A 57,671-nucleotide genomic window follows, 5' to 3' on the forward strand; every position below is an offset into this window, starting at 1 on the left:
CGTCAGGAACGCGTCACGGGCGGCCCGAACAGCGAAGGCGAATGCCGAAGGAACCGCGTCAGCGGCACGGTTTAGCCACTAGCCTGAGGTCAAGGAGAGGCGGCGTTTGAGCCTATCCTTGTCGTGCGTGCGATGAAATGGCAAAGAAACTACGCCGTTTATCCCGCACGAAACGATTCACTGACCAGACAAAATTCACCGTTCGCAAAAAAACATGGTGGTTTGTCAACCGTCGCTGGGCTGTCATCGACAGCCCGATTTTCTACCCGCGACTCAGCGAATTTCCCGCTTTCCTTAGCCAAAAATCGGCTATCAATCCGCTTTTTTAGCATTTACTTATCACATTTTTCGGCTGTTAAGATGCGGTGGATATAAAAAACATTATCGATATAACAATTCGTACGCCATTGGCGTTATCAGGGAAAAACACATGCGTTATCAATGGGATTTTTCCGCCCTGCCGCACTGGTGGCCGTTGCTGCTGGAAGGGCTATGGGGAACGGTCCGCATCGGGTTTACCAGCATTCTGATCGGGATGCTGGCCGGCGCGCTGCTGGCCGCCATGAAACTGTCGTCCACCCGGCTGTTGCGCCTGCCTGCTCACCTGTTCATCGGCTTTTACCGCAACACGCCCGCCATCGTGCATTTCTTCTGGATTTACTACGCGCTGCCGGTCGTCAGCCCGCTGACCCTGTCGCCGTTCGCCGCCGCGGTGACGGCCCTGTCGGCGCAGTCGGCTGCGTTTTACGCCGAGGTTTACCGCGGCGGCATCCTGTCGATTGCCGATGGTCAGTGGGAAGGCGCCAAAGCGCTCGGCATGTCGCGCCCGCTGGCGCTGCGCCGCGTGATCCTGCCGCAGGCGCTACGGCGCATGATCCCGCCGTTGATCGAGCGCTCGTTCGAGCTAATCAAATCCACCTCGCTGGCGTCGTCGCTGGCCTACGGCGAGCTGTTGTATCAGGCGATGCAGATTAACAGTCAGAGCTTCCGTCCGCTGGAAGTCTACAGTCTGGCGGCGCTGCTCTACTTCACGCTGCTGTTTATCCTTAGCCTGCTGAGCCAGTACGTCGAGCGGCGGCTGTCTTACGCCCGTGTACAGTGAGGTTGCCGATGCATTATCAATGGAACTTTGGCTTTATCTGGCAACAGTTGCCCGTGCTGCTGCGCGGGCTAGGCGTCACGCTGGAGCTGTGGTTGCTGGCGGGCATCGGCGGCACCCTGCTTGGGCTGGCGCTGGGTATCGCCCGCACCGCGCGTCGCCGCGCCGTGCGTCTGCCGGTGATGGCGTTCGTCGAGCTGTTTCGCAATACGCCGGTGCTGATCCAACTGATCTGGTTTTACTACGCTCTGCCGGTGCTGGCGGGCATCCAGTTCAGCACCTTTGGCGCGGCGACGCTGGCGCTGACGCTCTACACCGCCGCCTACAGCACCGAAATCTTCCGTGCCGGTCTGCAATCGATGGAGCAAGGCCAGTGGGAAGGCGCCAAAGCGCTCGGCATGTCTTACCCGCTGGCGCTGCGCCGCGTGATCCTGCCGCAGGTGTTGCAACGCATGTTGCCCGCGCTGACCAACCGCCTGATCGAACTGGCCAAGGTCACCTCGCTGGCGTCGATGCTGGCGGTCAATGAACTGATGTATCAGGGCCGACTGCTGAGCAGCGATACCTATCGGCCGCTGGAAATCCTCACCGTGGTGGCGTTGTTCTATTTCGTGCTGATCTGGCCCGGCAGCTATCTGGCCGCGCGGCTGGAGCGGCGCTGGCGCTCGCCTTTATCAACCCGATAACCTTTATCAACCCGGTAACCCTTTATGACTGATTCGCAGGATATCGTTTTACGGCTGCGCGGACTGACCAAAGCATTTCACGGTCAGCCGGTGCTGAAAGGCATCGACCTTGATGTGCGGCGCGGGGAGAAAATCGCCATTATCGGCGGCAGCGGTTCCGGCAAAAGCACCCTGCTGCGCTGCCTGAACTTCATGGAGGTGCCGAGCGGCGGCACCATCGAGCTGGACGGCGAGGTGCTGGGTCAACCATTGCCGGACGGCGCGCGACGCTATGCGGAAAAGCAATTGTGCGCGGTGCGCCAGCGTGTCGGCATGGTGTTTCAGCAGTTCAATCTGTTTCCGCACCTGACGGTGCTGCAAAACGTGCAGGAAGCGCTACTGTCGGTGAAAAAACTACCGCGCGCCGACGCCGCGGTCATTGCCCGCCGGCAACTGGAGAAAGTCGGGCTGGCGGACAAACTCCACGCCCGCCCCGGCAATCTGTCCGGCGGCCAGCAACAGCGGGTGGCGATTGCCCGCGCGCTGGCGATGGAGCCGGAAATCATGTTGTTCGACGAGCCCACCTCGTCGCTTGACCCGGAACTGGTGGGCGAAGTGCTGCACACCATTCGCGCGCTGGCGGACGACGGGCGCACCCTGTTGCTGGTGACCCATGAGCTGGGCTTCGCCTGGCACTTCGCCGACCGGGTTATTTTCATCGCCGATGGCGTTATTCACGAAATGGGCAGCGCCGAACAGGTGCTGCGTCATCCCCAACAACCCCGCACGCAGGCGTTTCTGGCCCGCTTCGCCGAACGCGCGTTTTAAGGAGTCGTCATGAGCGCTTCATCCCCTTCCGCCGTTAGCAGTCAGGCTTACCGGCAGGATCCCCGCAACGACGACGTGCTGGTGTACGTCAACGGTGAATTCGTGCATCGCTCGCAGGCGGTGGTATCGGTGTTTGATTCGGGTTACGTCTGCGGCGACGGCGTCTGGGAAGGCCTGCGGCTGGTCAACGGCCGCCTGATTTCCCTCGACGCCCATCTGGACAGGTTGTTGGCCGGCGCGGCCGCCATCCGGCTGGATATCGGTCACAACCGTGCAGAACTGATCGACATTTTGCAGCGCACGCTGGCTATTAATGGCATGACCGACGGCGCGCACCTGCGGCTGATGATCACCCGCGGGCGCAAAAGCACGCCTAATCAGGATCCGCGCTTTATCCTTGGCGGCGCGACGGTGGTGTGCGTGGCGGAATACAAAGTGGTGGATGAAACGGCCAAACAACGCGGACTGGCGCTGTTCACCTCCAGCTACCGCACCAGCACGCCGGACGTGTTCGACCTGCGGCTCAATTCCCACAGCCGCCTGAATCTGATTCAGGCGCTGCTGCAGGCGATCGAGGCCGGCGCTGACGAGGCGCTGATGCTGGACCCGCACGGTTTCGTCGCCAGTTGCAACTCCACCAACTTTTTTATCGTGCGGCGCGGCGAACTCTGGACTTCCAGCGGCCGCTACTGCTTTAACGGCATCACCCGCCAGACGGTGATCGAGCTGGCTCACGCCCACGGCCTGACGGTACGGGCGGACGATTTCACGCTGGCGGAGGCGCTGACCGCCGACGAAGCCTTCGTTACCGGCACGCTGGCGGGCATCACCCCGGTGCGTAAGCTCGATGGACGGGAATTTTCCCCGGCGAATCGCGCAATCACCGATCGACTCAGGCAGTGGTATCGGGAGTTTATTGAAAGCTAACAACGCGTGGTGGTTAGCACGGACTACCACTCCACTCGACCGTTGCTTCCCGACCACTACGCTGGATTTATGCTCTGTCCGGCTGCAAGTTCAGCAGCCGGATGATGGTGTGCATCACCGCGTCTTCGTCGTTGGAGCCGGTAATAAAGCGGGCGGCGGCCTTGGTTTCCTCAAACGCATTACGCATGGCGAAGCTGTAGTCGCCGCAACGCATCAGCTCAATGTCGTTTAACCCGTCGCCGAAGACCGCGGTTTCTTCCGGCGTTACCTGCAACATGTCCTGCAATCGGGCCACCGTGCTGCCTTTGTGCACCCCGACATCGGCGATATCAATCCAGGCCGCTTCGGACACCACGATATAAGCGCGTTCGTCATAGGGCGCCAGATGGGTGCGAGTCTGATGGCAACGCCCTTTCTCATCGAACAGGGAGATTTTGACGAAATCATCCCGCACGGCGTTGAAATCCGGCACCAGTCGGACGGTGGCGTAGGATTTTTTCACTTTCTCGATCATCGCCGGCGCCAGCGAATCCTTCAGCACCGCGCCGTCAGGGGTGCAGGCGATGATCACATGGTCCTGATTCACCGTGTCCAGCGTAGCGATCATCTGCCGGCCGAGCGCATTGTCGATCAGCGACTGGTAGACGTACTCGCCCCGGTGCCGGATGCGGGTGGCGCTGTCGCCCAGAATCCAGAAATCCGCCGCCGGTGCGCCGAACAGTTCTTCGACCCGGTCGCACTGTTTGCCGGTACAGGGCGCAAACTGTACCTGCTTGCGCTGCATTAGCGCCCTGACCTCGGCAAACAGCGCCTGATTGAACTCGCCGTGGCGGTTGAGAAACGTGCCGTCCAGATCGGTAATAATCAGCTTAATCATCACTCTTCTCCGTCATGTGTCCGAACGATTAGACCTTCACTGCTTTGGCGCTCAGCCCAACCAGCGCCAGCAACGCCGCCACCACCAGAAACGCGGCCGACAGGCTGCTGTGATGCGCGATAAACCCGATACTCGCCGGTCCGGCCAACACCCCGAGATAGCCCAGCGTCGTCACCGCCGGCACCGCGACCGCCTGAGGCATACTGGTCTGGCGGCCAATCGCGGAGAACATGATCGGCACGATATTGGAACACCCCAGCCCGATCAGCGCATACCCCAGCAACGCCACCGGCCAGAGCGGCACCCACACCGCCAGCATCAGACCGGCGACCGCCATCGACGCCCCCAGCATCACCACGGGTTGCGGCCCCAGTGTCGTCACCACCCGGTCCCCGGTCAGGCGACCGAGCGTCATGGCGGCGGCAAAACACGCAAAACCGAGCGCCCCTTGCGTGTCCGGCATCCCGCGATGTTCGGTCAGGAAGACCGCGCTCCAGTCCAGCACCGTGCCTTCGGCCAGGAATACGGCAAAGCAGATGAGGCCCAGCACCAGCACCGCGCCGCGGGGAATGGCGAACGCCGGGCCTTCCGGCGGGTTGGCGTACGTCAGCAGGCCGGACAGGTGCGTCAGCAATAACAAGACCGCCGCCAGTACGCTAAGCAGGCTGGCCGCCAGCGGCGACAGCCCCAGCGACATCATGCCGCTCATCGCCCCGGCGCCAACGATGCCACCAATGCTGTAAAACCCGTGAAACCCCGACATCATGGCTTTGCCCGCCGCCTTTTCGACCAGAATCGCCTGCACGTTCATGGCGCAGTCGGTAGTGCCGACCCCGATGCCGAACACCAGCAGCGCGATCGCCAGCAACAGGGTATCCGGGATCACCGCCAGCCACGGCAGCATCAGGCTGAACAGCAGCACCGCCAGCGCGATGACCTTACGGCAGCCAAAACGGGTGGTCAGCATCCCCGTAACCGGCATCGCCACCAGCGCGCCGCCGCCCAGACACAGCAACAACAGGCCGAGCGTACCGTCATCGACAGCGGTATTCAGCTTGGCGAAGGGCACCAGCGCCGCCCAGACGGCGGTGGCGAAACCGGCCAGAAAAAACATGACGCGCGTCGCCCGTTGTTCACGCCGTCCGGGTTCGTCGATGACGCGGCCCGACATAGGGGAATTTTTCAGGGAATCCGTTAACTGTGGCATAAACGATACTGTCTCGTGTGAAAGATCTCGTGTGAAAGGTATTGACCAATAACCGCCGCGGCGCGCGCCGCATATCAACTATCGATTAAGCTAGTCAGTAAACTATCCATTAAGGACTTGCAGCACCTGTTCATGCAAACGCGGGCACCCCGTCGCCAGAATTTGCCCGCCGGCTTCCGGCCGTTCGCCCTGTAACGTGGTCACCATGCCGCCCGCCTGCTCCACAATCGGGATAAAAGCCGCAATGTCATAAGGTTGCAGCGAATACTCCAGGCAGATGTCGATGTGCCCGGCGGCCAGCATCGCCATCGCGTAGCATTCGCCGCCGTAACGGGTCATCAGCGTGCGCTCAGTCAGTTCGGCGAAGCGAATCTGTGGATGACGTTCAATCGGCTCCGGCGACGTGGTATGCAGAATAGCCTGATCAAGCGGTACATTTTTGCGGGTCTCGATTCGCCCTTCCCCCTGCGGGCCGCGATACCAGGCATACCGTCCATCAGCCCAGAACGCCTCGCCGGTGAACGGCTGGCTCATCATGCCCATCACGGCACGGCCCTGATATAACAGCCCGATCAGCGTGCCCCATACCGGCAGCCCGCACAAAAACGGCCGGGTGCCGTCGACCGGGTCCAGAATCCACTGAATGTCGCCGCTGCCGGTCGCACCGAATTCTTCGCCCAAAATCGCGTGTTCCGGATAGTGTTCGCTAATCAACGCCCGAATCGCCCGCTCCGCTTCCCGATCGGCATCCGTCACCGGATCGAAGCGAAATCCCTCTTTGGGTTTGCTGCCGACATGCAGATTCTGGTGTGAGCGAAAACGTGGCAGGGTTTGCTGGCTGGCCGCGTCGGCCAAAGTATGAAAAAACGCCATATCCGGCAGTGGCTGACTCATGGTATTCACCTCTTGCGATAGAATGCGCATCAACAATATTGGATTGACAAATCGTATCATGATGCTTGATTCTGCTCGTTGTGATCGATTTTTTTATAAATAAGGATTGATTATGCTCGATTATGCATCTTTTCCTGAGCAACGACAATCCCTGATCCGGGATCGTCTGCGCAATGAAGGTCGGGTCGTCTGTACATTGTTGTCGCAGGAATTGCGGGTATCGGAACACACCATACGGCGCGACCTGCAGGAACTGGCGCGCGAAGGCGTGTGTAAACGGGTCTATGGCGGCGCCGTCAGCCTGGCTCCCGCTGACGGTCATTTCATCACCCGCGCCGCTGCCGACAGCGAGGCCAAAGATCGGCTGGGTCAGTCCTGCGCGACGCTGGTTCAGGCGGGTCAGTGCGTGTTTATCGATTCCGGATCCACCAATCTGGCTATCGCCCGGGCGATTCCGGCCTCGTTATCCGTGACCGTGGTGACCAACTCCCCCGCTATCGCGCTGGAAATGATGAAATCATCCCATGCGGAGGTGATCATGCTCGGCGGACGAGTGCAACCGCGCACCGGCGGCGCGCTTGGCATCACACCGCAAAAACAGCTGGAGAATATCTATTTCGACCTCTGTTTTCTGGGCGGCTGCGCGCTGGACGCCGCCGAAGGGCTGACCGTGTTTGACTACGAAGACGCGGAATTCAAGCAGGCGGCGGCGCGCAAGAGCAACGAGATCGTGGTGGCGATGACGTCGGACAAGCTCCCGGCTATCGCCCGCTACCATGTCATCCCCTGCGAAGATATCACCACCCTGGTGGTGGAACCGGCGATCCCGGCGGATAAACTCGCGCCTTTTATCGACAAACAGCTGCCGATCCGTTTTGCCGAGGCGCAATAAATCAGCCCTTATGCCGCATGTGTTACCCGCTCCGGCGCGCGGGCGGGTAACGCGGGGTTAACCACCTCGCCATCCCAGCCTGTGACACCGTCTGTTTCACGTAAGCCTCTTCGCTTTACCTTATCTCTACATTCGTACACATCAGGTTACGAATTCTTTCTCTGACAGTATTAACGTTATTGATTATGATAATGATTGTCATTTTCTTTTGTTTTTAATTAAAAATAGTCAGGGAAATCGTAATGATAACAATACAAGGCGCAGGCTTCGGCCAGGTCTCCCCTTCGCATGCCCACAAACGCGCGCTGGCGCTGCTGATTTCCGCCGCCCTGGCGGGTACGGCATCGGTAACGGCCTACGCGGACGACACCATCAACGTTGACGCCTCAACGGCGGCCGCGCCGGAAAATGCGTGGGGCGCCGCACCGACGATTGCCGCCAAACGCAGCGCCACCGGCACCAAAACCGACACATCGATTGAAAAAAATCCGCAGTCGGTATCCGTCGTGACCAGTGAAGAGATGCAAACGCGTCAGGTGGTCAGCGTCAAAGACGCGCTGAACTATACGCCGGGGGTTTTTGCCGGCAACCGCGGCAGCTCAAACACCTATGACGTGGTTAACCTGCGTGGTTTCACCGCGGTCAACACCAACCAGTACCTCGACGGCCTGAAATTGCAGGGCGACAACTATTCGGAAGCGTCGTTGGATCCTTACATGCTGGAGCGGGTGGAAGTGCTGCGCGGACCGGTGTCGGTCTTGTACGGCAAAAGCAGCCCGGGCGGCCTGGTGGCGCTGGTCAGCAAGCGGCCGACGGCTGAAACCATCCGTGAAGTCCAGTTCAAGATGGGAACCGATAACCTGTTTCAGACCGGCTTCGACTTCGGCGGCGCGATCGATGATCAAGGCGTGTACACCTATCGCCTGACCGGCGTGGCGAAAAGCAGCGATACCCAGCAGGATTTCGCTAAAGAGAAACGTTATGCCATCGCCCCATCATTCAGTTGGCAGCCGGATGAAAATACCCGCTTTACGCTGCTGACCAATTTCCAGAACGACCCGTATGCCGGTTTCTACGGCTGGCTGCCGCGTCAGGGCACGGTTAATCCGTTCCTCGACAGCAACGGCAATCAGCATAAGCTGTCCACGTCGTTTAACGATGGCGAAGCCAGCAACAAGATGGCGCGTAACCAGAAGATGGTGGGATACAGCGCCGAACATGCGTTTAACGACACCTGGACCGTGCGGCAGAACCTGCGTTATATGCAGTTGGAAACGCAGTACAGCGGCATCTATGGGTCGGGCATTTCCGCATCGCTGCCGTATGTCATGGATCGCGCATCCGTTATCTCTCACGAACGCCTGAACAGCTTTACTGTCGATAATCAGGCGCAGGCGACGTTTTCCACCGCCGATGTCAGTCATACGATGCTGTTTGGCGTGGATTACATGCGGATGCGCAACGATATCGACGAGTACTTTGGCTCGGCATCATCGCTGAACCTGCTGAATCCGGCTTACGGCGACGATAGCATTCCAGCGGATTCGCTGTCGCCCTGGAACTACCTGAATCGTCAGGAGCAGACCGGGGTTTATGTGCAGGATCAGGCACAGTGGAATCAGTGGCTGGTGACGCTGGGCGGGCGTTACGACCGGGCGAAAACCTCGGCGCAGAATCGCACCGCCGGGACCACCGACTCGAACAGTCAGGGACAATTTACCTGGCGAGGCGGGGTGAACTACCTGTTTGACAACGGCATCACGCCATATTTCAGTTACAGCGAATCCTTTGAACCGACATCGGGCGCCAGCGCCAGCGGCCAGACCTTCAAACCGTCGCTCGGCAAGCAGTATGAAGCCGGGGTGAAATACGTACCGAAGGATCGCCCGCTGGTGCTGACGGCGGCGGTCTATTCGCTGACCAAGAGCAACAACCTGACTACCGATCCCGACAACACCAACTTTAGTGTTCAGAGCGGTGAAATCACGGTGCGTGGGCTGGAGCTGGAAGCCAAGAGCGCGCTGACGCAGAACATCAACGTGACGGCGGCGTATTCGCATGTTAATGCCAAATATACCCACGACACCGATCTGCAAGGTAAACGCCCGTATCAGATTCCCAACAATCAGGCCTCGCTGTGGGCGGATTACACCTTTAACCGTTCCACGCTCAGCGGGCTGACCATCGGTTCCGGCGTGCGCTACGTCGGCAGTTCCTACGGCGATGCGAACAATACCTTTAAGGTGGCGCCTTACGGATTGCTGGATGCGATGGTGAAATACGATCTGGCGGCGTTCGGTATGCCCGGCTCCAGCCTGGCCGTCAATGTCGATAACCTGCTGAATCGCCAGTACGTGGCCAGCTGTTATACCGATTACGCCTGCTACTGGGGCAGCGAACGTCGCGTTACCGCGACCGCCACGTTCCGGTTCTGATTAGGCGGCATTTCAGGGATAGTCGCGGCCCAGGCCGCGACTATCCAATGCCAATACCTTTCAACCGTGCGTTATATCAGGCAGCAACCCGGCAGGTAATGGCATTACTTTTTCGCCACTGCGTCTTTAACGTTTTTCATTTCATTCAGCAACGCGGTTAAGACGGCGGTATCCGTTGACTGGCTATTCTTTTCGGTAACAACCGACACGCCACACTGAGAATGGGTGGTCACTTTCCCTTTCACCGGTAAAGCCACCGCCTGCAAATATCTTGGGTCATTCACTCTGACATAAACAGTCTCTTCAACTGCCCCTGCCTTTTTTACCTTAATGACACCATCTCTGCAGGAAGCATAGATAAAGTGGTGCTTAATTTTATCCAGATTCTCCGGCAATGATGGCACAACCCAGTCGGCAGAAATGGCATCGACGGGCACACTCCCCAATGCTATTTCCGCACTATAACCATCAGATAAATCAATGGATTTTCCATTCTCATTTAATATCTTGTCGTCAATGTCTACTGTTTTGGTTTCGACGATTTTAGTTTCGACTATTTTAGTCTGAACGGTTTTATTATTATTCGTAGAAGAGAGAGGTATTGGTATAAATTTAGTCACTGCAATCGCCAATGCACCAAACTCTTTAACAGCCTTTTCTCTGTTATCCTCTGTATCAACTCCAATGTCTTTCACTCTGTCTGTATTTTCAATTTTGGACATACTAATGTTTGTTTTGGTGAACAGACTTTCTTTAGGAGAAATACCCACTTTGAATTTCTTGTAATCATGATTTAATACAGTGACCTTATATTTTAAAGCGCCATTTTCGCCATTGGATTTTTTTTCATATTCAGGCTCAAAAATCACCGAGGATGATGCCAGATAAAAGCTATCGGATATCTTTTTATCCAGCAGTTTTTCGCCGACGGGTTTGTCACCCTGAATTATTTGATACGATACTTCCGGTTTTACTGCACAGCCCGACAGCACCATCATTGATACGATAATGTACTTTTTCATATTAACCCTCGCCCAGACATGATTGGTTTTATAAAAACAACAAATCCGTTTTTCAAGGAATGAAAAATAAAGCACAAAAAATATCGCCATCATGGCGCATTATAAAATTATGGAAAACACAGAGAGTTCTTTAAGAATGACGTAATAAATCAACAATGCAAGCCGCCTGCATTCACAATTGCGTTAAAAACATTAATTGCATGATTTTTATTGTTATTATTTTTAATAACAGCAGGATTAATATCCAAAGGAATAAATATTCAACAGAGGGAAAATTACCGGATGGATTATTTTGCGCCGCATTGAATCAGAAACAACGCCAGTAGATTAATGCAATCGCACCGCCGCTATAACAAACAACAACGCCCCTGCCAATTCCGGCAAGGGCGCTTAATAGACATGGCTACTGACATCAACCCACCGCCGGAATCAACGCCCGCCGCGCAGTTTCTCCGCACGACGGCGTAGCACCTCCATCACCACCAGCAACACCAGCGCGGCGGCCACCATCATGGTCGCGGCGGCGGCGATGGTCGGATCGAGGTTTTCGCGGATCCCGGCGAACATCTGCAACGGCAGCGTGCGCTGGCGCGGACTGGCGAGGAACAGCGTGACGATCACTTCATCAAACGAGGTGGCGAACGCGAACAGCGCCCCGGAGAATACGCCGGGGGCGATCAACGGCAGCGTCACCTTACGAAACGCCAGCAACGGCGGCGCGCCCAGACTGGCGGCGGCGCGGGTCAGGTTCTGATCGTAATTTTTCAGCACCGCGGTCACGGTGATCACCACAAACGGCACGCCCAGCACCGCATGGGCCAGCACCAGGCCAATATAGCTGTTCAGCAATGACAGCTTGGCGAAAAAGAAGAACATCCCTACCGCCACGATCACCACCGGCGCGATCATCGGCGAAATCAACACCGCCATCACCAGCGACTTGCCGCGAAACTCGCCGCGCACCAGCCCCACCGACGCCAGCACGCCCAGTACCGTTGCCAGCACCGTCGCCAGCGGCGCAATCAGCAGGCTATTGCCGAGCGCGCTGAGCCATTCGCTAGAGTGGAAGAATTCCCGGTACCAGCGCAGGGAAAAGCCCGCCAGCGGGTAGCTGAGGAACGACCCGGCGTTGAACGACAGCGGCACAATCACCAACACCGGCACGATCAGAAACAGCAGCATCGCCGCGCCGTAAAAATTGAAGAAGCCATTCCACACCCGCAGCAACTGCGAACCCTGTTGCCTCATTTCCTTCATCGGTTTCATCGCTTGCTCCTTCGGTTAACGCGCCGCCGCGTCGGCGTCGGTGCGGGTGACACGGATATACACCACATACAGCAGCACCACGATCACCAGCAGTTGTGTCCCCAGCGCCGCCGCCATCCCCCAGTTCATGGTGGTGTTGGTGAAAAACGCGACAAAATAGCTGAGCATCTGGTCGCCCGGCCCGCCCAGCAGCGCCGGCGTAATGTAGTAGCCAATCGCCATCATGAACACCAGCAACGCGCCGGCGGTCACCCCGGCGTAGGTCTGCGGCACATACACCCGCCAGAACGCCAGAAACGGATGCGCGCCCAGCGAAATCGCCGCCCGCACATAGTTGGGCGAAATGCCTTTCATCACCGCATACAGCGGCAACACGAAGAACGGCAACAGAATGTGGGTCATGGAGATGTAGACGCCGATACGGTTAAACACCAGCACCAGCGGCTCATCAATGATGCCCAGCCCCATCAGCGAACGGTTGATTAACCCGCCGGACTGCAGTAACACGATCCAACTGGCGGTGCGCACAATCAGTGAGGTCCAGAATGGCAGCAACACCAGAATCATCAGCAGGTTGGCGCGATTATCCGGCTGTTTCGCCAGCCAGTAAGCCAGCGGGTAGCCCAGCGCCACACACAGCAACGTGACCACGCCCGCCATCAGCAACGTGCGCAGCAGCACATCGACATACAGCGCCTGATCCGCCGGTTGCGCCACCACTTTGTCGGTCTGCGGGTCCACCTTGTGGTCGAATACCGCCAGCAGGTAGTAGCTGGTGAAAGGCCGTGACGCGCGGTCGATGGTTTTCCAGGTGGTCAGTTCGCCCCACATCGGTTGGTCGGCAATCAACTGTTCGCGCAGCCCTTGCTGCTCGTCTGACGGCAACTTGCGCAGCGTGCGGGTGATGAGCTGGCGGTACTGGCCGTCTTCATAACCCAGCCGTTTGGTGATGGTGGCGACCTGCCCGGTGCTGCGGGCATTGCGCAGATCGCTCACCAGCGCCCGGAACACGCTCTCATCCGGCACATTCTTGCCGGACCATTGCCGCATCGCCTCGATAGTGGTCGGCATGCTGACGCGCAGGTCCGGGTTGGACACGCTTTTGCCCAGAATCGACAGTATCGGGAACAGAAAACTGACCAGAATGAACAGGAACAACGGCGCAATCAGCAGCAGCGACCGTTTCTGATAGCGTGCCTGCGCCTGATGCAACTGCTGTTTCAGACTGGTGCGGTTTCCCTCGCCGCCGGCAGGCGGCTCTGCCTTTAACATCTCGTTCTGGGACATAAGCGCTCTCTCCTTGTGATCAATACCGGTTCGGGATTACTTCTGGGCGGCCCAGGCGTTGAAACGCTGCTCCAGCTCTTCGCCGTGATCGATCCAGAACTCGGTATCCACCTGCACCGACTGAGCCAGGTTATCCGGCGCGGTCGGCAGGTTTTTACTGACGGCCGGGTCCAGCAAGGCGGTGGTTTTCGCGTTGGTCGGGCCGTAGGCGATGTTTTCCGCGAACACTTTCTGGTTTTCCGGCTGGTTGGCGAACGCGATGAACTGCTCGGCCAGCGCTTTGTGTTTGGTGCCTTTCACGATGGCCCAGCTATCCAGATCGTACAGGCCGTCTTTCCAGACGATATTGATGCCCGGTTTTTCTTTCTGCGCCACCGCCACGCGGCCGTTGTAGGCGGACGTCATCACCACGTCGCCCGCCACCAGCCACTGCAGCGGCTGCGCGCCGGATTCCCACCACTGGATATTGGATTTGATCTGATCGAGTTTCTTGAACGCACGATCGACGCCGGCCGGGGTCGCCAGCACTTTGTAGACGTCTTCGCGTTTCACGCCGTCCGCCAGCAAGGCGATTTCCAGCGTGAACTTGGCGCTTTTACGCAGCGCGCGCTTGCCGGGGAAATTTTTCACATCCCAGAAATCGGCCCAGCTTTTCGGCGCCTGTTGCAGTTTGTTGGCGTTATAGGTCAGCACGGTGGACCAGACAAAGATCCCGGCGCCGCATTCGGAAACCGACCCTTTTACGAAATCAGCCTGGTCGCCCAACTTTTTCCAGTCCAGCGTTTCAAACAACCCTTCGTTGCAACCGCGCAGCAGTTCCGGACCTTCTACTTCCACCACGTCCCAGCCGACCTGGCCGGTCTGCACCATGGCGCGGATGCGAGCCATTTCACCGTTGTATTCGCCGGCTTCGATCTCGCCCTTGCCTGCCGCCTGGAACGGTTTGTAAAACGCTTTATCCTGCGCGTCCTTGTTGGTGCCGCCAAAGGAAATCACGGTCAGGTTTTCGGCCCAGCCCTGGGAAGCCATGGCAACGAGCAGAGCGGATAATGCAAATTTTTTCAACATGGTCTGGCTCCTGAAGAGAGTAGTCAACGTATGCCCACGAGGGCGAAACCCTTAAATTTTTTTGATGCATAGGCATCATTTTATAAAGCAGTTTTCGTGCCAGTTTCTGTTGTCTGTGTTGAAAAACCGCTGAACGGCGCCGTGGAGAAACCGCACTGTGCAATGTGCACAGTGCCTATGCTGTTTTTCGCGTGATGACGTGTTTTTTACCTGATGACTTGTTTTCTGCCTGATACATTGCGTTGCGCGTGATGAACAAGCCCTGCCGAATTCGCCTTATTGTGGTGCAATATAACCAGGCGATTGCACCACTCTGGCTCGCCAGTACGCGGGATGAACGTCCCTGTTCATCCGCCGTCAGGCTGAAGGGGTGAGGTCAACGCAGAGATATTTCATCTCCAGGTATTCCTCGATGCCAAAGCGTGAGCCTTCGCGTCCCAATCCGGATTGTTTCACCCCGCCAAAGGGGGCCACTTCGTTGGAAATGAGGCCGGTGTTGATCCCCACCATGCCGTATTCAAGCGCTTCCGGCACCCGCCACTGACGGATGGCGTCGCGGGTGTAGACGTAGGCGGCCAGACCGAACTCGGTATCGTTGGCCATCGCCACCGCCTGCGCCTCGTCGTCAAACGGAAACAGCGGCGCCACCGGGCCGAACGTTTCTTCGCGGGCGAAACGCATGTCGCGCGTCACGCCGCCAATCACCGTCGGGGTGAAGAAGGTGCCGCCAAGCGCGTGGCGTGAGCCGCCGGTCAGCAGTTCCGCCCCTTTTGACAGCGCATCATCGATATGTTGCTCGACTTTGCCGACCGCATCCTGATCGATCAGCGGACCTTGCATCACGCCGGGTTGGGTGCCGTCGCCCACTTTCAGCTTTTCCACCTCTTCCACCAGCCGGGCCGCCAGCGCCGGATAGATGCCGCGCTGGACATAAATGCGGTTGGCGCAGACGCAGGTCTGGCCGCTGTTGCGGAATTTGGACGCCAGAATGCCTTTTATCGCCTGCTCCAGATCAGCATCGTCAAACACGATAAACGGCGCGTTGCCGCCCAGTTCCAGCGACAGCTTTTTCACCGTCGGCGCACATTGCGCCATCAAAATACGGCCAACTTCGGTGGAACCGGTAAAACTCAACTTGCGTACCACCGGGCTGTCGCACAGGATTTTACCCACCGACGGCGCTTCGCCGGTCACCACCTGCAACACGCCGGCAGGAATACCGGCCTGTTGCGCCAGTTCCGCCAGCGCCAGCGCGGTAAACGGCGTCTGCTCCGCCGGTTTGACGATCATGGTGCAGCCGGCAGCCAGCGCCGGCGCGGCTTTGCGGGTGATCATCGCCGCCGGAAAGTTCCACGGCGTGATCGCGGCGCACACGCCGATACCCTGTTTGATCACCAGCAAGCGTTGGCTGGCCTGCGGCGACTGCAGTACGCTGCCTTCCACCCGCTTGGCCTCTTCGGCAAACCAGTCGATAAACGAGGTGGCGTAGGCGATTTCACCGCTGGCTTCCGCCAGCGATTTGCCCTGTTCGGCGGTCAGAATGGCCGCCAAATCGTCCTGATTCGCGCGAATCAATTGCGCCCATGCCTGCATCAGCGCAGCACGTTCTTTACCGGTACGCTGACGCCATGCGATTAGCGCCTGTTCGGCGGCGCTAATCGCCTGCTGGGTCTGTTCCGCCGTCACCAGCGGAATGCTTCCCAGCTCGGCGCCGGTGGCAGGATTGGTCACGCTCAGACGCGCCCCGTTGCTGCTATCCTGCCATTCACCGCCGATCAGAGATTGTTGACGGAATAACGTTTTATTTTTCAGTTGCATAACTACCCTTTCACTCACTTCTCACTTCGCCAGAACGCTGCTCAGAATCGACAGCGCCTTGCTGAACTGGGTATCCGGAATGGTCAGTGGATACAGGAAACGAATCACGTTGCCGTGCGTGCCGCAGGTCAGCAGCAGCAGTCCCTGTTCCAGCGCCGCCTGCTGGTATTTTTTGGTGATCTCCGCGCTCGGTTTGCCGGTTTGAGGATCGTTAAACTCCACCGCCACCATTGAGCCGCGGGCGCGAATATCGGCGATCGCCGTATTGCCGGCTTTCGCCCGCTCCAGCGCTTCTACCAGTGTAGCGCCCAGGCGCTGGGAGCGCTGACACAACTGTTCTTCTTCAATCACATCCAGCACCGCCAGCGCCGACGCCACCGCCAGCGGGTTACCGGCATAAGTGCCGCCCAGCCCGCCGGGGCCCGGCGCGTCCATCACCTCGGCGCGACCCACCACGCCGGAAATCGGGAAACCGCCGCCCAGGCTTTTCGCCATGGTGATCAGGTCCGCTTTATCGTCGTAATATTCCATGGCGAATACTTTGCCGGTACGGGCAAAACCGGTCTGCACTTCATCGGCGATCAGCAGCATGCCGTACTTGTCGCACAGCTGGCGTACGCCGCTGATGAATTCCGGCGGCGCAACGTTGAAGCCGCCCTCGCCCTGCACCGGCTCCAGCAGAATGGCCGCGACCTGATCGGCGGCGATATCGGTGTGCAGCAGGCGGTCAATGCTCTCCAGCGCCTGTTCCACGGTGATGCCATGCTGGGCATTCGGGTACAGCGCGTGGAAAATGGACCCAGGGAACGGGCCGAAGCCGGTGGAATACGGCGCCACTTTACCGGTCAGCGTCAGGGTTAGCAGCGTACGGCCGTGGAACGCCGCGCCAAACGCGATCACGCCCGGACGTTTGGTATAAGCGCGGGCGATTTTCACCGCATTTTCAACCGCTTCGGCACCCGTGGTGAAGAAAGCGGTCTTGGCCGGGCCGGCGATCGGCGCCAGCGCGTTCAGGCGTTCCGCCAGCGTCACATAGCTGCCGTAGGGGACGATTTGATATGCGGTATGGGTGAATTTCTCCAGTTGTTCGCGCACCGCCGCCACCAGTTTCGGGTGACGGTGGCCGGTGTTCAGCACCGCAATCCCGGCAGCAAAATCAATATACTCGCGCCCTTCAACATCCCACAGGGTGGCGTTTTCGGCCTTGTCGGCAAAGAAATCGCACATGACGCCCACGCCACGCGGCGTGGCGGCCAAACGACGTTGATTCAATTCGCTGTTACTCATTATTCTGCTCCGATTCGATGAACACACCGCCCGACGGGGGCTGACGATTAACGTTCTGATGTTGCTATTTATCCCCTGTATGGCCCTATAATCCAGAGCCAGTTTTTAATATTTAAAGGATCCACTTTGCGCTCACTACTGACCGATTTGCTACTGCAAGGGCTGGAACAACAGCAGGAAGGCACGCTCAACAAGCGGCTGTACGACACTATCCGGCTGGCGATTCTGACCGGTGACATCGCGCCGGGGCGGCGGCTGCCTTCGTCCCGCGACCTGGCGCAGCAGTTGTCGCTGTCGCGCAATACGGTGATCGCCGCCTTCGAACAGCTGCTGGCGGAAGGCTATATCGAAACCCGCACCGGCAGCGGCAGTTACGTCACCGAGCAGTTGCCGGACACCCGCCCGCCGGATGTCCGCGACGATACCCAGTCGCCGTTGCGCCCGGCGGTGCAGGAAATTTCCCGGCGCGGCATGCATCTGCTGGGCTACGCCGGCGCGTCGGCGCGCCAGTGGGGCGCGTTTATGCCGGGCATCCCGGATATCGCCAGCTTTCCGCATGACCTGTGGCGGCGGCTGCAAACCCGACTGTCTCGCCGTCTGAAACCGGAACAACTCTCCTACTCGCCGATCGGCGGCTGCCCGGAACTGCAACAGGCGCTGGTGGACTACCTGCGGGTGGCGCGCTCGGTCACCTGTACCCCGGAGCAAATCCTGATTACCGAAGGCACCCATCAGGCGATGGACCTGCTGGCCAAAATGCTGTGCAACCCCGGCGATCTGGCGTGGATTGAGGACCCCTGCTATTGGGGAATGCGCAATGTGTTGACCATCAACGGGTTGCGCGTCGCGCCCATCGAAGTGGATGAACAAGGGATGGTGCCGCCGGATGACGTCTCGCCCCAATCGGTGCCGCGGCTGATTTGCGTCACCCCGTCGCACCAGTATCCGCTGGGCGCGGTGATGAGTCTGGCGCGCCGCCAGCGCCTGCTGGCGCTGGCGCAGGAACACAGCAGCTGGGTCATCGAAGACGATTACGACAGCGAGTTCCGTTTTTCCGGCAGCCCCATCCCGGCATTGCAGGGGCTGCAAACCCAGCCGCCGGTGATTTACATCGGCACCTGCAGTAAAACCCTCTATCCGGGATTGCGCGTCAGTTACATGGTGCTGCCGCCGCATCTGGCGCGCGAGCTGAAAACGGCGCACGCCGAGCTATACCGGGGCGGCCACCTGCTGACGCAACTGACGCTGAGTCAGTTCATCAGCGAAGGCCACTACGCCGCCCACATCCGCCGCATGCGCCTGCTGTATGCACGCCGCCGCGCCCTGCTGAGCGAGTTGATCGTGCAGCATCTGGGCGAAGAGTACCTTGGCTACAACAGTAACGCCGGTCTGCACCTGATTTTGCGGTTACCCGACCGCATCGACGATGTGGTACTGAGCGCCCGTATCCTGCAACACGGCGTGATGGTCAAACCGCTGTCCAGTTACTATCTGCGGCCGACGCACCAGCGCGGGCTGCTGCTCGGTTACGCCAGCGTGGACGACGCCGAGATGGTGCGGGCGTTTGACGTCATTCTTTCCTGTTTACGCACGCTGGAAAAAGCGCGCGCCTGAATCCCCCACACGCGGTTTGAGCGCCCCACAGACCGTAGAAAAACCGGCCCGGCGGACACCCTGTCCGCCGCGGTTTTTCGCCTTGCCGCTACGCACAATATCAGTGCTTTTATTTAACATGACCTCACCATTTTGAGGCAAAGGCGGATTATCGTGCGCCTTATTGTTTACGGCTGCTGCTAACTTTTTCAATTTTACCATTGTGCAACATGCACAATACGCCGACCTTAACGACCGAGCCTCAGCCTGATTTTTTGCTGTGATTTTCCGCTGAAGCGAACCTCTGAATTGATCTTTTTTCATGCTCAAAATTATAAGAATAATTTCTTAATCAACTATCAGGCATGACTTATGCATACATCAGTCATCAGCACCGCGCTACGACACGTGAGAGAAGGGAAGAATGAAAACCTACGTTAGCTTCAAAAATATTCAAAAAACCTACGATGGCGATCGTCTGGTGGTCAAAAATCTGAATCTGGATATTCAGGAAGGCGAGTTTCTGACCATGCTGGGCCCGTCCGGCTCCGGCAAAACCACCAGCCTGATGATGCTGGCCGGGTTTGAAACGCCGACACAGGGCGAAATTCTGCTGCGTGACACGCCGCTGCACAACCTGCCGCCCCACCAGCGCGGTATCGGCATGGTGTTTCAGAACTATGCGCTGTTCCCGCACATGACGGTGGCGGAAAACCTGGCGTTTCCGCTCTCCATTCGTCGCATGAACCGCAGCGATATCAAGGACAAAGTGGATCGGGTGCTGGACCGCGTCAAACTGACCAATCTGGCCGATCGTTACCCGGCGCAGATGTCCGGCGGTCAGCAACAGCGCGTGGCGCTGGCCAGAGCGCTGGTGTTCGAGCCGCGTCTGGTACTGATGGATGAACCGCTGGGCGCGCTGGACAAGCAGTTGCGCGAGCACATGCAGTTGGAAATCAAGGAGCTACACCGGGCGCTGGAGCTCACCGTGGTGTACGTCACCCACGATCAGAGCGAAGCCATGACCATGTCGGACCGGGTCGCGGTCTTCAACGACGGGATTATTCAGCAGATGGACAGCCCCAGCGACATTTACGAACGCCCGCAGAATGCCTTCGTGGCGCAGTTTATCGGCGAAAACAACACGCTGATTGGCACCCAGTCCGGCGGCGACGGCGACTACTATCAGGCTCAGTTGGATGACGGCACCGAATTACGCGCGCTGAAAGTCCGCCCCAGCTCGCCGGGCAGAAAAATCCATTTGTGTATTCGCCCGGAACGGGTGCGGGTCAATGCCAGCGTGCTGCCGGACGGCGCACAACAGGTCAGAGCCCGCATTCAGCAATTTATCTATCTCGGCGATCATGTGCGCATGATGACCGAGGTCGCCGGTCAACCGCAGTTTATGGTGAAACTGCCGGCCAGCGACGTGAACCCGGACTGGCAAATCGGCAGCGAAATCAATCTGTCCTGGCAGCCGGAACACCTGCGCGCGCTGGATGCGGTCACGACGCACTGATGATGGCGACAAACGTTGCCACCGGTTGAACCGACGTCAATAATAAAGCACTAACGCTTGCTGCCCGAGGCCATGCCGGCGCAGACACTGTGCGGATGGCCGTCGGCGTTAGGTTTAACCGCTGTCCGCCATATACCGGACGCAATACACGGAGCCTTTATCTATGCCACATGTTGCCATCAAGTATTTTCCCCGCAATCTGCCGGAAACCGTCAAACAGGATTTGGCAAACGAAATCAGCGAATTGCTCAAGAAGTACCTGAACGCGGAAGACAAGTCGATCTCGGTTGCCCTGACGGAAATCGCGCCGGAGCGCTGGAAAGACGCGGTTTACGATATCGAAATCGGGCCGGAACTGGCTAATCTCACCAAAAAGCCGGGCTATACGATGTAACGTCAACGTCTGAATGCGTTATCGGTGATATACCCGTCATACTTCAAGTTGCAGGACAACACGTTCAGGACAACACGTTAATGTTGAACAACGCAACGCGTTGGCCCTATGGCAAGGCTCATGATGAGTCTTGCCACGCGGCAAGATAAGACATTGAGCGACGTCTGCACCCCTCCCTGACCTGACCGTATACCCGACCATGAATATGGCTCATGTTGTAATGAAATTAAGTCTCTTTCCCTCGCTCACCAACTCTGGCATAAAATATGCTGAATTAACCTATAATCAACATGAAGACCACCAAATGATAAAATAAAATCATTTAATATCAACACATTAACCCGGTTTTCATATCAAGCATCAGGAAAAAAGAACGCGATGACTAAAGATTTTACATTTACGATTAAGAGCAGTTGCTTCGATGAGAACTATAACCCCTCCGAAAATACGCGTATCACTACCAACTTTGCGAATTTGGCCAGAGGAACGAGCCGCCAGGAGAACTTACGCAACACATTAGTGATGATTGATAATCGCTTCAATACATTGGCGTATTGGGATAACCCCAAAGGTGACCGTTATTCCGTCGAACTTGAAATCATTTCTGTTGATATGCACATTGCCGACAATAACGCCACCTTCCCGGCAATTGAAATTTTGAAAACAAACATCATTGATAAAAAAACAAACCAACGGATTGAAGGTATTGTAGGCAATAACTTCTCGTCTTACGTGCGTGATTATGATTTTAGTGTGTTGTTGTTAGAGCACAATAATAGTCAATCCGAATTTAGCATTCCCGATAACTTTGGCGATTTGCATGGGAATATATTTAAATATTTCGTCAATTCGCAGGAATACAAAGACAAATTTAGCAAGCGGCCGGTAATATGCTTAAGTGTTTCCAGCAAAGAAACCTATCATAGAACGGGAAACCAGCATCCTGTATTGGGCATCGAGTACCAGCCAAATGGTTCTTCTTTAACCGAACAGTATTTCGAAAAAATGGGGCTACAGGTTCGCTACTTTATGCCACAAAATAGTGTTGCTCCTTTGGCTTTTTATTTTTCTGGTGATTTACTGAGTGATTACACGGATCTTGAGCTTATCAGTACCATCAGCACGATGGAGACGTTCCAAAAAATCTACCGCCCTGAGATTTACAATGCGAACTCCGCTGCCGGGCAATACTATTGCCCCAACCTGAATCATCATGATCATTCATTAACAAAAATTGTTTATGATCGGGAAGAGCGCAGCCAGTTGGCCATTAAGCAAGGGAAGTTTACTGAAGAGCATTTCATCAAACCGTACAAAAATATTCTTGAGCAATGGTCGGCTCATTACGCGCGCTAATTCACCAAAAATATAAGGTCACCTGCTATGAAAACATTGCTACCTACCTCAACTGCGGGCAGTTTACCCAAGCCATCCTGGCTCGCCGAGCCTGAGAAGCTGTGGTCCCCCTGGAAATTACAAAACGACGAGCTGATTGAGGGGAAAAAAGATGCCTTAAGCTTGTCGCTGTTTGATCAACTGCGTGCCGGTATTGATATTGTCAGCGATGGCGAACAAACGCGCCAACACTTTGTCACCACGTTTATTGAACACCTTAGCGGCGTGGATTTTGAGAAACGTGAAGTGGTTAAAATTCGTAATCGCTATGACGCGAGCGTACCGACAGTGGTCGGTGCGGTGGCGCGTCAAAAACCCGTGTTTGTTGAAGATGCCAAATTCTTACGTCAACTCACCAAGCAACCCATTAAATGGGCCTTGCCAGGGCCGATGACGATGATTGATACGCTCTATGATAACCACTATAAAAGTCGCGAAAAGCTCGCCTGGGAATTCGCAAAAATACTCAATCAGGAAGCGAAAGAATTAGAGGCGGCGGGTGTCGATATCATCCAGTTTGATGAGCCCGCATTTAATGTTTTCTTTGATGAAGTGAATGACTGGGGAATCGCCACGTTAGAAAAAGCCATTGAAGGGCTGAAATGTGAAACGGCTGTGCATATTTGCTATGGCTATGGCATCAAGGCCAATAGCGATTGGAAAAAAACGCTGGGGTCAGAGTGGCGGCAATACGAAGAAGCGTTTCCCAAACTGCAAACATCGGCTATCGATATCATCTCGCTGGAATGCCATAACTCGCGAGTTCCGATGGATCTGCTTGAGCTGATTCGCGGTAAAAAAGTCATGGTCGGGGCGATTGATGTGGCAACCAATACGATAGAGACACCAGAAGAAGTTGCCGATACGCTACGAAAAGCACTTCAATTTGTCGATGCCGACAAGCTCTATCCTTCGACCAACTGCGGAATGGCCCCCTTATCTCGTCGGGTAGCCACAGGCAAACTCAATGCATTAAGCGCAGGTGCAGACATCATCCGCAGAGAGCTTTCTGCTAAATAACACCGCTACATTGTCGATCATTAAAAAACTCAGTCCGTATCAGGCGATCTGATCAATCGCCAAATAACCTGAACCACCAACCGGACTGAGCATTACCGAACATTGCGCAATTACTGATGAAGAACGGCTAATTTATATGATGCCGTAAACCAGTAGCGAAACAAAACCACCTGCGGTCAGCGGAATAAACCGGGCCGCCTTTTTTACTGTCGCGCAGCGTGCTATAGCGTGCTGACATCATAGCCGCCAACCCGGTTTTTAGACCATACCATTATTCCCATGACGCAAAAATGCCGGTCGCTGATTCAAGCGCGTAAACCACGCGTCAATGGCAGGTACTTCGGGGTGGGGAAACGGTGTCATTTTCCAGCGATTCACCGACAGCCCGAGCACCACATCGGCCAGCGTAAACGTCTCACCTGCCGCCCATGCTCCGGTGCGCTGGAGTTGCTGTTCAAGAATACCGATACAGTGGTTCCACTCTTTAATGCCCGCGGCAATCGCGTTTTGATCGTTATAGGCCGGGTTCTTGCGCGCCAGAGCCGGGAAGGCATAACGCCAGGCGTTGTTAAATTCGGTCGCCTGCCAGTCCATCCAGTGCTCGACGTTAGCGCACGCCTGCGGTTCGTTAGGGAGCAGATCATCGCGCCCGGCTTTGCGCGCCAGATAGCGACAAATCGAATTCGATTCCCACAGCACGAATTCATCGTCAATCAACACGGGCACCATGGCGTTCGGGTTCATGGCGCGAAATGCATCGGTTTCCGTCGAGGCAAACCCGCTACCGTAATCTTCCTGAACATAATCCAGCCCCGCTTCTTCGCAGGTCCAGAGCACTTTGCGCACATTTATTGACGTCGTTTTGCCAAGTATTTTCAGCATACCTCGAATGTCCTTCCGCGTGATTAATCGTTTAAAAACAATACACCAACCTAATATCTTCTTGCTACTGCTAGCAGAGCGCTTCATGGTTGCGGCGCATTCGTGAGCTTATGCTTTTTATTGGGCTGCAAATTCGGATCCTGTGGCTCTTCCTACTTCATATCGCTTTACGTTGACATCAAAAACCAGTTTGGCAGAAGCCTGACCACGCTTCAGACCTCTATCGGGGTCTGTTTCTAGCACGGAGTAGACAGAAAGCAAGGTCGTCAGGTCCGCAGTGAGCGAGGAACGGATATTCGCAGTTGTTCTTATAACTTATAAAAGCATGACTTACATATCGCTGTCTTAATCAGTAGGGCGTAGGTCAGTGCATTACCGTACTAGTGCGGACTTCAGGGAATAAGAAAAACCTTTTTGCAAAAGGTAAATTTTCCTTTTGCATCAAAAGATATGATTGCTTAAGATGGTTTGTAATTTAATGTTACATTTAGAATTTTTTTCTTATTTCTACATATAGTTGAGGGTTTTATGTCTTTAAATTATATCGATTTAGATGATTCGACCAAAAAATTCATGCTTAAAGAAATTGAATTTGATAAAGAAAATAATAGTTTTTATTTGAGCAACTTTCTTACTGCTCAAGGTAAGACTGTGTGGCCATCTTTGTTAGAAGAAGCATCTCAACATGATGATGCATGGCTTGAGCAAGAAATCCTAAATAGAGGATTACTGGCTACCCATTATCCTCGAAGAAAGCCTAATAGCACTGAGATGATTCAGGCTAAAGTCCCTCACACTGCTGCTCAAACTTTAGCTGAAGGAGAATTCAATCGTTTATTTGCCCGAGGCTTGAGCTCGCGAGCAAAAGCAGAAGGAATTGAATTTGTTGAAGCTTACCGAGCAAGACACTCAGAAAACCCTCGCCCTGAATCTCAAGCTGTTATCGGGAAAAAGTTCCGACCTGAAGAAATCCTTGAGGATTTACGTAATAACCCAGGTGTAGATACGGCATTAGGCGTTCCTCCTGGCCCTAACTCCGGCATAACAATTAAACTTGTTAAGTAAAAAATAATGAGAGGCACTTTCGGAATTTAAATCCCTAAGTGCTTTCATGATGACCTGCTCCCCCATTGATTAACACACTCTGATGTAAGAAAGCTTGGCTGCAGACAGGCCATGAATAACACGTCTGCTGTGAGCTAGGAGCAGACTAAAAGTCTAATCTCTGCGGTCAAAGAACATTTGTATTTGACCATTCTTTTTTATAGATAAGATATTATCTACGGGTTTTACTATGAATATCATTGATTACAGCAAGGTAATATTCTTTCTCATTCCCTTTGAACACTAATCCGAACTCATGATTAACTATAACTCCAACGCTTTTTAAAAGATCGATTTTTGGTTTAGAAACGGGATCGTCATAATAGCAATGAGGGATGTAATATGTTATTCCATGTTGTAAGTTTATTTTCTTTGTAAGCCGACTTCTTTCTCTAAATGTGAGCAACCACCAAAGGTCAATCTCAACAAAATCCAAATTCAAACCTAAGATATATATATTCTTAGTGAAAAAATCATCGATCCAACTATTGCCAATATCACCTTTCTTTAACCGTTTTGTAAATGGTTCGTTGAACGTTTTATCGGAATATTGACTTCCGGTAGTTGTATAGCCTCGCATGCTTTGCAAGTAACCACTGTAATGCTCATAGCCAAGAATTATTGAGTGTGGATTGTTCAATGCGCCATGTATATGCCATATATTTTTGTTTTTCACCTTGTGATGTCTAAAAATGTTGTATTTGCTCTCTTTTATTTTACCTTCATTCTTCAAATCTTCAGGTCTGACACTGTCATCTAAACAATATTCAAATGCCAAATCATAATTTGTTGTTAAAATGTTGTTGCACTCTAGCTCTAAAATTTTTTTGTGAATTTCATTAGGCTTTATTGAGTTTATTTTTAATGCAATATAATATTTTATTTCACTTTCTGAAAACCCACTCACCTGTTTATTTATAATATTAAAATAAATCTCCTCATAGGCTAGTGGAAATGGTTTTTTTTGTATGTCGATATTGATTCCATATGCATGCCCTAAACTATTTAGCACATCAAGCCAAGAGTTTCCATTTGTAATGTTATTTATACCATTGCCAATAAGAAGTGAAAAATCACACATTTTTATCCCTTTTTGTCATATGCATTTTTTACGCCCTACTACTGATACTACAATACTAGTCATCAATATACTCTACACCGATGCATGCTTCAGTGATCTTACCCAGCAAAAGTGGTGTTTCGAAAATAGACCTGTTTTCGTGTCCTCAAATTATATATCTTCCACATATTCGCTATGACTTGGTAGCCTTGTCAATGTCTGCTCATGGCACTTAGCCGACCGTCATAATAATTATGCAAACAATAATACCCAATAAGAATTAATCACAATCCAGTAAATATACCCGATTGATAAAACAGTCTAGCATCCCGACGATAGACCGTTATAAAAAAGCCCCGAGCATTAAGTCAGGGGCTTTTCAAAAGCAATTTATCTCCGTGCCAGTCATTTACTTTTCCACCCGCAGTCTTAACTGCTCCGCGAGCTCCGACACCTGGCACTCACCCGTTGCTGCCTTGACGGTAAGCTCTTCCAGTGAATTATCGTTATCGGCAATTAATACGCCATTGCGGCGTAAAAATACCATGGTGACGAAAAAGGCGGTGCGCTTATTACCATCATTAAAAATATGACCCCGCGCAACAGTTACCCAATACGTCGCTGCCAGTTCAAAGAGATCCGTCATATCTTCATAATAAAGCCGGTTCTGCACCCGATAAATCAAGGCTTCAGCCCGGCCAGGATCCGCCATGCCGGCAACTCCTGGCAACACCTGCAGGATGCGATCATGAAAGGCGATAACGTCTTGCGCACTGACCCATTTCATCTGTCGGCAAGCGCTTTAACCGTGTGGCCGTGGCGCTGCATGATGAAATCAAATTCAGCGTCTAGTCTGGCGTTCTGATACGCCTCAAACTCCGCCTTGGGGATGAGTACGGCCGACGTACCATTTCGACGCGTAATTTCCACCGGCTCGCCGCGGGCCGCCGTATCGATGACCGCCGCAATGTTTTGCCGGGCTTCAGTAATGGTGTACGTTTTCATTTCTTCCCCCTCAAGATGTACATCTTAATGGTACATCTGATTAGTACAACAGACCACCACCCGCCTCTGCTTACTTCATAAAAAAAGCCCCCAACCATCAAGTCAGGGGCTTTTCGATACCAACATTCATTCATCAGATTAGAACGCGGCGGCAAAAATCTCGACGATTTCCGCGTGGGTCGCCTGTTTCGGGTTGGTCAACCCGCAGGCGTCTTTCAGCGCGTTGTCCGCCAGAATGTTGAAGTCTTCTTCTTTCACGCCCAGATCTTTCAGACCGGCCGGGATACCGACATCGCGCGCCATCTGGCTGATCGCCGCGATTGCCGCGTCAGCAGCCTGTTGATCGCTCAGCCCGGCAACGTCCAGGCCCAGCGCGACCGCAACGTCTTTCAGACGCCCTGCGGCGACGGTTGCATTGTAACGCTCTACGTGCGGCAGCAGCACCGCATTGCACACCCCGTGCGGCAGGTTATAGAAGCCGCCCAACTGATGTGCCATCGCATGAACATACCCCAGCGATGCATTGTTGAACGCCATGCCGGCCATAAACTGGGCGTAAGCCATCTGCTCGCGCGCCACCATGTTTTTACCGTCTTTGACCGCGTCGCGCAGATGGTCGCGGATCAGTTCAATCGCTTTGATCGCCACCGCATCGGTAATCGGGTTAGCGGCGGTAGACACGTAGGCCTCAATGGCGTGGGTCAAGGCGTCCATCCCGGTAGCGGCGGTCAGCGATGCCGGCATACCGACCATCAGCACCGGGTCATTGACGGACATCACCGGGGTCACGTTTTTATCCACGATCGCCATTTTCACATGACGCACTTCGTCGGTGATGATGCAGAAACGGGTCATTTCAGACGCGGTGCCTGCCGTGGTGTTGATGCCGATCAGCGGCAACTGCGGTTTGGCGGAAACATCCACGCCTTCGTAGTCGGCGATTTCACCGCCGTTGGTCGCCAGCAGAGCAATACCTTTAGCGCAGTCATGGGAAGAACCGCCGCCCAACGACACCACGCAATCGCTGTGGTTTGCCTTCAGAATCTTCAGACCGGCATCCACGTTGGCGACGGTCGGGTTCGGCTGCACGCCATCATAAATGGCGCTATCGATCTGGTACTTTTTCAGCAATTGCTGCACGGAGGCTGCGACGCCGATTTTGTTCAGCACGCCGTCAGTCACGATCAAGGCATGTTTGAAACCCTGCAACTGAATCTGCCTGGCCGCTTCCTCTAACGCACCCTCACCCATCAGGTTTAAGGCTGGAATATAAAATGCGCTGCTCATAGATCACCATCCATTTATTACAGAGTCTTAACTTACAGCCATCCTAGCATTGACATTTGCCGGTAAAATTGACCAAAAACAAATTTCATACACTCTTCGCTAAAATGCTGAACCGTTTTTTCTGAGGAATATCATGTATGAATGAAAAACCAGCACCGCACAAATAAACAATTATTTTACTTCCAGAGTGGTCATCAAACCGGCGTAACGGAGCGGATTGTATTTTCATCGTAAACAAGCGGGTCAATCTGCCGTTATTACATGGATTACGGCCTGAAAAGGTGTTACATCGGCGCATCGCGCCAGACCAAACCGTATCAGTATTAGTGAACAGATACAGGCTGTCGTATCATGACCACTCGGGGCTTTTAATGTCGACAATACCCATGACGAATGAGATCACATTTAAGGTGATCGGCGATATCAGCACGGCCAGCGCCTGTAGCGCTGCGCTGGTGGTACTCGTCGATCCGTACGGAAAAATCCTGCTGCAATTGCGGGATTCGGATAAAGACATTCCCTACCCCGGTTACTGGTCGCTGTTCGGCGGCGGACTTGAAGGCGAAGAGACGCCCGCCCAGGCGGCGGTGCGTGAATTAAATGAAGAGATCGGCATCACCCTTGACGACCGGGATTTGACGCCGCTGATCGTCACGCTGTCGGATGACAGCAAAAACGCCCGGATTTATATCTTCTCGCTGACAACGGCGCTGACGCCGGGCGATATCGTACTGCAGGAAGGTTCCGGGTTTGCGTTCTTCACCCGGGAGCAAATCGCGCACCTGCCGGTTGTGCCCTACGTCATGCGCGCCCTGAACTTGCTCTGGCGCGACACTCACTGATTCTCCCTTTCCCAAAATGACAACGCGATACGCCGGAGCGTATCGCGTTAACCATGCCGAATCACTGGCGGCGTTAGCGCCGGTTTCTGACCAGTTGGTAACGACGGGTCAGATACTCAACCGGCGCGCTCCAGATATGCACCAGCCGGCAGAACGGGAACAGCAGGAACAGCGTCATTCCCAGCACCAGATGCAGGCGGAAAATCAGCGCCACGCCATCCAGATGCGCCGAGGCGCCGCCGCGCAACGTCACTACCGCCTGCGCCCAGTTCACCAGCTTCATCATCTCGCTGCCGTCCATGTGTTGCGCGGAAAACGGGATGGTCAGCAACCCCAGCGCCGCCTGAATCACCAGCAGCGACAGGATCAGGATGTCGCCGGTGGTCGATGTGGCGCGCACCCGCGGATTCGTCAGCCGACGCTTCAGCAACAGCACGCCGCCCACCAGCGTCAGCACGCCGCAGGTTCCGCCGCCGATCATCGCCATCTTCTGTTTTATCTCCAGCGGCAAAAACGACTCGTACATCCAGTGCGGCGTCATCATGCCCAGAAAATGACCGCCCAGCACGCCCAAGATGCCGAGATGGAACAGGTTCGACGCCAGCCGCATGCCTTTCTTATCCAGCATCTGGCTGGAGCCGGCGCGCCAGCTGTACTGACCGTAGTCGTAGCGCAGCCAACTGCCGATTAGAAAAACCGCGCCGGCGATGTAGGGGTAAATATCAAACAAAAACAGATTGAGATAATGCATCAGCAGTCTCCTTTGGCGCGCGACGCGTCAAGGTTCAGGTAGTGCGGCGCCACCGCATCGACGAAACGACGCTGGTGGCCAGTCTGTTGCGCCGGGGCGCAGCCCGCGTCGGCCAGAAAGCGGACCTGCTCCTCTTCCCACACGGCATCCAGCGCCTGCGGCGTATCGTCGCGCGCTTCTCCCGCCACTTTCGCCACCACGGATTCACGCGAGGGTTCGATCGCCGCCAGCGTCAGCAGCAGATCCGGCAACAGGGCATACTCGCTGTCGCGCTGGCGCAACCGCTCCGCCAGCAGCGTCAGGATCGGCGCAATATCGCGCAGCCCCTCGCGCACGGCCTGCGGATCGCGCAACGTCAGATACTCCAGATAGAGCGGCAGGAAATCCGGCAGTTCGCGGCAATCCAGCTCCAGCCCAACCTCACGGTACTGCGCCAGCAAATCCACCATCGCCTGACCGCGGTCGCGCGACTCGCCATGCACATGTTCGAACAGCAGCAGCGACAACGCGCGGCCGCGGTCAAACAGTTCGCTGTAGCGCGCCTGCCGGTCCAGCAGGTCGCCCTGATAAAAGTCGGCGATGAACTGCAACAGTTGCGCGCTCTGCCGCAGCGGCAGTTCGTCGGCCTGTTCCAGCGCCGCCAGCATTGCCTGACGCTGCTGCCACAGTTCCGCATCCGGATACTCCAGCAGCCGGGCGATAACGCGAAGACTGATCATGACTGGTTCTCCTGCGTCCGCCGGTTGCTCATGGTCTGGGTTTTGCTGGTGACGTCGATAGCGTCGATACGTCGGCTGTTGAACAGGTTGAACGACGAATCGCTGCCGTGGCAGCCGTCGCCAAAGCTGAAGCCGCAGCCGCGAGTTTCCGGAAACGCGTCCCGCGCCAGCTCCCGATGGCTGGACGGCACCACAAAGCGATCCTCATAGTTGGCGATCGCCAGATAGCGGTACATTTCTTCAGCCTGCGCCTGCGTCAGCCCCACCTGCTCCAGCGCGCTGACATCGGTAACCTGCTCCACCGTCTGCGCCCGCTTGTAATGGCGCATCGCCAGCATGCGCCGCAGCGCGCGCAGCACCGGGCGGGTATCGCCCGCGGTCAACAGATTCGCCAGATACTGCACCGGGATACGCAGGCTTTCCACGTCCGGCAGTACGCCGCTGTGCGCCAGATTGCCCGCGTCGGCGGCGGACTGGATCGGCGACAACGGCGGCACGTACCACACCATCGGCAGCGTGCGGTATTCCGGGTGCAGCGGCAGCGCCAGTTGCCATTCCACCGCCAGCTTGTACACCGGCGACTGCTGCGCCGCGTCAATCACGCTGAGCGGAATGCCGTCGCGCTGCGCCTGCGCGATCACCTCGGGGTCGTGCGGGTCGAGGAAAATATCCAGTTGGCGGCCGTACAGATCGGTCTCGCTGGCTACCGATGCCGCCTGTTCAATGCGGTCGGCATCGTACAGCAGAACCCCCAGATAACGGATACGGCCCACGCAGGTTTCCGAGCACAGCGTCGGCATACCGGATTCGATGCGCGGATAGCAGAAAATGCATTTTTCCGACTTGCCGCTCTTCCAGTTGAAATAGATTTTCTTGTACGGGCAGCCGGTCAGGCACATGCGCCAGCCGCGGCATTTATCCTGATCGATCAGCACAATGCCGTCTTCCGCCCGCTTGTAAATCGCCCCGCTCGGACAGGTGGCGACACAGGCCGGGTTGAGGCAGTGCTCGCACAGTCTCGGCAGGTACATCATGAAGGTGTTCTCGAACTGCCCGTACATGGCTTTCTGCATGTCGTCGAAGTTCTTATCCTGCGAGCGCTTGCTGAACTCGCCACCCAGATCGTCTTCCCAGTTCGGGCCGTTTTCGATCTTCTCCATGCGTTGACCGGTGATGAGCGAGCGCGGGCGCGCCACCGGCTGGTGCCGGCTTTCGCCGGCGCGTTGCAGATGGGCATAGTCGTAGTCGAACGGCTCGTAATAATCGTCCAGCGCCGGGACGTCCGGGTTGGCGAAAATCTTCGACAGCACCCCGACTCGATTGCCCATACGCGGCTCAAGCCGCCCGTTGATTTTACGAATCCAGCCGCCTTGCCATTTTTCCTGATCCTCCCAGGCATGCGGATAGCCGGTGCCGGGCTTGGTTTCCACGTTGTTGAACCAGGCGTATTCCATCCCTTCGCGGCTGGTCCAGACGTTCTTGCAGGTCACCGAACAGGTATGGCAGCCAATGCATTTATCCAGATTCAGCACCATGCCGACTTGTGAACGAATTTTCATCAGGCTTTCTCCTGCAGATGAGGTTGCACATGGGAAGACAGGTCGTCATGGCTGTCCTCATCCAGCCAGTCGATACGGTTCATCTTGCGGACCACCACGAATTCATCGCGGTTGGAACCGACGGTGCCGTAGTAGTTAAAGCCGTACGCCAGTTGGGCGTAACCACCGATCATGTGAGTCGGTTTCGGGCACACGCGCGTCACCGAGTTGTGGATGCCGCCGCGCTGGCCGGTGACTTCCGAACCGGGCAGGTTCACCAGTCGCTCCTGCGCGTGGTACATCATGGTCATGCCGGACGGAATACGCTGGCTCACCACCGCACGGGCGGTCAGCGCGCCGTTGGCGTTAAACACTTCAACCCAGTCGTTGTCGGCGATGGTTAGCTCGCGGGCATCGTCCTCGCTCAGCCAGACAATCGGCCCGCCGCGCCCCAGCGTCAGCATCAACAGGTTTTCGCTGTAGGTGGAGTGAATCCCCCATTTCTGATGCGGCGTCAGGAAGTTGAGCGCCTTTTCCGGGTTGCCGTTGGGCTTTTTATTCAGCAACGGCTGCGCCGCGCGGGTATCCACCGGCGGACGGTACACCAGCAGGCTTTCGCCGAAGGCGCGCATCCATTCGTGATCCTGATACAGCTGCTGGCGGCCGGAGATGGTGCGCCACGGAATCAGCTCATGCACGTTGGTGTAACAGGCGTTGTAAGACACATGCTCGTCTTCCAGACCAGACCAGGTCGGGCTGGAAATGATTTTGCGCGGCTGCGCCTGAATATCCCGGAAGCGGATTTTTTCTTCCTCTTTCGGGTGCGCCAGATGGGTGTGATCGCGCCCGGTAACCTTGCTCAGCGCCGCCCAGGCTTTTACCGCCACCTGGCCGTTGGTTTCCGGCGCCAGCGACAGAATCACCTCGGCAGCATCTATCGCCGTGTCGATTCTCGGGCGGCCGGCGGCTGGGCCGTCTTCCTGCACCCGGTTCAGACGCTTGAGGAAATCGACTTCGTTCTGGGTATTCCAGTTGATGCCTTTACCGCCGTTGCCCAGCTTATCCAGCAACGGGCCGAGCGAGGTAAAGCGGGTATACAGGTTCGGGTAGTCGCGCTCCACCGTCATGATGTGCGGCGCGGTTTTGCCCGGAATCAGGTCGCACTCGCCTTTTTTCCAGTCTTTCACCCCCAGCGGCTGCGCCATTTCGGCCGCCGAATCATGCTGGATCGGCAGCGTCACCACATCGGTTTCCACCCCCAGATGCCCCTGACAGACGCGAGAGAAGGTTTTCGCCAACCCTTTATAGATTTCCCAGTCGGTTTTCGACTCCCAGGCCGGGTCAACCGCCGCCGACAGCGGATGGATGAACGGATGCATGTCCGAGGTGTTCATGTCGTCCTTTTCATACCAGGTGGCGGTCGGCAGCACGATGTCGGAATAGAGACAGGTGCTGGACATGCGGAAATCGAGCGTCACCACCAGATCCAGCTTGCCTTCGCCGCCCTGCTCGCGCCATTCCACCTCTTCCGGCGTCACGCCGCCCTGCTGGCCCAAATCCTGCCCCTGGATACCGTGCTCGGTGCCCAGCAGATACTTGAGCATGTACTCATGCCCCTTACCGGACGAGCCCAGCAGGTTGGAGCGCCAGATAAACAGGTTGCGCGGGAAGTTTTGCGGGTTGTCCGGCTGCTCGGCGGCAAAACGCAGGCGGCCGGCTTTCAGTTCCGCCACGGTGTAATCCTGCGGCGACATGCCGGCGGCCGCGGCCTGCCCGGCGATACGCAGCGGGTTCGCGCCCAACTGCGGCGCCGACGGCAACCAGCCCATGCGTTCGGCGCGCACGTTAAAATCGATCAGGCTGCCGCTGAAACGGGAGCGGTCCGCCAGCGGCGACAGCAGTTCCTGCGGCGCGATGGTTTCGTAACGCCACTGGCTGGAGTGGTTATAGAAAAATGAGGTGCTGTTCATGTGACGCGGCGGGCGCTGCCAGTCCAGACCGAACGCCAGCGGCAGCCAGCCGGTTTGCGGACGCAGTTTCTCCTGACCGACATAATGCGCCCAGCCGCCGCCGCTCTGCCCGACGCAGCCGCAGAAGATCAGCATATTGATAATCCCGCGGTAGTTCATGTCGAGGTGATACCAGTGGTTCATCCCCGCGCCGACGATAATCATCGAACGACCGTGGGTTTTGTCGGCGTTATCGGCGAACTCGCGGGCGATGCGGATAATATTCTGGCGCGACACGCCGGTAATCTGCTCCGCCCACGCCGGGGTGTAGGCTTTCACCTGATCATAGCCGGTCACCTGATCATGCCCGGTCGCGCACTGCGCGTCGTCCAGACCGCGATCCACGCCGTAGTTGGCGAGCGTCAGGTCGTAAACACTGGTGACCAGCGCCTGCTGACCATCGGCCAGCGTCAGGCGTTTGACCGGCAGTTGATGCAGCAGCACCTCATCCAGCGCGACGCTGGCGAAGTTTTCACTGGATGCACCGCCAAAATAAGGGAAGCCGACCGACACCACGTCGTCGTGCTTGCCCAGCAGGCTCAGTTGCAGATTGACATCACGCTGGGCGCTGCCTTCGCGCTGTTCCAGATTCCATTTGCCCTGCTCTCCCCAGCGATAACCGATCGAGCCCTGCGGGGCGACCAGTTCGCCGGTAGGTTCGTCAATGGCGACGGTTTTCCACTCCGGGTTGTTCTCCTGCCCCAGCTTTCCCACCAGATCGGCGGCGCGCAGCAAACGCCCGGCGGCGTAGCTGCCGTCCGCGCGCGGCTCCAGCAGCACCAGCATCGGCATGTCGGTATAGCGGCGTACGTAATCGGTGAAGTACTGTCGCGGCTGTTTGAGGTGAAACTCGTTGAGGATCACGTGACCCATCGCCAGCGCCAACGCGCTGTCGGTGCCCTGTTTCGGATTCAGCCACTGGTCGCACAGCTTGGCGATTTCCGCATAATCCGGGGTGATGGCAACGGTTTTGGTGCCTTTATAGCGTACTTCCGCAAAGAAGTGAGCGTCCGGGGTGCGGGTCTGCGGTACGTTGGAGCCCCAGGCAATGATGTACGATGCGTTATACCAGTCGGCCGATTCCGGCACGTCGGTCTGTTCGCCCCAGGTTTGCGGCGAGGCCGGCGGCAGGTCGCAGTACCAGTCGTAAAAACTGAGGCATACCCCGCCCAGCAGCGACAGGTAACGGGCGCCGGCAGCGTAGGACACCATCGACATGGCCGGGATCGGCGAGAAGCCGATCACCCGGTCCGGGCCGAAGGTTTTGGCGGTATACACGTTGGCGGCGGCGATCAGTTCATTCACCTCCTGCCAGTCGGCGCGCACAAAACCGCCGCGCCCGCGTACCTGTTTGTATTCCCGCGTTTTGCCCGCGTCGCCGACGATTGACGCCCAGGCGTCCACCGGGTCGGCATGATGCTGACGCGCCTCGCGCCACAGCTTCATCAGGCGTTTGCGCACCATCGGGTATTTCAGCCGGTTAGCGCTGTAAAGATACCAGGAATAGCTGGCGCCGCGCGGGCAGCCGCGCGGCTCGTGATTCGGCAGGTCCGGCCGGGTGCGGGGGTAATCGGTTTGCTGCGTCTCCCAGGTGACCAGCCCGTTTTTAACGTAAATCTTCCAGCTGCATGAACCGGTACAGTTGACGCCATGCGTCGAACGCACCACCTTGTCATGTTGCCAGCGGCTGCGATAGCCGTCCTCCCAGTCACGATTGGTATTCAACGTCTGGCCGTGATCGCCGGAAAACGGCTCGGCCACCTGTTTGAAATAACGTAACCGGTCAAGAAATTTGCTCATCCGGACTCTCCTGCTGCGGAACCTGACGGTTCCTGTCGTTATGAAGTACACGTGGGTTTTGCTCACTGAGGCGTAGGGTAGCCAGCCGGGTAAGTGTCAGAATTGACAGCGATCAAGCCAGCCCGGACCGGTTTGCGCGGGGAACCGCGGAGATACCACCAAAGGATTACCCGAAAAAATAAACCTAATAGACTGATAATTAATGAAATTTATTGATTCGCAATGATCAGGGGAGACGATACTCACCCCCGGTGACTATTTGGAGGTAGTAGGTCGTATCAGGCGACCAAAACCGGTTTTTCACCCCGGCGCTTCAGCCTGAGTGGATCCTGTACAAGTGGGAGGTAAATATAAGCCGGTCAATTCTGCGGCAGAGTAAGGCAGTGACAGGCGTATACGCCGCTACGCACGGCAGGAGTGTTTAAGATCGGTAATCGGGCACGAAAACAGCCCAAGAACGCGCATGTATGGCTATGGCGCTGGCGGGCTGAAAGAGTACAGTGCGGAAACGCGACCGCGTTGAGGTTTCACGGCCTCAACGCGATCGGATGGTTCAGCGATCAATAGAATTGTTCGGCAATCAATAGCATTGTTTGGCGATCAATAGCACGGTTCGGCGATCAGGCGCGGGCTTTACGTCCGTAACACAGCCAGGTGATAACCACGCAGGCTACGTAAAACACCACGAAGATCTTCATGGCGCCGGCGGGCGAGCCGGTCAACGCCAGCGAGGTGCCGAACGCTTTCGGGATAAAAAAGCCGCCGATAGCGCCGATGGCGGAGATAAATCCCAGCGCCGCGGCGGTATCGGTCACCGCGCTGCGCTGCGCTTCATCTTCGCCGCCGCCTTCTGCGGCCACCCTTGCCACCGTCAACCCGCGGAAAATCACCGCAATCATCTGGAAAGTCGACCCGCTGCCCAATCCGGCCGTCAAAAACAGCAGCATGAAGATACCAAAGAACAGCAGGAAGGAACCGGGCTGATTGTCACCCGGCAACGCGGTGAACAACAGTACTGACAGGATCGCCATCAGCACGAAATTGATCAGCGTCACCCGCACGCCGCCGAAGCGGTCCGACAGCATGCCGCCCACCGGACGCGCCAGCGCTCCCAACAACGGACCGCAAAAGGCGTAATGCAGGATAATCACATCCGGGAACTGGGTTTTCGACAGCATGGCGAAACCGGCGGAGAAACCGATAAAAGAGCCGAAAGCCGACAGATACAGTACGCTAAGAATCCACAAATGCGCCCGCTTGAGCACCGGCAACTGCTGGCGGAGCGACGCTTTGGCGGTGGACAGATCGTTCATGCCGAACCAGGCCGCCGCCGACGCGATAAGCAGCAGCGGCACCCACACCCAGGGCGCATTCTGCAACCAGACCTGACCGCCGTCCGGCTGCGCCACGCCATTGCCGGTAAAACTCAGCACCGGCAGAAAAATCACCACCGGCACCAGTAACTGCATCACGCTGACGCCCAGATTACCGAAGCCGCCATTCAGGCCCAGCGCGCTGCCTTGCTGCGCCTTCGGAAAAAAGAAGCTGATGTTAGCCATGCTGGAGGCGAAATTGGCGCCGGCGAACCCGCACAGCAACGAGATAATGATGAATACGCTGTAGGGCGTCTGCGGATCCTGCACCGCGAATCCCAGCCACACGCACGGGATGACCAGAATCAGCGTACTGAAGGTGGTCCAGCGGCGTCCGCCCGCCAGCGGAATAATGAATGAATACGGCACCCGTAGCAGCGCGCCGGATACCGACGGCAATGCGGTCAGCATAAACAGCTGGTCGGTAGTGAAATGGAACCCAACCTTGTTCAGGTTGACGGCCACGGTGCTGAACAACATCCAGACACAGAAAGCCAGCAACAGACAAGGAATTGAAATCCACAGGTTGCGCTGGGCGATACCGCGCCCCTGTGTTTGCCAGAACTGAACGTCTTCCGGGCGCCATTCCCGGATAACAGTCTGCCGTGAAGCGCCTGGCGTAATGGTTGACTGCGTCATAAAAAGCCTCGGTCAGTAAAAATGCCTATAACACTACGCGCCACATTAGAAGGTATGACCGGGGCAAAGTTGATATACATCAACAGGTTGTTGGGTAAAAAAATGCGTCTCTTTTGCGCCCCCTCCCAAATAGGTAAGCGATGAGGACAAGTTAATGTCATAGTTTCATACTGTTATAGTCATTTATTTTGTCACTGTACTCACCGCCTCCCCCTTGTGGAAATTGGGAGGTACCCCTTTAGGGGTATAGGGTTACCCCTGAAAATAAGAAAAAATGACCTTGTGATGCGTGAGGCTGTTCTCATGCCAGGCAGCAGGGTTCGGGTTTCTGTCGATCTCCATCAATGCGTAACACCATACCCGCGGTATAGTTTTTATCACACAAACGCGTTTCCACTTTCGTCACAGGCGGTTTCCCGATGTTCAGACGCTTTCGGCTTCCACTCTCGCTGGTCAATCAGGTGGCGTTGCTGATGTTGCTGCAGGGTCTGTTGGGGATTGCGGGCATGGCGGTTTCCAGCTGGATGTCGCAAAGCATTCAGGGCAATGCGCACGCCATCAATACCGCCGGCTCTCTGCGCATGCAGAGCTACCGGCTGCTGTCGATGGTGCCGCTCGACGCCGGCGGCGAGCGCTATTTGCAGGTGCTGGAGCAGGATGAAAACGACGACGACCTGCGTCAGGCGGTGGTGCGTGAGGGGTTGAGCGACCCATTCAGCACCTTACGGCATTACTGGGCGGAACAGCTTAAACCGCGCCTGCGCCAGGCCGAACGCCCGACCGACGCCGCCGCCGCGGTGGCCGATTTTGTCCACCATCTGGATACGCTGGTGCTGGCCATCGACCAGAAAACCGAGGCGCACCTGCGGCTGGTGACGCTGGTGCAGCGTGTTTTTATCGGCATCATGCTGTCGCTATTGCTGATCACCTTTTTCTATTTGCGCCGCCGCTTGCTGGCGCCCTGGCGTAAGCTGGTGTCGATGGCGCAGGCCATCGGTCAGGGCGAATTCCATTCGCGGGTGACGTTGCGCGGCCAGGATGAAATGAGCACGCTGGCGCAGGCGCTGAACAATATGTCGGATGAGCTGTCGGCGATGTACCGCGATCTGGAACGGCGGGTGGCGGAAAAGACCGCTGACCTGCAACAGAAGAACGATACGCTGGCGTTTCTCTATCGCGCCAGCCGCCGGCTGCATACCAGCGCGCCGCTATGCAGCCGACTGCTGCCGGTGCTGGACGAGCTGAGCGCGCTGATGCCGCTGTCCGATATCCGCTTACAGCTCTATGAAGATAATCACCAGGCGCATGTGACGCCCGCCAGCCTGACGCACATTCCCGACCCCGACGCCTGCCCGGACCGTCACTGCCAACGCTGCGAGCACCTTTCGCCGCCGCGCATAGCGACCGAAGGCAAACCGGTAAGCTGGGATCTGCACGACAAGCTCGGCCACTACGGCGTAGTGCTGGCGCGGCTGCCCGACCACCAGCACCTGACGCCCGACCAGCACCAGTTGCTCAATACCTTGCTGGAACAGTTGACCAGCACGCTGGCGCTGGAGCGGCAATCCAGCCACCAGCAGCAGTTGATGCTGATGGAAGAACGCGCCACCATCGCCCGCGAATTACATGATTCCATCGCCCAGTCGCTTTCCTGTCTGAAGATTCAGATCAGCTGCCTGCAGATGCAGCACACCGCGCTAACGCCGGAGATACAACAGCAACTGGACGCGATGCGCGATGAAACCAATACCGCCTACCGACAGCTGCGCGAGTTGCTGACCACCTTCCGGCTCAAACTGTCGGAATCCGGTCTGCTGGCGGCGTTGCGGGCCACCGCGGACGAATTCAGCCAGCGCCTCGGCTACGATATCGATCTGGACTACCAGCTGCCGCTACAGGCGGTTTCCGCTCATCAGGGCATTCATCTGCTGCAGATCGTGCGTGAGGCATTGAGCAATATTTACAAACATGCGCAGGCTACAGCCGTCAGCATCACCCTGCGTCAGCAGCAGCGGCATATTGAGCTGCGCGTGCGCGATAACGGCATCGGCATCAGCGACGACATCGGCCGCGCTAATCATTATGGCCTGATCATCATGCGCGACCGCGCCCGGAGCCTGCACGGCGACTTTACTATTCAACGTCTTGCGTCCGGCGGCACAGAAGTTTACGTCAGCTTTCTGGCAGACTACCGCCAGCCCCCCGCATTATCAGGAGAGCACCATTTACCAGAGGAACACTATGACTAACGATGCCGCCACAGTGCTGTTAATTGACGACCATCCGATGCTGCGCAACGGCGTCAAGCAGTTGCTCAACATGGCGCCCGACCTGCGCGTAGTCGGCGAAGCCAGCCACGGCGAACAAGGCGTTACGCTGGCGGAACAGCTGGATCCGGATCTGATTCTGCTGGACCTGAATATGCCCGGTATGAACGGGCTGGAAACGCTGACCCGGTTGCGGGAAACGCCACTGTCCGGACGTATCGTGGTGTTCACCGTTTCCAACCACGAAGAAGATGTCATCAGCGCATTTAAAAACGGCGCCGACGGTTATCTGCTCAAGGACATGGAGCCGGAAGATCTGCTGGTGGCGCTGCATCAGGCCGCCGCCGGCAAAATGGTGCTCAGCGATGCGCTGACGCCGGTTCTGGCGGCCAGCCTGCGGGAAACGCGCAGCAGCGACACGCGGGATATCCAGCAACTGACCCCGCGGGAAAAGGATATCCTGAAGCTGATCGCCCAAGGGCTGCCCAACAAGGTCATCGCCCGCAAGCTGACGATTACCGAAAGCACGGTGAAAGTACACGTCAAACATCTGCTGAAAAAAATGAAATTGCGCTCCCGGGTGGAAGCTGCTGTCTGGGTGGTGCAGGAGAAGATTTTTTAACCGGCGGCGGCCGGACGCCGCCAGCCAGAATAGACCCAGCGATGTCGACCTTACCTTTTGAGGTCGAAAATTACAGTAAAATACCCTCACCTACACTTCTATACATTTGTTTGCATTGAGGCTGGTAAAGTAACACCTGATCATGGTTTTTAGTACTTTATCGCCATTTTCCTAGATATTTCCCCATATTCCTTTCCTAAAATCACCTTGTTCGGCGTTTCATTGCGCTTTCGCCAGGCTTAACCGGAGGAAAAAGAGAATGAAAGTCAGAGAACGATTTATTGGACTGGAATGGCTCCGGTTTCTGCTTGGATGTTATGTCATGGTCTACCACACCGTACATATCTATCCGCAGCGTGAAAAGATCCTCTTTATGAACGAACTGACCAGCATGGGGTTCTTCGCCACCAGTACTTTCTTTGTGTTATCCGGCTTTCTGCTGACGCACGTTTATCTGCGTGACGGCCAGTTGCGGGAACCTGCCCGACACTTTTTGGCCAAACGGTTCTTTAACCTCTACCCGATCCATATCATCGGACTGGTGTCATCCATCGTGGTGGTCAGCCTGATGCACTGGCTGGCGATTCCACCGGAAGGCCAGGTCGCCAGCGCCCGCTTCGTCATTTACGACAGCAACGACCCCAGCGTCGCGCCGGAGACATTGCGCCATTACATGGACAATGTTCAATTGGCTTTTAACGGCTTGCTGCAATTACTGATGCTGCAAGCGTGGAACCCTTATTTTCTGACGTTCAACGCGCCGTTGTGGTCGGTTTCGACGCTATTCTTCTTCTATTTACTGTTCCCGTTGCTGGCGCCGCGGCTGTTGGGCAGCCGTCACCCGCGCCTGTGGCTGATAGCGATGTTTGTGCTGTACCTGCTGCCGCCGATATGGGTTGTCTGGCATCAATTATATGGCGCGCCTTATACCGGCCTGCTGCAACGCAGCCCCTTGCTGCGTCTGCCGGAATTTCTGGCCGGGGTGCTGGGCTACGCCATTTTCCGTCAATACCGCGACGGCACGCTGCCGGCACTGAGCCGTATGCAGCGTAAAGCGCTGGCCGTCTTTATCAGCCTGAGTTTTATCGTCGCCACCTGGCTGTTTACCCATGGCGACCGCTACTGGTATTTCCTGCTGCACAACGGTCTGTTGTTACCGGCGCAGGTGGCGCTGGTGTGTCTGTGCGCCCACTTCCGCGAGCCGGACAGCGACACGCTGAAAATCTGGGCCACCCGGCTGGGCGCGGCATCGCTGTCGATCTTCGCCTTGCATGTGCCGCTGTTCAATCTGTTCCGCACGCTGGAACAGCTGTTGCGCGGCGATCCGCTGCAATGCTTCACCGACTGGACGGCCTGTATCGACGCAGCCGGAAGAGTCGAGCTGTCCATGACCGGCTATGGCGTGTTCCTGCTGACCACTGTCGCACTGTGCGTAGTATTTCAGGAACAGGTGGTCATCCGCATGAAACAGGCATTGACCGAACGCTTCCTCGGCCGCCGTTTCCAACCCTCCCGCAGCGCGGCCTGATGATAACGGCTATCGCGGTGATGTGATCGTCGTCACCGTTATAGCCGTAAATCATTAATCACACGGTTTATAACAATTTCCATTCTAATTATGGGACACTTATACCTAGAGACGCAGCACGATTCCTGTTAATGTTTGCCTCGCCGGAAAAAACCGGTACATCGATACATTGGCAGACCGTCTGAACGGCGTCTTTCACTTTTAGTCACCCACTGTTTTATCTGACATCATGACACATTCCAAACACGCACTTTCGTCGCTGAGTCTGTTTATCGCCCTCAGCGCCGCAGGCATTTCCACCAGCCATGCGGACACCGTCTGGTTAACCAACGGTGACAAGATCAGCGGCCAGATTACGCTGCTGGACAGCGGTAAATTATTCATCAAAACCGACTACGCCGACACCGTGTCGGTCACCTGGGACAAAGTCAAAACCTTCCAGACCGACCACGGGATGGTGATTCAGGGACAACGCTACGAGAAAGGCGTGCTCTACCCGTCCATCAAGGCGTCCGACAGTTCACGCGCCATCGTTGCCCAGCCGGCAAGCGTAGATGGTCAGCAGATCAGCGCCGGTCAGGAAACTCTGCCGCTATCTGATATCAACTCAATGGTAGTGCCGCGCCGCTGGGTGGAAGATTTCTCCTGGAAAGGCAACGTTGATGTCAGCCTGGCCCACAAGAAAAGCTCCACCGAAACCGACAACCGCGATGTCACGCTGAGCACCCGTCTGCGTCACGGCACCTGGCGCCACAATCTGGATGCCAGCTACCACATGACCAAAGAAGACAATGTGGAGAGCACCAAAAACGCCGCCGGCGAATACGCATTGGATAAATTCATCGACGAGCACTGGTTCTGGCAGGGTCGTTATGAATACAAACGCGACTGGGTGGAAAACATCAAGATCAACCGCTCCGTCGGTACCGGTCCGGGTTACCAGTTCTGGGATAACGATCTGGGTTCCTTCTCAGTCACCACGCTGGTGAACTCCCAGACCTTTACTTATCAGAACAATAGCGAAGACAATTTCTACTCCGGCGGCCTGAAATGGAACTACGACCGTTTCCTGTTCAGCAAGCGTACCGAATTGTTCACCGATGGCGAAGTGGGCCGCTCGTTTGACAGCACCACCCCGCTCTACTTCAAAGCTGGTGCAGGTCTGCGCTTCAAGGTTACCGACTGGTCATCCGTCAGCATGAAGGTATCCCGCAACCGTACCGAAAGCGTTCAGGGCAACGTCAACGATACCCTGTACTCACTGGGTCTGGGCGTCGGCTGGTAATTTCCCGCCCGGTTCCTGCGATTGCCGCAGGAACCGTTTCCCTGAATCACCGTGTGTTCGGCCCATAAAAAGCTTCACCCATAAAAAAGCCCGGTTTTCTCACCGGGCTTTTTCTTTATTGCTCTTGCTTGCCTTTACTGCGGTTTCGGTTCCTGTTTAGACAGGTCTTCCGCAATCTGGACGGTTTCATTCAGGTAAGCGTCCGGATCCTGATAATCCTTCGGCAAATCATCCAGCGTTTTCAACGGCGGTTTACCCTGACGTTTCAGTCGATCGTTGATGCGCTGCAGACGCGTCGCCTCGTCTTCGTTGTTTTCTTTCTGGCGTTGAGCCAGATTCAACGACACGTGGTTGCGCTTCTCTTTCAGCTCCTGGTACCGGGCCACATCCTGCTGGATGTACTGGAACTCCGGATCCCTGGCGATACGCGCGTTATGCTGGTCGAGCAGCCCCGGCAACAGCGGTTTCATGTCGCCCATCACCGTATAGCTGGCCGGCTTGATGCTGTCCCACGGCAAGGCGTTGTCTTCAAACTTCTCGCCGGTATCGACCATCTCGTTGCCGGTCGGCATCACGATATCAGGCGTAACCCCTTTACGCTGGGTACTGCCGCCATTGATACGATAGAACTTCTGGATGGTGTATTGCACCGAACCCAGCGCCGGCCATTCCGGGCGCAGCATCTGATCGTAAATGCGATTGAGAGAACGGTATTGTTGCACCGTACCCTTACCGAAGGTCGGCTCGCCGACAATCAGCGCGCGGCCGTAATCCTGCATCGCCGCCGCGAAAATTTCCGACGCCGAGGCGCTAAAGCGATCGACCAGCACCACCAACGGACCTTTGTAATAGATAGTATCGTCGGTGTCGCTGTCTTCGCGCACTTTGCCGTTGTTGTCGCGCACCTGCACGACCGGCCCGGTGGGAATGAACAGCCCAGACAGGCTGACCGCTTCCGTCAGCGCGCCGCCGCCGTTGCCGCGCAGGTCAATGATGATGCTGCTGACATGCTCTTTCTCAAGCTTCTGCAGCTGCACTTTCACATCATCCGTCAACCCGACGTAGAAACCGGGGATATCCAATACGCCGACCTTGTCTTTGCCCGCATCCTTGATCGACATTTTCACCGCGCGATCTTCCAACCGGATACGTTCACGAGTCAGGGTAATGGTTTGCGTTTTGGTGCCTTTGCCGGCCGGCAGCACTTCCAGACGCACCTTGCTGCCTTTCGGCCCTTTGATCAACGCCACCACGTCATCCAGACGCCAGCCGATCACATCCACCATCGGCTTGCCGGCCTGACCGACGCCCACGATACGATCGCCAACGCTGATGCGTTTGCTTTTCGCCGCCGGGCCGCCCGGCACCATGGAGTTGATCACGGTGTAATCTTCATCCATCTGCAGTACCGCGCCGATGCCTTCCAGCGACAGGCTCATCTCGGTATTGAACTGTTCGGTATTGCGCGGCGACAGATAACTGGTGTGCGGATCGATTTCCCGCGCGAAGGCGTTCATGATCAACTGAAACACGTCTTCGCTGTTGGTCTGCACCAGACGGCGAATCGCAAACTGATAACGTTTGGTCAGCGTTTCCTTGATTTCCGCATCGGTCTTACCGGTCAGTTTCAGGCTCAGCCAGTCATATTTGACCTTGGCGTCCCATAACGCGTTGAGCTCGTCCACGTTTTGCGGCCAGGGGGCCTTGGCGCGATCGAGATCGATAACATCGTTGCCGTTCAGGCTGATCGGTTTTTCCAGCAGCGTCAGCGCGTACTGGTAACGTTCGAAACGGCGCTTCTGGGCCAGATTGTACATGGCGTACGGCAGGCTGAGTTTGCCGCTTTTCAGATCGTCGCCCAACTCGCCCTTCTGACCGGAAAACTGCGCCACGTCGGAAGCCAGCAGCACGTTATGGCTGTAATCCAGCATGTTGAGGTAACGATCAAAAATCTTGCCGGAAAACTGCGCATCCAACATGAACTGCCGATAGTGGGAACGCAGGAAGCGCGACGCAACGCGTTCGCTAACGGTGGAATGCTGCGCTTCCGGCTGCAATTGGGGGATTTGATCCGCGCGGGTGATATTTTCACTGGCAAAACTGCATCCAGACAGCAAAAGCCAGATTAAAGCCGCTGCTTTGACAAATTTGTTCATGCCCAGGTTGGCCTCCGTATCAGAACTGCAAATGTTCTGCGCGTACGATCATCGCCAGACCGGAAGCCAGCTGTACCCTGACTCCATCTTTGGCGATCTCAAGCACAGTGGCATCCATGGCGTTTTTGCCAGCCCTGACTTTGATTTCCTGGCCGATTTGCAGGCTGGAAATATCCGTCACCGCCTGCCGTTCCGGTTGCACCGCTCGGGCCGCTTTAGGCTGACGGGGTTGGGATTTTTCGGATGACGGAGATGCGGTCTGTGCGGAACGGGAAGAAGAACGCGGCTTGCGCGGCGCGGCGCCGGCGGCATCACGCTCACGACGCGGGGCATTTCTGCCGCCAGCCGGACGCGGACGGGACGGTTCGGCTTCGCCGGACTCGCGTTTCTTCGCCTGCTGCTCCGCCCGCTGGGCCTGAACGCGGGCTTTGGCCTCTTCCAGCTGCTTGCGCGCATGTTCTACATGCTGCTGCTCAAGTTCGCCGCACGAATTGCCATCGAGATCGACGCGCTGGGCACCCAGTTTGACGCCATACAGATAGCGCCAGCTTGACGTGTAAAGACGGAGTGCGGAACGCAGCTGCGTCTTGCTGACGTGTTCAGATTCGGACACGCGTTCGACCAGATCCTGAAAAATACCAATCTTTAACGGACGCGCTTCGCCTTCAAGTGTGAAACAGAGCGGAAAACGCTCTGCCAGATAGGCGATCACTTCTTTACTACTGTTCAACTTAGGTTGATTTTCCATGAAATTTCCTGATTACAACGGGTTTGCCAACCAGCGCAGGCATGAACAGGCGTCATTATAATGACGCCATCGGCAATTGCTACGTTATCCTTGTCGCAACGTAAGAGAATTGATGAAAGCCAGCACGTCGCTCTGTGACAACTGGCGGCATAGCGCGGCCGTCACAGCATTCAGCCCGTCTTCGTCCACGGCATCAAAACGGTGATGAATGGTGCTGTCGATATCCAGTACGCCAATCAACTGCCCGTCGACCGTCAGCGGTAACACAATTTCGGCATTGCTGGCGGCATCGCAGGCGATATGACCAGGAAATTCATGCACATCGCCGACCCGCTGCACGCGGTTTTCCGCAACCGCCCGACCACAGACCCCTTTTCCCGCCGGAATACGCACGCAGGCCGGGCGCCCCTGAAACGGCCCCAGAAACAACGTATCGCCGTCCAGCAGGTAAAAGCCGGCCCAATTCACACCATCCAGTCGTTCAAACAGTAACGCGCTGCTGTTTGATAATATCGTGATGAAGCGATCTTCACCGGCAATCAGCGCCGTCAGATCACGCACCAGCTCATCGTAGAATTGTTCTTTTTTCATAGCTTGCAAATAGGCACAAATTGTCTTTACGGACCGCCTGACGGCTGACGCCCGCAGCACTTTAATAAAGTTTCGGATCAGGATGCTACAGGATTTCTCTTGTTAGCCCAACCTTCACCGCACGGCGCTGTCACAGGACAGCGGTTTATATCTTTTCGCCTGGCATCCTGTCGTTGCCGTACGGGCTACCGCCTGGTGACGCCATCAATGTCAACTGACAAGGGTAGCAGTGATTTTGTGTCGTTCATCATTCAGTTACACTATGATAATACCTGTCCTGTTAACCTGCCCGCAGGAAATATGAAAATTTATAACGCCGCCCCGTCCGCCGGGCCGGCTGACTCGCCGCCTGCCGCGCCGCGGCGTCTTCAACGTTGCCCGCAATGCGACCTGCTGTTCACGCTGCCCCGGCTCAAACGCCATCAGCACGGCCACTGCCCTCGCTGCGCGGCGCATATCGCCAGCGGCCGCGACTGGCCGATTGTCCGACTGGTAGCGATGGCGTTCGCTATGCTGGTGCTCATGCCCTTCGCCTATACCGAACCGCTGATCAATATCCGGCTACTGGGGGTGTCGATTAACGCCAGCCTGCTGGAAGGCATCTGGCAAATGACCCGTCAGGGGCACCCGGTCACCGCCAGCATGGTGGCGTTTTGTATCATCGGCGCGCCGGTGACGCTGGTATTCGCCCTGCTGTACCTGTTTTTCGCGCCCCGGGTCGGCATGAACCTGCGCCCGGTGCTGTTGCTGTTTGAGCGTCTGAAAGAGTGGGTGATGCTGGATGTGTATCTGGTTGGTCTGGCGGTCGCCTCGATTAAGGTACGCGAGTTTTCCGAGGTACTGCCCGGCAACGGGCTGCTGGCGTTTCTGGCGCTGATGGCGCTCAGTCTGCTGACCCTGATTCATCTTAATCCCGAACAACTCTGGCAACGCTTCTATCCGCAGCGCGCCGCTCCGGCCTCGCCGCAGACGCTGGTCTGCCTGTCCTGCCGCTTCACCGGCGCGCCGGACCACCGGGGTCGCTGCCGCCGCTGTCATATTCCGCTGACGCCGCGCCGTCCTTATAGCCTGCAGAAATCCTGGGCCGCGCTGATTACCTCCGTGATCCTGCTGTTTCCCGCCAATCTGCTGCCGATATCGGTGATTTACGTCAACGGCGTTCGCCGGGAAGACACGATTTTTTCAGGCATTATGTCGCTGGCCGCCGGGAATGTCCCCGTGGCGCTGGTGGTTTTTATCGCCAGTATTCTGGTGCCGTTCAGCAAGGTGCTCATTACCTCAACTTTGCTGCTGAGTATTCATTTTCGGGTCAAACACAGCCTAATGACGCGCATGCGGCTGCTGCGCCTTATGACCTGGATCGGGCGCTGGTCGATGCTCGATCTGTTCGTGATCGCCCTGACCATGTCGCTGGTTAACCGCGACCAATTGCTTGCTTTTACCATGGGACCAGCGGCGTTCTATTTTGGCGCCGCCGTTATTCTGACAATATTGTCTGTCGAGTGGCTGGATAGTCGACTGATGTGGGATAACGATTAATAATCGTAGGATAACAATGCAGAACCAAACGCCGATGACACCAACTGAAGCCAACGTCAAAACCCGGCGCCGCCTGTCGCCATTCTGGCTGCTTCCTTTTATCGCCCTGCTGATCGCCGGCTGGCTGCTGTACACCAACCAGCAGGAACGCGGCGCGACGGTGACCATCGATTTCGTGTCGGCGGACGGCATCGTCCCCGGCCGCACGCCGGTACGCTATCAGGGCGTCGAGATCGGCACCGTGCGCAACATTAAGCTCAGCGACGATTTGCGCACCATCCAGGTCATCGCCAGCATTCGCAACGACATGAAAGACGCGTTGCGCAGCGGCACCCAGTTCTGGCTGGTTACCCCCAAAGCGTCGCTGGCCGGCGTGTCCGGTCTGGATGCGCTGGTCGGCGGCAACTACATCGGCATGCTGCCCGGCGGCGGCGAGCCCGTCAGTCACTTCACCGCCCAGGACACTCAGCCCAAATACCGCGTTAACAGCGGCGAATTGCTGATACATCTGCGCGCCGACGATCTGGGTTCGCTGAACGCCGGCTCGCTGGTCTATTTTCGTAAAATGCCGGTAGGGAAAGTCTACGATTACAGCATCAACCCCGATCACAACGGCGTGATGATCGATGTGCTGATCGACCGCCGTTTTACCGGGCTGGTGAAAAAGGACAGCCGTTTCTGGAACGTGTCCGGTTTGAAGGCCGACGTCAGCCTCAGCGGCGCGACCGTCGAAATGCAGAACCTGTCCGCGCTGGTCAACGGCGCCATCGCGTTCGACTCCCCCGCGCAGGGGGAAGCGGCCGCCGCAGACCAGAATTACACCCTGTACCCGGATCTGGCGCGCAGCCAGCGCGGCGTGCTGATTACGCTGGATCTGCCTTCCGGCGATAAACTGCGGGCCGGACATACGCCGCTGCTGTATCAGGGGCTGGAAGTGGGCACGCTGCAACGCATCGCGCTTGAAGCGGATCAGCGCGTCACCGGGGAGCTGATTGTCGACCCGTCCGTGGTGCCGCTGATGCGGGAAAACACCCGCATCGAACTGGCCGCGCCGCGCCTGTCGCTGAACGACCTCAATCTGCCCAGCCTGCTGGGCGGCACGACGCTGACGTTGATCCCCGGCGATGGCGAACCGAAGCAGCGCTTCACCGTGCCCGACGCCACCCAACAGCAGTTGCAACAGCCCGGCGCGCTCACCGTTGAACTGACCGCCAGCCAGAGTTACGGCATCGACAGCGGTCAGCCGGTTATCCTGCACGGCGTGCAAATCGGCCGGATTGTTCAGCGCGCCTTAACCGATAACGGCGTCAGTTTTACCGCCGTTATCGACCATCAGTACCGCCATCTGTTGCATAAAGACAGCCAGTTCATCGCCAGCAGCCGGGTCAACGTCAAGCTGGGGCTTGACGGCGTTCAGGTGCTGGGCGCCAGCGCCCAGGAATGGTTGAGCGGCGGCGTGACGGTGCTGCCGGGACGCACCGGCGACGCCCAGCCGCGTTATCCGCTCTACAGCGATCGGGAAAAAGCCGGCGCCGGGATTCAGGGTACGACCCCGCCCACCACCCTGACGCTACTGACCGACAGCCTGCCGGATATTCAGGAAGGCTCGGTGGTGCTATACCGCAAGTTTCAGGTGGGTGAAATCACCCGCATTCGTCCGAAAGCCGACACCTTCGAAATCGATGTGTATGTCCGGCCGGAATACCGCAATCTATTGACCGACAACAGTGTCTTCTGGGCGGAAGGCGGCGCGCGCGTGCAACTTAGCGGCGCCGGGCTGACCGTGCAGGCATCGCCGCTCAGCCGGGCGCTGAAAGGCGCCATCAGCTTCGACAACGTGGACGGCGCCGCCGACGTACAGGGCGGCAAACGTCCGTTATACAGTAACGAAACCGCGGCCCGGGCGATTGGCAGCCGCATTACGTTACGGACCTACGACGCCAGCAAACTCTCCGCCGGGATGCCGATTCGTTATCTCGGCATCGATATCGGTCAACTGGAATCGCTGAAACTGGCGGAGCAGCGGGATGAGGTACTGGTGCAGGCGGTGCTCTATCCGGAATATGTCCGCAACTTCGCCCGCGCCGGCACCCGCTTCTCGGTGGTGACGCCGGAGATTTCCGCCGCCGGCGTCAACCACCTGGAAACCCTGATCCAGCCCTATATCAACGTCGAGCCGGGCAGCGGCGCGTTTACCCGCAGCTTTGAACTACAAAAAGCCACCATTTCCGACTCCCGCTATCAGGATGGGCTGAACATCAGCGTTGATACCGCCGAAGCCGGATCGCTGCAAATCGGCACCCCGGTGTTGTTCCGCGGGATTGAGGTCGGCACGGTGACCGGCCTGTCGCTGGGTTCCCTGTCCGACCGGGTATCGGTGGCGCTGCGCATCAGCAAACGCCATGCGCATCTGGTGCGCGACAATTCGGTGTTTTGGCTGGCCTCCGGCTACAACCTGCAGTTTGGCCTGACCGGCGGCGTGATCAAGAGCGGCACCTTCCAGCAATTTATCCGCGGCGGCATCGCCTTCGCCACCCCGCCGGCCACCCCGCTGACGCCCGCGGCGCAGGCGGGCAAGCACTTCCTGCTGCACGGCGAAGAGCCCGGCGGCTGGCGCGACTGGGGAACCGCGCTGCCGGAACGATAGGCGTCATGTCTGCGACTCACCGGCTTATACCGGTGAGTCGTCATCCCTTCCGGCAGCCGAGATATGGTAAGATTCGCGTCCTGATTGTAGCTGTAACGGAACCATTTCTGTGGCCAAACCTATTCCCGCGTCTCTCACTCCCGACTTTCTGACCGCCATGCAGGCGATCATGCCTGCGCACCTGAGCATGGACACGTTCATCGACGCCTGCCAGCGACCGCTGCGACGCAGCCTCCGCGTTAACACCCTGAAAATCAGCGTGCCCGATTTTCTCGCGCTGGTCGCGCCCTACGGCTGGGAACTGGAAGCAGTGCCCTGGTGCGATGAAGGATTCTGGCTGCTGAACGCGGATGAGGAAGCCATGCGGCTGGGCAACGCGCTGGAGCATCTGGCCGGCCTGTTCTACATTCAGGAAGCCAGTTCGATGCTGCCGGTCAGCGCGCTGTTCATGGGGGATGACGCCCCGGATCGGGTGCTGGACATGGCGGCCGCCCCCGGCTCCAAAACCACCCAGATCGCCGCCCGGCTCAACAATCAGGGATTGATTGTCGCCAACGAATATTCCGCCAGCCGGGTCAAGGTACTGCACGCCAACCTGCACCGCTGCGGCGTCAGCAATACCGCCTTGACCCATTTTGACGGCCGGGTCTTCGGCAACGCCTTACCGGAGACGTTTGACGCCATCCTGCTGGACGCGCCCTGCTCCGGGGAAGGCGTCGTCAGAAAAGATCCCGCCGCCATGAGTCACTGGTCGCTGGAGAGCATCGCCGATATCGCCGCCACCCAGCGCGAACTGATCCTGAGCGCCTTCCATGCCCTGAAAACGGGCGGCGTGCTGATTTATTCCACCTGCACCCTGAATCATCAGGAGAACCAGCATGTTTGCCGCTGGCTGATGCAGCAGTTCCCCGACGCCTGCGAGATCGAATCGCTGGAGGCGTTGTTCCCGCAAGCGCACCGCGCTATCACCGAAGACGGCTTTTTGCACGTCTTCCCGCAGATTTACGACAGCGAAGGCTTTTTTGTGGCGCGCTTGCGTAAAACCGCCAGCGTACCGCCGCTGGCGGCGCCGGATTACAAACTCGGCAAGCTGCCGTTTACCCCTATCAGCGCCAAAGATGCGCAGTTGATTCGCCAAAGCGCGCAGCGGTTGGGCCTGCAGTGGTCAGAACAGCAATTACAGCTGTGGCAACGGGACGATGAGATCTGGTTATTTCCGGCGGCATTGCAGCCGATGCTGGGCAAAATGCGCTTCTCCCGCATGGGCGTCAAGCTGGCGGAACGCTTTGCCAAAGGGTATCGCTGGCAGCATGAAGCCGTTGTGGCGCTGGGCAACCCCGACAACCCAAACACCTACGCGCTCAGCGCGGAGCAGGTCGTCGACTGGTTCCGCGGCAAAGACATTTATCCGCCCTCGCCCGTAAGCCACGACGAGGTTTTGCTGACCTGGCGGCAGACCACGCTGGGATTGACCAAACGTGTCGGCCAGCGTCTGAAAAACAACCTGCCTCGTGATCTGGTTCGCGATGGCGCCAACCTGGTATCCGCCATCGGATAATCTTTGACCGGACCGCCGCTCGCGGCGTTCCCGGTGCATTTTTTTCATCTACACTCACAATCAAGGCGTGGCATCAACATTCAACCTGTTGAGGAATCTATGTTCGCACTGGTGATCTTTGTCTGTTACCTGGGAGGTAACTGCGAGAGTCTGGTCGCGGGAACCTACATCAATGAACCACAATGTCTGGGTGCCATGGAGGAACAGCAAATCCGTAATGGCGGCTGTTTTCCGGTTGATGATTTTCGCAGCGGGTACTGGAAACCGGCTCACGAATATCGTGACCGCTGACGCTGATCGCATCGCAAAAAAAAAGCAACGCCACAGCTGTAACAGCGTTGCCCAAACAGGTGTGATGGCTACTGCCTGTTATTATTGGAATTTCATGACGGTCAAAATTTCACCCACTCATCTTCGGCGGGATGATGTTTCGCCGATTCAGTCGCCTTGCGGTGAGCATCGTGCTTCTGTGTCGGTTTCCGGCCGCTCTGGCCCGGCTTATTCAGCAATAATGTCTGATGGCTTGCTGGCGAACCGACATGGTGAGGATGCCCATCGTCGCCCAAATGAAACGCGGATACCGCCTGCGCCAGCATCCGCGACTGCTCTTCAAGCGAATTGGCCGCCGATGACGACTCCTCCACCAGCGCCGCGTTTTGCTGGGTCGTGGTGTCCAGTTCCGATACCGCCTGAGCTATCTGGGATATTCCCCGGCTTTGTTCATCCGAAGCCGACGCGATTTCCCCCATTATGTCAAACACATGGGCTACCGAGCTGACAATATCCTGCATGGTTTTTCCCGCTTCCCCCACCAGCGCTGAACCGGTATTGACCCGCGACACCGATTCATGAATCAACCCCTCGATTTCTTTTGCAGCTTGGGCGCTGCGCTGCGCCAGATTGCGCACCTCGCTGGCGACTACCGCGAATCCACGCCCTTGTTCGCCGGCTCTCGCCGCCTCAACCGCCGCATTCAGCGCCAGAATATTGGTCTGAAAGGCGATGCTGTTGATGACGGTCGTAATATCAGAAATACGTTTGGAACTGCTGGAAATGTCGTCCATGGTTTTCACCACGTTATTGACGATTTCCCCGCCCTTGACCGCATTCCGCGACGCTTCAGACGCCAGTTGCGACGCATGGTGGGCGTTTTCGGAGTTCTGTTTTACCGTCGAGGTCAACTGCTCCATGCTGGCGGCCGTTTCCACCACCGCCGCCGATTGCTGTTCGGTGCGGGACGAGAGATCGGTATTGCCCGCTGCGATTTCCGCGGAGGCGGATTCGACATGACTCACCCCTTCGCGGATATCCCGGATCATGGTGCGCAGCTTGCCATTCATGTTGCCCATCGCGGTGAGCAACTGCCCCAGCTCGTCGCGGCGCGTTGTGCTGACGACGGACGAAAGATCGCCGCTGGCAATCCGTTCCGCCACCGACAGGCTCAATTTAAGCGGGGTAATCAACTGTACCGAGATACGCCACGCCATGACGATACCCAGTAGGATCACCAGCAGGCCGGTCACCACCATATTGAATTCCGACGATTGGGTGGTTTGATTGGAATTCGCCAGTTGTTGATTGAACAGGCCGCCGACATCCGCATTCAGTTTTTCCGCCGCCTCAGTCATCGCCTGACTGGCGCGGGTTTCATCCTGAAAGGCGGCCAGATAAGCCGGCCCAGAACGCCGGTAGCCCGCGAAATAATCCCAGGCGGTATTCAGCCATGCCTGTTGTTCCGCAGACAACCGCCCGGCTTTTTCCCTGATGGCGGTTTCGGCGGCATCAATGCTTTTCAGGGTCGCGCCCAGCGTATTATCCGAGGGCGTCAGCAGCAGATCATGCGCCAGGTCGCGAATATCCGCCATGTACTCGCCCAATTGGTACAGCAGCACCTGAATATCCGACGACACGCCCGCAACCTGCTGCCATTTATTATGGAATGCTTCCAGCACACTGCCGCTTTCATCCTGACCGATAGCCAGACCGGCCGTATCCCGTTTTTTACTGGCGGCGATGAACGCATCCCGCACGACCCGATACGCTTTCAGGTCCTGCTCAATTCGGTTCACATCGTCGATCGTATCCTTATCCCAACTCAGCGCCCCGGCCTGCCTGAGAATATCGTCCATCTTATTAATCAGCTCGCCATTTTTATCAATAAAGCTGTAATCATGCGTGAACTGAAACTGTGTGCGCAAAATGCGGGCCTGCGCCAACGTGGCGTTGAGTTGATTGGTCGCCAGCGCCTTCTCGTTATTATCCGCCACACTGCGAAATCCAATCACTCCGGCAATCAACACCACCAACGACAATAACAAAACCGAACCAAAGCCTAATGACAGTTTGGTTCCCAGTTTAAGGTTCTCGTATTTTCCACCCAGAATATTCATAGAATCACCATTTATGGCTCTCATAATGTGATCGTCATTCCATGTATATCAATGACATATCATGAAGAATTAAATATCGCTATTTAATAATTACACAGGTAATCAACGTCCTTTTTTTACTGCCATCCTGTCGTCAAAAACCTATTGATACGTATATACCCGTCATACTTCGAGTTGCAGGTGCGTTGGCTTTATTACTCGGCCCATCCCTGGGCCTCGCCCCTTTGGGGCCGCGGTAAACCGCGTTCAACGCTGCTCCCGGCAGCGTTGTCGCTCACCCCAGTCACTTACTTGAGTAAGCTCCTGGGGATTCACTCGGCTGCCGCGTTACAAGGCTCATTCTGAGCCTTGCCCTAAAGGGCCAACGCGTAGCGTTGTTCAACACGCCAGCGTGTTGTCCTGCAACTCGAATTATTTAGGGTATAAAGCTAAATTCAGTAAAAAAATAATGGATACCGGAATGTTTCATACCGTCCTTCATGATTAAAAGAACAAATAAATCATGTAATTGTGAATTAACCGGAGCGCCGTTAAGAATGGTGAAAGAGAAATGATTTACGTTGATTATCAAGGGTTCCGTTAACCATTTAATCCCTCATAATCTATATATCATCATTCCCATAATAGAAAGACATATAATACAAGGGTATAAGAACCCCCACAGATCTATCATGAGTGGATATTTCAGGAAAAATAAATAGCTCGTTAACAACGGCGGGAAAACAGAATAAACATCGGGATGAGACTCAGGCGCGGCCTGCTCTTTATGACAAATCAGTCTATTAGACGACCCCAACCTTTATGGCGCACTCAACTTTTATGGCGCTATGGGGCGCTCCCCCCCTTGACGCGATCGCGCTTTCGCCACGGCGGCGGTTTCTCTGCCGATGGAAATACCCGGCGCAGCCTGTACGCGCCGGGTGTTCGAATATCAGAAGCTGGGGGTTAGCGTCAGCACCACCACGCCGCGCGGCGTAACTTCATCCACTCCGCACTGGAATTGTGAGCCGCCGCCTTCAACCTGCATTTTACGCCCCGGCAACAGCGCCACATCGTAGATATCGCTCTTGCCGTCGATATCCAGCAACCAGCGACCATTGCTGATACTGGTAATACCGGTATCCACCAGCCAGGAAGATGAACTCCCCTCCACCAGCAAAGGCGCATGCAACCCGGCTGGAATAAACTGCGGATCCGCCTTCCACTCCCCCGCATCCTGCAGTTTTCCGGTTTTCAGCAGATTACGCGGGATCAGGCATATGCCGCTGTCATCCTGACGGCTGACAGGCGCGTCATTTTGCTGCGGCGAGCCTTTACCGGTTGCCAGCCACGCCAGCGACACGCCGGTATCCAGCGCGCAGGTGACCACCACATCCCCGGGAAAGAAATCACGACGAATCCAGGTACTGATCGTGCCGGGCGCGATGCCCAACAGATCGCCCAACTCTTTTTGCGTGCTGAAGCCATAGGCATCAAGCATTCGGCGCAGTACCGCCTTGCCGCCCGATGACAGGATCTGCTCATAAAGCGCTTTGCCTTTCAGCGGCGATTTATGCGTAAAAACATTCGCATTTGCGAACTCTCCGGTGACCAGCCATCCGGCATCGGCTCCGGTATCAAGCGCGCATTTCAAAATAATATTACCCGGCACGTTCCCTCGCTGAACCCAGTTACTGATTGTATTGGTTGGTATCTCAGTGACCTCGCTCAGTTCCTTCTGAGTCTTTACTCCGTAACTTGACATGATGCGCTCAAGTACGAAGGCCGCAGACACGGCATTACTATTTGTATTCAAAAACACCTCACGAGTATTTACATATACACGTTACGTGTTTTAT

46 protein-coding genes are annotated in these 57,671 nt (G+C 56.4%); 21 read left to right on the top strand and 25 right to left on the bottom strand.

The genetic code is table 11. From position 1 onward, the window contains the following. The first annotated feature begins 430 nt into the window (after window positions 1-430). The 4 genes from DXX3274_RS12230 to DXX3274_RS12245 are packed head-to-tail and all read left to right on the top strand — an operon-like array spanning window position 431 to window position 3,519. Window positions 431-1,102 (top strand): amino acid ABC transporter permease, encoded by a 672-nt coding sequence (locus DXX3274_RS12230; RefSeq protein WP_042859986.1) that lies wholly within the window; start codon window positions 431-433, stop codon window positions 1,100-1,102. Window positions 1,103-1,110: 8 nt separating this feature from the next. Then, window positions 1,111-1,785, top strand: coding sequence for an amino acid ABC transporter permease (locus tag DXX3274_RS12235; RefSeq protein ID WP_038919234.1), 675 nt, complete (start codon window positions 1,111-1,113; stop codon window positions 1,783-1,785). Window positions 1,786-1,809: 24 nt separating this feature from the next. Further along, window positions 1,810-2,592: an amino acid ABC transporter ATP-binding protein gene (locus DXX3274_RS12240; protein WP_038658117.1), complete on the top strand. Its 783-nt coding sequence runs from the start codon at window positions 1,810-1,812 to the stop codon at window positions 2,590-2,592. 9 nt (window positions 2,593-2,601) lie between these two features. Continuing rightward, complete coding sequence (locus DXX3274_RS12245; protein ID WP_042859987.1) at window positions 2,602-3,519, top strand: aminotransferase class IV; 918 nt, start codon at window positions 2,602-2,604, stop codon at window positions 3,517-3,519. 67 nt (window positions 3,520-3,586) lie between these two features. On the opposite strand, the gene DXX3274_RS12250 is transcribed toward DXX3274_RS12245, so the two are convergent. From DXX3274_RS12250 to hisN, 3 genes are all read right to left on the bottom strand, one after another. Continuing rightward, on the bottom strand, window positions 3,587-4,396 hold the full coding sequence (locus DXX3274_RS12250) for an HAD family hydrolase (protein WP_042859988.1): 810 nt from the start codon (window positions 4,394-4,396) through the stop codon (window positions 3,587-3,589). A gap of 28 nt (window positions 4,397-4,424) precedes the next feature. Next, window positions 4,425-5,603, bottom strand: a complete 1,179-nt coding sequence (locus DXX3274_RS12255; RefSeq protein WP_042859989.1) for an MFS transporter — start codon at window positions 5,601-5,603, stop codon at window positions 4,425-4,427. Between the two features lie 102 nt (window positions 5,604-5,705). Continuing rightward, window positions 5,706-6,497, bottom strand: coding sequence for a histidinol-phosphatase (gene hisN, locus DXX3274_RS12260; RefSeq protein ID WP_042859990.1), 792 nt, complete (start codon window positions 6,495-6,497; stop codon window positions 5,706-5,708). A 112-nt stretch (window positions 6,498-6,609) separates the two neighbouring features. On the opposite strand from hisN, the gene DXX3274_RS12265 reads away from it, so the two are divergent. Together DXX3274_RS12265 and fhuA are read left to right on the top strand one after the other, a co-directional pair. Next, window positions 6,610-7,389 (top strand): DeoR/GlpR family DNA-binding transcription regulator, encoded by a 780-nt coding sequence (locus DXX3274_RS12265; protein WP_042859991.1) that lies wholly within the window; start codon window positions 6,610-6,612, stop codon window positions 7,387-7,389. A gap of 242 nt (window positions 7,390-7,631) precedes the next feature. After that, the gene (gene fhuA / locus DXX3274_RS12270; RefSeq protein WP_042859992.1) at window positions 7,632-9,824 is read left to right on the top strand and encodes a ferrichrome porin FhuA; all 2,193 of its coding nucleotides are present in this window, start codon (window positions 7,632-7,634) and stop codon (window positions 9,822-9,824) included. Window positions 9,825-9,928: 104 nt separating this feature from the next. Here the strand turns inward: fhuA and DXX3274_RS12275 are convergent, their stop codons facing one another. The 6 genes from DXX3274_RS12275 to DXX3274_RS12300 form a co-directional block, all read right to left on the bottom strand. Then, the gene (locus DXX3274_RS12275; protein WP_152495258.1) at window positions 9,929-10,846 is read right to left on the bottom strand and encodes a hypothetical protein; all 918 of its coding nucleotides are present in this window, start codon (window positions 10,844-10,846) and stop codon (window positions 9,929-9,931) included. A 429-nt stretch (window positions 10,847-11,275) separates the two neighbouring features. Further along, on the bottom strand, window positions 11,276-12,094 hold the full coding sequence (locus DXX3274_RS12280; protein WP_038920993.1) for an ABC transporter permease: 819 nt from the start codon (window positions 12,092-12,094) through the stop codon (window positions 11,276-11,278). Between the two features lie 33 nt (window positions 12,095-12,127). Beyond that, window positions 12,128-13,399: an ABC transporter permease gene (locus DXX3274_RS12285; RefSeq protein WP_042859994.1), complete on the bottom strand. Its 1,272-nt coding sequence runs from the start codon at window positions 13,397-13,399 to the stop codon at window positions 12,128-12,130. Window positions 13,400-13,435: 36 nt separating this feature from the next. Beyond that, on the bottom strand, window positions 13,436-14,467 hold the full coding sequence (locus DXX3274_RS12290; protein ID WP_050569869.1) for an ABC transporter substrate-binding protein: 1,032 nt from the start codon (window positions 14,465-14,467) through the stop codon (window positions 13,436-13,438). A gap of 357 nt (window positions 14,468-14,824) precedes the next feature. Next, a complete protein-coding gene (locus tag DXX3274_RS12295; RefSeq protein WP_042859996.1) occupies window positions 14,825-16,285 on the bottom strand; it encodes an NAD-dependent succinate-semialdehyde dehydrogenase in 1,461 nt (486 codons plus the stop codon). Window positions 16,286-16,306: 21 nt separating this feature from the next. Beyond that, window positions 16,307-17,572 (bottom strand): 4-aminobutyrate--2-oxoglutarate transaminase, encoded by a 1,266-nt coding sequence (locus tag DXX3274_RS12300; protein ID WP_042859997.1) that lies wholly within the window; start codon window positions 17,570-17,572, stop codon window positions 16,307-16,309. 126 nt (window positions 17,573-17,698) lie between these two features. On the opposite strand from DXX3274_RS12300, the gene DXX3274_RS12305 reads away from it, so the two are divergent. Next, complete coding sequence (locus DXX3274_RS12305; RefSeq protein WP_042859998.1) at window positions 17,699-19,186, top strand: PLP-dependent aminotransferase family protein; 1,488 nt, start codon at window positions 17,699-17,701, stop codon at window positions 19,184-19,186. Here the strand turns inward: DXX3274_RS12305 and DXX3274_RS23755 are convergent. Further along, window positions 19,157-19,489 carry a hypothetical protein gene (locus DXX3274_RS23755; protein ID WP_152495259.1) on the bottom strand — a complete coding sequence of 111 codons (333 nt, stop codon included), beginning with the start codon at window positions 19,487-19,489 and terminating at the stop codon, window positions 19,157-19,159. The genes DXX3274_RS12305 and DXX3274_RS23755 overlap by 30 nt on opposite strands. A 100-nt stretch (window positions 19,490-19,589) precedes the next feature. Here DXX3274_RS23755 and DXX3274_RS12310 point away from each other — a divergent pair, with 100 nt between their 5' ends. The 4 genes from DXX3274_RS12310 (at window position 19,590) to DXX3274_RS12325 (ending at window position 23,493) form a co-directional block, all read left to right on the top strand. Beyond that, the gene (locus tag DXX3274_RS12310) at window positions 19,590-20,684 is read left to right on the top strand and encodes an ABC transporter ATP-binding protein (protein ID WP_038658090.1); all 1,095 of its coding nucleotides are present in this window, start codon (window positions 19,590-19,592) and stop codon (window positions 20,682-20,684) included. Between the two features lie 163 nt (window positions 20,685-20,847). Beyond that, complete coding sequence (gene pptA, locus DXX3274_RS12315; RefSeq protein ID WP_038919274.1) at window positions 20,848-21,078, top strand: tautomerase PptA; 231 nt, start codon at window positions 20,848-20,850, stop codon at window positions 21,076-21,078. Between the two features lie 378 nt (window positions 21,079-21,456). Next, window positions 21,457-22,434, top strand: coding sequence for a DUF1852 domain-containing protein (locus tag DXX3274_RS12320; protein ID WP_042859999.1), 978 nt, complete (start codon window positions 21,457-21,459; stop codon window positions 22,432-22,434). A 27-nt stretch (window positions 22,435-22,461) separates the two neighbouring features. Further along, window positions 22,462-23,493, top strand: coding sequence for a methionine synthase (locus DXX3274_RS12325; protein WP_042860000.1), 1,032 nt, complete (start codon window positions 22,462-22,464; stop codon window positions 23,491-23,493). A 258-nt stretch (window positions 23,494-23,751) separates the two neighbouring features. Here DXX3274_RS12325 and DXX3274_RS12330 read toward each other — a convergent pair whose 3' ends face one another. Further along, window positions 23,752-24,375 (bottom strand): glutathione S-transferase family protein, encoded by a 624-nt coding sequence (locus DXX3274_RS12330; RefSeq protein WP_042860001.1) that lies wholly within the window; start codon window positions 24,373-24,375, stop codon window positions 23,752-23,754. Between the two features lie 528 nt (window positions 24,376-24,903). On the opposite strand from DXX3274_RS12330, the gene DXX3274_RS22875 reads away from it, so the two are divergent. After that, window positions 24,904-25,440, top strand: a complete 537-nt coding sequence (locus DXX3274_RS22875; protein WP_071603949.1) for a hypothetical protein — start codon at window positions 24,904-24,906, stop codon at window positions 25,438-25,440. 211 nt (window positions 25,441-25,651) lie between these two features. Here the strand turns inward: DXX3274_RS22875 and DXX3274_RS12335 are convergent, their stop codons facing one another. From DXX3274_RS12335 to yiaY, 4 genes are all read right to left on the bottom strand, one after another. Continuing rightward, on the bottom strand, window positions 25,652-26,560 hold the full coding sequence (locus DXX3274_RS12335) for an SIR2 family protein (protein WP_042860002.1): 909 nt from the start codon (window positions 26,558-26,560) through the stop codon (window positions 25,652-25,654). A 388-nt stretch (window positions 26,561-26,948) separates the two neighbouring features. After that, the gene (locus tag DXX3274_RS12340; RefSeq protein ID WP_038658062.1) at window positions 26,949-27,326 is read right to left on the bottom strand and encodes a type II toxin-antitoxin system death-on-curing family toxin; all 378 of its coding nucleotides are present in this window, start codon (window positions 27,324-27,326) and stop codon (window positions 26,949-26,951) included. Further along, window positions 27,323-27,544, bottom strand: a complete 222-nt coding sequence (locus tag DXX3274_RS12345; RefSeq protein ID WP_039692075.1) for a type II toxin-antitoxin system Phd/YefM family antitoxin — start codon at window positions 27,542-27,544, stop codon at window positions 27,323-27,325. The genes DXX3274_RS12340 and DXX3274_RS12345 overlap by 4 nt, the downstream gene beginning before the upstream one ends. A gap of 138 nt (window positions 27,545-27,682) precedes the next feature. Then, window positions 27,683-28,831, bottom strand: coding sequence for an L-threonine dehydrogenase (gene yiaY, locus DXX3274_RS12350; RefSeq protein WP_042860004.1), 1,149 nt, complete (start codon window positions 28,829-28,831; stop codon window positions 27,683-27,685). A 386-nt stretch (window positions 28,832-29,217) separates the two neighbouring features. On the opposite strand from yiaY, the gene DXX3274_RS22410 reads away from it, so the two are divergent. Next, window positions 29,218-29,673, top strand: a complete 456-nt coding sequence (locus DXX3274_RS22410; RefSeq protein WP_238556038.1) for an NUDIX domain-containing protein — start codon at window positions 29,218-29,220, stop codon at window positions 29,671-29,673. Window positions 29,674-29,746: 73 nt separating this feature from the next. Here the strand turns inward: DXX3274_RS22410 and narI are convergent, their stop codons facing one another. The 5 genes from narI to DXX3274_RS12380 form a co-directional block, all read right to left on the bottom strand. Continuing rightward, window positions 29,747-30,424, bottom strand: a complete 678-nt coding sequence (narI, locus tag DXX3274_RS12360; protein ID WP_039692073.1) for a respiratory nitrate reductase subunit gamma — start codon at window positions 30,422-30,424, stop codon at window positions 29,747-29,749. Further along, the gene (narJ, locus tag DXX3274_RS12365) at window positions 30,424-31,143 is read right to left on the bottom strand and encodes a nitrate reductase molybdenum cofactor assembly chaperone (protein ID WP_042860006.1); all 720 of its coding nucleotides are present in this window, start codon (window positions 31,141-31,143) and stop codon (window positions 30,424-30,426) included. Before narJ ends, narI begins: the two co-directional genes overlap by 1 nt. Then, window positions 31,140-32,702 (bottom strand): nitrate reductase subunit beta, encoded by a 1,563-nt coding sequence (narH, locus tag DXX3274_RS12370; RefSeq protein WP_042860008.1) that lies wholly within the window; start codon window positions 32,700-32,702, stop codon window positions 31,140-31,142. The genes narJ and narH overlap by 4 nt, the downstream gene beginning before the upstream one ends. Further along, window positions 32,702-36,490 (bottom strand): nitrate reductase subunit alpha, encoded by a 3,789-nt coding sequence (locus DXX3274_RS12375; protein WP_042860009.1) that lies wholly within the window; start codon window positions 36,488-36,490, stop codon window positions 32,702-32,704. Before DXX3274_RS12375 ends, narH begins: the two co-directional genes overlap by 1 nt. Before the next feature lie 620 nt (window positions 36,491-37,110). After that, on the bottom strand, window positions 37,111-38,502 hold the full coding sequence (locus tag DXX3274_RS12380; RefSeq protein WP_042860010.1) for a NarK family nitrate/nitrite MFS transporter: 1,392 nt from the start codon (window positions 38,500-38,502) through the stop codon (window positions 37,111-37,113). A 419-nt stretch (window positions 38,503-38,921) separates the two neighbouring features. Between DXX3274_RS12380 and narX the strand changes: the two genes are divergently transcribed. The 4 genes from narX (at window position 38,922) to DXX3274_RS12400 (ending at window position 44,204) form a co-directional block, all read left to right on the top strand. Then, window positions 38,922-40,751, top strand: a complete 1,830-nt coding sequence (gene narX, locus DXX3274_RS12385; protein WP_042860011.1) for a nitrate/nitrite two-component system sensor histidine kinase NarX — start codon at window positions 38,922-38,924, stop codon at window positions 40,749-40,751. Next, window positions 40,744-41,391 (top strand): two-component system response regulator NarL, encoded by a 648-nt coding sequence (gene narL, locus DXX3274_RS12390; RefSeq protein WP_042860012.1) that lies wholly within the window; start codon window positions 40,744-40,746, stop codon window positions 41,389-41,391. The genes narX and narL overlap by 8 nt, the downstream gene beginning before the upstream one ends. A 259-nt stretch (window positions 41,392-41,650) precedes the next feature. Next, entirely contained in the window at window positions 41,651-42,919 is a 1,269-nt protein-coding gene (locus tag DXX3274_RS12395) for an acyltransferase (RefSeq protein WP_042860013.1), read from the top strand. A 229-nt stretch (window positions 42,920-43,148) separates the two neighbouring features. Continuing rightward, complete coding sequence (locus DXX3274_RS12400) at window positions 43,149-44,204, top strand: DUF481 domain-containing protein (protein WP_042860014.1); 1,056 nt, start codon at window positions 43,149-43,151, stop codon at window positions 44,202-44,204. Between the two features lie 134 nt (window positions 44,205-44,338). Here DXX3274_RS12400 and prc read toward each other — a convergent pair whose 3' ends face one another. The 3 genes from prc to DXX3274_RS12415 all read right to left on the bottom strand — a co-directional run bounded on the left by prc (window position 44,339) and on the right by DXX3274_RS12415 (window position 47,699). Beyond that, entirely contained in the window at window positions 44,339-46,360 is a 2,022-nt protein-coding gene (gene prc / locus DXX3274_RS12405) for a carboxy terminal-processing peptidase (protein ID WP_042860015.1), read from the bottom strand. Window positions 46,361-46,379: 19 nt separating this feature from the next. Continuing rightward, window positions 46,380-47,108, bottom strand: a complete 729-nt coding sequence (proQ, locus tag DXX3274_RS12410; RefSeq protein WP_039692068.1) for an RNA chaperone ProQ — start codon at window positions 47,106-47,108, stop codon at window positions 46,380-46,382. Between the two features lie 84 nt (window positions 47,109-47,192). Continuing rightward, window positions 47,193-47,699 carry a GAF domain-containing protein gene (locus tag DXX3274_RS12415; protein WP_038919300.1) on the bottom strand — a complete coding sequence of 169 codons (507 nt, stop codon included), beginning with the start codon at window positions 47,697-47,699 and terminating at the stop codon, window positions 47,193-47,195. Window positions 47,700-47,999: 300 nt separating this feature from the next. On the opposite strand from DXX3274_RS12415, the gene yebS reads away from it, so the two are divergent. The 4 genes from yebS to DXX3274_RS12435 all read left to right on the top strand — a co-directional run bounded on the left by yebS (window position 48,000) and on the right by DXX3274_RS12435 (window position 53,734). Further along, window positions 48,000-49,238, top strand: coding sequence for a membrane integrity lipid transport subunit YebS (gene yebS / locus DXX3274_RS12420; RefSeq protein WP_042860016.1), 1,239 nt, complete (start codon window positions 48,000-48,002; stop codon window positions 49,236-49,238). A gap of 16 nt (window positions 49,239-49,254) precedes the next feature. Then, window positions 49,255-51,885, top strand: a complete 2,631-nt coding sequence (locus DXX3274_RS12425) for a PqiB family protein (RefSeq protein WP_042860017.1) — start codon at window positions 49,255-49,257, stop codon at window positions 51,883-51,885. Between the two features lie 109 nt (window positions 51,886-51,994). After that, entirely contained in the window at window positions 51,995-53,443 is a 1,449-nt protein-coding gene (gene rsmF, locus DXX3274_RS12430) for a 16S rRNA (cytosine(1407)-C(5))-methyltransferase RsmF (RefSeq protein ID WP_042860018.1), read from the top strand. Between the two features lie 99 nt (window positions 53,444-53,542). After that, window positions 53,543-53,734 carry a YebW family protein gene (locus DXX3274_RS12435; RefSeq protein WP_038658027.1) on the top strand — a complete coding sequence of 64 codons (192 nt, stop codon included), beginning with the start codon at window positions 53,543-53,545 and terminating at the stop codon, window positions 53,732-53,734. Between the two features lie 101 nt (window positions 53,735-53,835). Here the strand turns inward: DXX3274_RS12435 and DXX3274_RS12440 are convergent, their stop codons facing one another. Further along, entirely contained in the window at window positions 53,836-55,833 is a 1,998-nt protein-coding gene (locus DXX3274_RS12440; RefSeq protein WP_042860019.1) for a methyl-accepting chemotaxis protein, read from the bottom strand. A 931-nt stretch (window positions 55,834-56,764) separates the two neighbouring features. Beyond that, window positions 56,765-57,607 carry a phage repressor protein CI gene (locus DXX3274_RS12445; protein WP_038658023.1) on the bottom strand — a complete coding sequence of 281 codons (843 nt, stop codon included), beginning with the start codon at window positions 57,605-57,607 and terminating at the stop codon, window positions 56,765-56,767. Window positions 57,608-57,671: the final 64 nt, after the last annotated feature.

This window comes from Dickeya sp. NCPPB 3274 (assembly GCF_000406205.1).
GTDB classification, from domain to species: Bacteria; Pseudomonadota; Gammaproteobacteria; order Enterobacterales; family Enterobacteriaceae; genus Dickeya; species Dickeya fangzhongdai.

What these genes read in the sequence shown, in the direction of transcription:
- DXX3274_RS12230 (WP_042859986.1), top strand. Translation starts at nt 431, where the DNA reads ATGCGTTATCAATGGGATTTTTCCGCCCTGCCGCACTGGTGGCCGTTG.
- DXX3274_RS12235 (WP_038919234.1), top strand. Translation starts at nt 1,111, where the DNA reads ATGCATTATCAATGGAACTTTGGCTTTATCTGGCAACAGTTGCCCGTG.
- DXX3274_RS12240 (WP_038658117.1), top strand. Translation starts at nt 1,810, where the DNA reads ATGACTGATTCGCAGGATATCGTTTTACGGCTGCGCGGACTGACCAAA.
- DXX3274_RS12245 (WP_042859987.1), top strand. Translation starts at nt 2,602, where the DNA reads ATGAGCGCTTCATCCCCTTCCGCCGTTAGCAGTCAGGCTTACCGGCAG.
- DXX3274_RS12250 (WP_042859988.1), bottom strand. Translation starts at nt 4,396, where the DNA reads ATGATTAAGCTGATTATTACCGATCTGGACGGCACGTTTCTCAACCGC.
- DXX3274_RS12255 (WP_042859989.1), bottom strand. Translation starts at nt 5,603, where the DNA reads ATGCCACAGTTAACGGATTCCCTGAAAAATTCCCCTATGTCGGGCCGC.
- hisN (WP_042859990.1), bottom strand. Translation starts at nt 6,497, where the DNA reads ATGAGTCAGCCACTGCCGGATATGGCGTTTTTTCATACTTTGGCCGAC.
- DXX3274_RS12265 (WP_042859991.1), top strand. Translation starts at nt 6,610, where the DNA reads ATGCTCGATTATGCATCTTTTCCTGAGCAACGACAATCCCTGATCCGG.
- fhuA (WP_042859992.1), top strand. Translation starts at nt 7,632, where the DNA reads ATGATAACAATACAAGGCGCAGGCTTCGGCCAGGTCTCCCCTTCGCAT.
- DXX3274_RS12275 (WP_152495258.1), bottom strand. Translation starts at nt 10,846, where the DNA reads ATGAAAAAGTACATTATCGTATCAATGATGGTGCTGTCGGGCTGTGCA.
- DXX3274_RS12280 (WP_038920993.1), bottom strand. Translation starts at nt 12,094, where the DNA reads ATGAGGCAACAGGGTTCGCAGTTGCTGCGGGTGTGGAATGGCTTCTTC.
- DXX3274_RS12285 (WP_042859994.1), bottom strand. Translation starts at nt 13,399, where the DNA reads ATGTCCCAGAACGAGATGTTAAAGGCAGAGCCGCCTGCCGGCGGCGAG.
- DXX3274_RS12290 (WP_050569869.1), bottom strand. Translation starts at nt 14,467, where the DNA reads ATGTTGAAAAAATTTGCATTATCCGCTCTGCTCGTTGCCATGGCTTCC.
- DXX3274_RS12295 (WP_042859996.1), bottom strand. Translation starts at nt 16,285, where the DNA reads ATGCAACTGAAAAATAAAACGTTATTCCGTCAACAATCTCTGATCGGC.
- DXX3274_RS12300 (WP_042859997.1), bottom strand. Translation starts at nt 17,572, where the DNA reads ATGAGTAACAGCGAATTGAATCAACGTCGTTTGGCCGCCACGCCGCGT.
- DXX3274_RS23755 (WP_152495259.1), bottom strand. Translation starts at nt 19,489, where the DNA reads ATGAAAAAAGATCAATTCAGAGGTTCGCTTCAGCGGAAAATCACAGCA.
- DXX3274_RS12310 (WP_038658090.1), top strand. Translation starts at nt 19,590, where the DNA reads ATGAAAACCTACGTTAGCTTCAAAAATATTCAAAAAACCTACGATGGC.
- pptA (WP_038919274.1), top strand. Translation starts at nt 20,848, where the DNA reads ATGCCACATGTTGCCATCAAGTATTTTCCCCGCAATCTGCCGGAAACC.
- DXX3274_RS12320 (WP_042859999.1), top strand. Translation starts at nt 21,457, where the DNA reads ATGACTAAAGATTTTACATTTACGATTAAGAGCAGTTGCTTCGATGAG.
- DXX3274_RS12325 (WP_042860000.1), top strand. Translation starts at nt 22,462, where the DNA reads ATGAAAACATTGCTACCTACCTCAACTGCGGGCAGTTTACCCAAGCCA.
- DXX3274_RS12330 (WP_042860001.1), bottom strand. Translation starts at nt 24,375, where the DNA reads ATGCTGAAAATACTTGGCAAAACGACGTCAATAAATGTGCGCAAAGTG.
- DXX3274_RS22875 (WP_071603949.1), top strand. Translation starts at nt 24,904, where the DNA reads ATGTCTTTAAATTATATCGATTTAGATGATTCGACCAAAAAATTCATG.
- DXX3274_RS12335 (WP_042860002.1), bottom strand. Translation starts at nt 26,560, where the DNA reads ATGTGTGATTTTTCACTTCTTATTGGCAATGGTATAAATAACATTACA.
- DXX3274_RS12340 (WP_038658062.1), bottom strand. Translation starts at nt 27,326, where the DNA reads ATGAAATGGGTCAGTGCGCAAGACGTTATCGCCTTTCATGATCGCATC.
- DXX3274_RS12345 (WP_039692075.1), bottom strand. Translation starts at nt 27,544, where the DNA reads ATGAAAACGTACACCATTACTGAAGCCCGGCAAAACATTGCGGCGGTC.
- yiaY (WP_042860004.1), bottom strand. Translation starts at nt 28,831, where the DNA reads ATGAGCAGCGCATTTTATATTCCAGCCTTAAACCTGATGGGTGAGGGT.
- DXX3274_RS22410 (WP_238556038.1), top strand. Translation starts at nt 29,218, where the DNA reads ATGACGAATGAGATCACATTTAAGGTGATCGGCGATATCAGCACGGCC.
- narI (WP_039692073.1), bottom strand. Translation starts at nt 30,424, where the DNA reads ATGCATTATCTCAATCTGTTTTTGTTTGATATTTACCCCTACATCGCC.
- narJ (WP_042860006.1), bottom strand. Translation starts at nt 31,143, where the DNA reads ATGATCAGTCTTCGCGTTATCGCCCGGCTGCTGGAGTATCCGGATGCG.
- narH (WP_042860008.1), bottom strand. Translation starts at nt 32,702, where the DNA reads ATGAAAATTCGTTCACAAGTCGGCATGGTGCTGAATCTGGATAAATGC.
- DXX3274_RS12375 (WP_042860009.1), bottom strand. Translation starts at nt 36,490, where the DNA reads ATGAGCAAATTTCTTGACCGGTTACGTTATTTCAAACAGGTGGCCGAG.
- DXX3274_RS12380 (WP_042860010.1), bottom strand. Translation starts at nt 38,502, where the DNA reads ATGACGCAGTCAACCATTACGCCAGGCGCTTCACGGCAGACTGTTATC.
- narX (WP_042860011.1), top strand. Translation starts at nt 38,922, where the DNA reads ATGTTCAGACGCTTTCGGCTTCCACTCTCGCTGGTCAATCAGGTGGCG.
- narL (WP_042860012.1), top strand. Translation starts at nt 40,744, where the DNA reads ATGACTAACGATGCCGCCACAGTGCTGTTAATTGACGACCATCCGATG.
- DXX3274_RS12395 (WP_042860013.1), top strand. Translation starts at nt 41,651, where the DNA reads ATGAAAGTCAGAGAACGATTTATTGGACTGGAATGGCTCCGGTTTCTG.
- DXX3274_RS12400 (WP_042860014.1), top strand. Translation starts at nt 43,149, where the DNA reads ATGACACATTCCAAACACGCACTTTCGTCGCTGAGTCTGTTTATCGCC.
- prc (WP_042860015.1), bottom strand. Translation starts at nt 46,360, where the DNA reads ATGAACAAATTTGTCAAAGCAGCGGCTTTAATCTGGCTTTTGCTGTCT.
- proQ (WP_039692068.1), bottom strand. Translation starts at nt 47,108, where the DNA reads ATGGAAAATCAACCTAAGTTGAACAGTAGTAAAGAAGTGATCGCCTAT.
- DXX3274_RS12415 (WP_038919300.1), bottom strand. Translation starts at nt 47,699, where the DNA reads ATGAAAAAAGAACAATTCTACGATGAGCTGGTGCGTGATCTGACGGCG.
- yebS (WP_042860016.1), top strand. Translation starts at nt 48,000, where the DNA reads ATGAAAATTTATAACGCCGCCCCGTCCGCCGGGCCGGCTGACTCGCCG.
- DXX3274_RS12425 (WP_042860017.1), top strand. Translation starts at nt 49,255, where the DNA reads ATGCAGAACCAAACGCCGATGACACCAACTGAAGCCAACGTCAAAACC.
- DXX3274_RS12435 (WP_038658027.1), top strand. Translation starts at nt 53,543, where the DNA reads ATGTTCGCACTGGTGATCTTTGTCTGTTACCTGGGAGGTAACTGCGAG.
- DXX3274_RS12440 (WP_042860019.1), bottom strand. Translation starts at nt 55,833, where the DNA reads ATGAATATTCTGGGTGGAAAATACGAGAACCTTAAACTGGGAACCAAA.